General features: G+C 45.4%; 45 protein-coding genes and 1 tRNA gene (2 of these 46 only partly in view). 17 read left to right on the top strand and 29 right to left on the bottom strand.

Annotated elements, in window-relative coordinates; genetic code table 11:
- Nucleotides 1-2,585, bottom strand: partial view of an ATP-dependent DNA helicase gene (locus GWR56_RS04415; RefSeq protein WP_162429950.1) — the 5' portion only. Its footprint begins 586 nt before the window's first position; the window shows 2,585 of its 3,171 coding nt (coding positions 1-2,585); the start codon lies at nt 2,583-2,585; its stop codon lies off the left edge, out of view.
- 119 nt (nt 2,586-2,704) lie between these two features.
- On the opposite strand from GWR56_RS04415, the gene GWR56_RS04410 reads away from it, so the two are divergent.
- The 3 genes from GWR56_RS04410 (at nt 2,705) to GWR56_RS04400 (ending at nt 5,601) form a co-directional block, all read left to right on the top strand.
- On the top strand, nt 2,705-3,268 hold the full coding sequence (locus GWR56_RS04410) for a hypothetical protein (protein WP_162429949.1): 564 nt from the start codon (nt 2,705-2,707) through the stop codon (nt 3,266-3,268).
- Between the two features lie 49 nt (nt 3,269-3,317).
- The gene (gene xth, locus GWR56_RS04405) at nt 3,318-4,094 is read left to right on the top strand and encodes an exodeoxyribonuclease III (RefSeq protein WP_162429948.1); all 777 of its coding nucleotides are present in this window, start codon (nt 3,318-3,320) and stop codon (nt 4,092-4,094) included.
- A gap of 178 nt (nt 4,095-4,272) precedes the next feature.
- Complete coding sequence (locus tag GWR56_RS04400) at nt 4,273-5,601, top strand: BamA/TamA family outer membrane protein (protein ID WP_162429947.1); 1,329 nt, start codon at nt 4,273-4,275, stop codon at nt 5,599-5,601.
- 6 nt (nt 5,602-5,607) lie between these two features.
- On the opposite strand, the gene GWR56_RS04395 is transcribed toward GWR56_RS04400, so the two are convergent.
- The gene (locus tag GWR56_RS04395) at nt 5,608-6,198 is read right to left on the bottom strand and encodes a TlpA disulfide reductase family protein (RefSeq protein WP_162429946.1); all 591 of its coding nucleotides are present in this window, start codon (nt 6,196-6,198) and stop codon (nt 5,608-5,610) included.
- 118 nt (nt 6,199-6,316) lie between these two features.
- On the opposite strand from GWR56_RS04395, the gene GWR56_RS04390 reads away from it, so the two are divergent.
- Nucleotides 6,317-7,204: a dienelactone hydrolase family protein gene (locus GWR56_RS04390; protein ID WP_162429945.1), complete on the top strand. Its 888-nt coding sequence runs from the start codon at nt 6,317-6,319 to the stop codon at nt 7,202-7,204.
- Between the two features lie 74 nt (nt 7,205-7,278).
- Here the strand turns inward: GWR56_RS04390 and GWR56_RS04385 are convergent, their stop codons facing one another.
- Complete coding sequence (locus GWR56_RS04385) at nt 7,279-8,094, bottom strand: hypothetical protein (protein ID WP_162429944.1); 816 nt, start codon at nt 8,092-8,094, stop codon at nt 7,279-7,281.
- Nucleotides 8,095-8,352: 258 nt separating this feature from the next.
- On the opposite strand from GWR56_RS04385, the gene GWR56_RS04380 reads away from it, so the two are divergent.
- Nucleotides 8,353-8,772 carry a hypothetical protein gene (locus tag GWR56_RS04380; protein WP_162429943.1) on the top strand — a complete coding sequence of 140 codons (420 nt, stop codon included), beginning with the start codon at nt 8,353-8,355 and terminating at the stop codon, nt 8,770-8,772.
- Between the two features lie 13 nt (nt 8,773-8,785).
- Here the strand turns inward: GWR56_RS04380 and GWR56_RS04375 are convergent, their stop codons facing one another.
- The 3 genes from GWR56_RS04375 to GWR56_RS04365 all read right to left on the bottom strand — a co-directional run bounded on the left by GWR56_RS04375 (nt 8,786) and on the right by GWR56_RS04365 (nt 11,627).
- Nucleotides 8,786-9,976, bottom strand: coding sequence for a DUF1624 domain-containing protein (locus GWR56_RS04375; RefSeq protein ID WP_202925371.1), 1,191 nt, complete (start codon nt 9,974-9,976; stop codon nt 8,786-8,788).
- 87 nt (nt 9,977-10,063) lie between these two features.
- The gene (locus GWR56_RS04370; RefSeq protein ID WP_162429942.1) at nt 10,064-11,383 is read right to left on the bottom strand and encodes an alpha/beta fold hydrolase; all 1,320 of its coding nucleotides are present in this window, start codon (nt 11,381-11,383) and stop codon (nt 10,064-10,066) included.
- Between the two features lie 171 nt (nt 11,384-11,554).
- Nucleotides 11,555-11,627: transfer RNA gene (locus GWR56_RS04365), tRNA-Met, on the bottom strand.
- A gap of 146 nt (nt 11,628-11,773) precedes the next feature.
- On the opposite strand from GWR56_RS04365, the gene era reads away from it, so the two are divergent.
- Nucleotides 11,774-12,649, top strand: a complete 876-nt coding sequence (gene era, locus GWR56_RS04360) for a GTPase Era (protein ID WP_162429941.1) — start codon at nt 11,774-11,776, stop codon at nt 12,647-12,649.
- Nucleotides 12,650-12,790: 141 nt separating this feature from the next.
- Entirely contained in the window at nt 12,791-14,092 is a 1,302-nt protein-coding gene (gene der / locus GWR56_RS04355; protein ID WP_162429940.1) for a ribosome biogenesis GTPase Der, read from the top strand.
- Between the two features lie 44 nt (nt 14,093-14,136).
- Here der and GWR56_RS04350 read toward each other — a convergent pair whose 3' ends face one another.
- The 3 genes from GWR56_RS04350 to GWR56_RS04340 all read right to left on the bottom strand — a co-directional run bounded on the left by GWR56_RS04350 (nt 14,137) and on the right by GWR56_RS04340 (nt 17,931).
- Nucleotides 14,137-14,868 (bottom strand): GDSL-type esterase/lipase family protein, encoded by a 732-nt coding sequence (locus GWR56_RS04350; protein WP_162429939.1) that lies wholly within the window; start codon nt 14,866-14,868, stop codon nt 14,137-14,139.
- Nucleotides 14,869-14,968: 100 nt separating this feature from the next.
- Nucleotides 14,969-16,921, bottom strand: coding sequence for a hypothetical protein (locus GWR56_RS04345; protein WP_162429938.1), 1,953 nt, complete (start codon nt 16,919-16,921; stop codon nt 14,969-14,971).
- Nucleotides 16,922-17,016: 95 nt separating this feature from the next.
- Nucleotides 17,017-17,931 carry a putative nucleotide-diphospho-sugar transferase gene (locus GWR56_RS04340; protein ID WP_162429937.1) on the bottom strand — a complete coding sequence of 305 codons (915 nt, stop codon included), beginning with the start codon at nt 17,929-17,931 and terminating at the stop codon, nt 17,017-17,019.
- A gap of 119 nt (nt 17,932-18,050) precedes the next feature.
- Between GWR56_RS04340 and GWR56_RS04335 the strand changes: the two genes are divergently transcribed.
- Together GWR56_RS04335 and gltX are read left to right on the top strand one after the other, a co-directional pair.
- Complete coding sequence (locus GWR56_RS04335; RefSeq protein ID WP_162429936.1) at nt 18,051-19,244, top strand: glycosyltransferase family 87 protein; 1,194 nt, start codon at nt 18,051-18,053, stop codon at nt 19,242-19,244.
- A gap of 110 nt (nt 19,245-19,354) precedes the next feature.
- Nucleotides 19,355-20,875 (top strand): glutamate--tRNA ligase, encoded by a 1,521-nt coding sequence (gene gltX, locus GWR56_RS04330; RefSeq protein ID WP_162429935.1) that lies wholly within the window; start codon nt 19,355-19,357, stop codon nt 20,873-20,875.
- Nucleotides 20,876-20,971: 96 nt separating this feature from the next.
- Here the strand turns inward: gltX and pgl are convergent, their stop codons facing one another.
- From pgl to GWR56_RS04275, 11 genes are all read right to left on the bottom strand, one after another.
- Nucleotides 20,972-21,691 (bottom strand): 6-phosphogluconolactonase, encoded by a 720-nt coding sequence (gene pgl / locus GWR56_RS04325; protein WP_162429934.1) that lies wholly within the window; start codon nt 21,689-21,691, stop codon nt 20,972-20,974.
- A gap of 80 nt (nt 21,692-21,771) precedes the next feature.
- Nucleotides 21,772-23,289 carry a glucose-6-phosphate dehydrogenase gene (gene zwf, locus GWR56_RS04320; protein WP_162429933.1) on the bottom strand — a complete coding sequence of 506 codons (1,518 nt, stop codon included), beginning with the start codon at nt 23,287-23,289 and terminating at the stop codon, nt 21,772-21,774.
- A gap of 10 nt (nt 23,290-23,299) precedes the next feature.
- On the bottom strand, nt 23,300-24,739 hold the full coding sequence (gene gndA, locus GWR56_RS04315; RefSeq protein ID WP_162429932.1) for an NADP-dependent phosphogluconate dehydrogenase: 1,440 nt from the start codon (nt 24,737-24,739) through the stop codon (nt 23,300-23,302).
- Between the two features lies 1 nt (nt 24,740).
- Complete coding sequence (locus GWR56_RS04310; protein ID WP_162429931.1) at nt 24,741-25,364, bottom strand: HAD family hydrolase; 624 nt, start codon at nt 25,362-25,364, stop codon at nt 24,741-24,743.
- 9 nt (nt 25,365-25,373) lie between these two features.
- Entirely contained in the window at nt 25,374-26,468 is a 1,095-nt protein-coding gene (gene tal / locus GWR56_RS04305) for a transaldolase (RefSeq protein ID WP_162429930.1), read from the bottom strand.
- 122 nt (nt 26,469-26,590) lie between these two features.
- Entirely contained in the window at nt 26,591-27,286 is a 696-nt protein-coding gene (gene rpiA, locus GWR56_RS04300; protein WP_162429929.1) for a ribose 5-phosphate isomerase A, read from the bottom strand.
- An 83-nt stretch (nt 27,287-27,369) separates the two neighbouring features.
- Nucleotides 27,370-29,376 (bottom strand): transketolase, encoded by a 2,007-nt coding sequence (gene tkt, locus GWR56_RS04295; RefSeq protein WP_162429928.1) that lies wholly within the window; start codon nt 29,374-29,376, stop codon nt 27,370-27,372.
- Between the two features lie 26 nt (nt 29,377-29,402).
- Complete coding sequence (locus GWR56_RS04290) at nt 29,403-30,158, bottom strand: ROK family protein (protein WP_162429927.1); 756 nt, start codon at nt 30,156-30,158, stop codon at nt 29,403-29,405.
- 342 nt (nt 30,159-30,500) lie between these two features.
- On the bottom strand, nt 30,501-32,882 hold the full coding sequence (locus tag GWR56_RS04285; RefSeq protein WP_162429926.1) for an alpha-L-rhamnosidase C-terminal domain-containing protein: 2,382 nt from the start codon (nt 32,880-32,882) through the stop codon (nt 30,501-30,503).
- Nucleotides 32,883-32,992: 110 nt separating this feature from the next.
- Complete coding sequence (locus GWR56_RS04280; protein WP_162429925.1) at nt 32,993-34,531, bottom strand: carboxylesterase/lipase family protein; 1,539 nt, start codon at nt 34,529-34,531, stop codon at nt 32,993-32,995.
- A gap of 60 nt (nt 34,532-34,591) precedes the next feature.
- Nucleotides 34,592-36,925: a glycoside hydrolase family 3 N-terminal domain-containing protein gene (locus GWR56_RS04275; protein WP_162429924.1), complete on the bottom strand. Its 2,334-nt coding sequence runs from the start codon at nt 36,923-36,925 to the stop codon at nt 34,592-34,594.
- Between the two features lie 353 nt (nt 36,926-37,278).
- On the opposite strand from GWR56_RS04275, the gene GWR56_RS04270 reads away from it, so the two are divergent.
- Complete coding sequence (locus tag GWR56_RS04270; RefSeq protein WP_162429923.1) at nt 37,279-37,845, top strand: biliverdin-producing heme oxygenase; 567 nt, start codon at nt 37,279-37,281, stop codon at nt 37,843-37,845.
- Here GWR56_RS04270 and GWR56_RS04265 read toward each other — a convergent pair.
- Complete coding sequence (locus GWR56_RS04265; protein WP_238395301.1) at nt 37,823-40,135, bottom strand: ATP-binding protein; 2,313 nt, start codon at nt 40,133-40,135, stop codon at nt 37,823-37,825. The two genes, GWR56_RS04270 and GWR56_RS04265, sit on opposite strands and share 23 nt — an antisense overlap.
- Before the next feature lie 123 nt (nt 40,136-40,258).
- On the opposite strand from GWR56_RS04265, the gene GWR56_RS04260 reads away from it, so the two are divergent.
- Complete coding sequence (locus tag GWR56_RS04260) at nt 40,259-40,666, top strand: VOC family protein (protein ID WP_162429922.1); 408 nt, start codon at nt 40,259-40,261, stop codon at nt 40,664-40,666.
- Nucleotides 40,667-40,685: 19 nt separating this feature from the next.
- A complete protein-coding gene (locus tag GWR56_RS04255; protein WP_162429921.1) occupies nt 40,686-41,078 on the top strand; it encodes an iron chaperone in 393 nt (130 codons plus the stop codon).
- Here the strand turns inward: GWR56_RS04255 and GWR56_RS04250 are convergent.
- On the bottom strand, nt 41,067-42,341 hold the full coding sequence (locus tag GWR56_RS04250) for a DUF3472 domain-containing protein (protein ID WP_162429920.1): 1,275 nt from the start codon (nt 42,339-42,341) through the stop codon (nt 41,067-41,069). The two genes, GWR56_RS04255 and GWR56_RS04250, sit on opposite strands and share 12 nt — an antisense overlap.
- A 43-nt stretch (nt 42,342-42,384) precedes the next feature.
- Complete coding sequence (locus GWR56_RS04245; protein WP_162429919.1) at nt 42,385-44,343, bottom strand: beta-galactosidase trimerization domain-containing protein; 1,959 nt, start codon at nt 44,341-44,343, stop codon at nt 42,385-42,387.
- Nucleotides 44,344-44,631: 288 nt separating this feature from the next.
- Between GWR56_RS04245 and GWR56_RS04240 the strand changes: the two genes are divergently transcribed.
- From GWR56_RS04240 to GWR56_RS04230, 3 genes are all read left to right on the top strand, one after another.
- On the top strand, nt 44,632-46,170 hold the full coding sequence (locus GWR56_RS04240) for a YifB family Mg chelatase-like AAA ATPase (RefSeq protein WP_162429918.1): 1,539 nt from the start codon (nt 44,632-44,634) through the stop codon (nt 46,168-46,170).
- Nucleotides 46,171-46,188: 18 nt separating this feature from the next.
- Entirely contained in the window at nt 46,189-46,686 is a 498-nt protein-coding gene (locus GWR56_RS04235) for a hypothetical protein (protein ID WP_162429917.1), read from the top strand.
- Nucleotides 46,687-46,895: 209 nt separating this feature from the next.
- Complete coding sequence (locus tag GWR56_RS04230) at nt 46,896-47,270, top strand: response regulator (protein ID WP_162429916.1); 375 nt, start codon at nt 46,896-46,898, stop codon at nt 47,268-47,270.
- A 67-nt stretch (nt 47,271-47,337) separates the two neighbouring features.
- On the opposite strand, the gene GWR56_RS04225 is transcribed toward GWR56_RS04230, so the two are convergent.
- Together GWR56_RS04225 and GWR56_RS04220 are read right to left on the bottom strand one after the other, a co-directional pair.
- The gene (locus tag GWR56_RS04225) at nt 47,338-50,250 is read right to left on the bottom strand and encodes an outer membrane beta-barrel protein (RefSeq protein ID WP_162429915.1); all 2,913 of its coding nucleotides are present in this window, start codon (nt 50,248-50,250) and stop codon (nt 47,338-47,340) included.
- A 219-nt stretch (nt 50,251-50,469) separates the two neighbouring features.
- Nucleotides 50,470-51,213, bottom strand: coding sequence for a collagen-like protein (locus GWR56_RS04220; RefSeq protein WP_162429914.1), 744 nt, complete (start codon nt 51,211-51,213; stop codon nt 50,470-50,472).
- A 204-nt stretch (nt 51,214-51,417) separates the two neighbouring features.
- Here GWR56_RS04220 and GWR56_RS04215 point away from each other — a divergent pair, with 204 nt between their 5' ends.
- Nucleotides 51,418-51,690 carry a hypothetical protein gene (locus GWR56_RS04215; RefSeq protein WP_162429913.1) on the top strand — a complete coding sequence of 91 codons (273 nt, stop codon included), beginning with the start codon at nt 51,418-51,420 and terminating at the stop codon, nt 51,688-51,690.
- Nucleotides 51,691-51,769: 79 nt separating this feature from the next.
- On the opposite strand, the gene GWR56_RS04210 is transcribed toward GWR56_RS04215, so the two are convergent.
- The 3 genes from GWR56_RS04210 to GWR56_RS04200 all read right to left on the bottom strand — a co-directional run bounded on the left by GWR56_RS04210 (nt 51,770) and on the right by GWR56_RS04200 (nt 56,833).
- Nucleotides 51,770-54,382 carry a zinc-dependent metalloprotease gene (locus tag GWR56_RS04210; protein WP_162429912.1) on the bottom strand — a complete coding sequence of 871 codons (2,613 nt, stop codon included), beginning with the start codon at nt 54,380-54,382 and terminating at the stop codon, nt 51,770-51,772.
- 84 nt (nt 54,383-54,466) lie between these two features.
- Entirely contained in the window at nt 54,467-55,705 is a 1,239-nt protein-coding gene (locus GWR56_RS04205) for an aspartyl protease family protein (protein WP_162429911.1), read from the bottom strand.
- A gap of 96 nt (nt 55,706-55,801) precedes the next feature.
- A complete protein-coding gene (locus GWR56_RS04200; RefSeq protein WP_162429910.1) occupies nt 55,802-56,833 on the bottom strand; it encodes a YihY/virulence factor BrkB family protein in 1,032 nt (343 codons plus the stop codon).
- Nucleotides 56,834-56,892: 59 nt separating this feature from the next.
- Between GWR56_RS04200 and GWR56_RS04195 the strand changes: the two genes are divergently transcribed.
- Nucleotides 56,893-57,507, top strand: coding sequence for a histidine phosphatase family protein (locus tag GWR56_RS04195; RefSeq protein WP_162429909.1), 615 nt, complete (start codon nt 56,893-56,895; stop codon nt 57,505-57,507).
- Here GWR56_RS04195 and GWR56_RS04190 read toward each other — a convergent pair.
- Nucleotides 57,504-57,671 carry the 3' end of an alanine dehydrogenase gene (locus GWR56_RS04190; protein WP_162429908.1) on the bottom strand. It continues 1,059 nt past the right edge of the window, so 168 of the gene's 1,227 nt are visible here — the last part of the coding sequence; the start codon falls outside the window, past its right edge; it ends in the stop codon at nt 57,504-57,506. The two genes, GWR56_RS04195 and GWR56_RS04190, sit on opposite strands and share 4 nt — an antisense overlap.

The following is a 57,671-nucleotide window of genomic DNA, read 5'->3' as shown; positions in this document are numbered from 1 at the left end:
AACGAATCGCGGTTGCGGTACATATACCAGCGGAACTCCTTTAAAAATTCCTCGGTTGATATAAACTCGTCATCGTTCTCTTTTAACCGGCGGTATGCCCTGTTCAAAGCCCAGTGCACCGCCTGCCCGAATGTGGCCGACGGACTTTTGCCCGACGGCACCCGTATGAGGCACTGAAAGTAAAACCGCAGCGGGCAATCCAGGTAATTATTCAGGTGGGTTACCGATAGCGTATAGTTTTGCAGCAACTGGTTAATGTAATTATGGTCAAGCAGTTGTACCACCGGCTTATCGGCCTCGTTAAACTGCGTGGCAAAAAAGGCCAGCATATCGTCGCTGTTAACATGCGGGTAGGTTACCTGCAAATGCGTATCGGCCAGTATTTCGCCAATAAACTGCGATGGCTCCTGGTCTTTACCGTTTTTATCCCTGGCTGCATACGACACGTTAAGGCATTGTTTTGAACGGGTAAGCGCTACATAAAATAGCCTGCGGGCCTCTTCCCTTTGCGCTATATCATCAGAGGCAGCCTTTGTAAGGGTATCGGGATAAACAAAGCCGGTATTGCGACCTTTGCTATCCCAGGTTTTTTTATCGCAGCCAATGAAAAATACATGCTCAAACTCCAGCCCTTTTGAACCGTGGGCGGTTAAAAAGTTGATGCCGTTATCCGAAAAGATAACCTTGTTCAGTTCCATCCTGATGTTGTTTTTACGCATCAGGTCGATGGTGGCTATCAGGTCGGGCAGCTTTATTTCGGGGTTTCTGCGGCTTTCATCCTTTAAAAAATCAAAGAAGCTGGTCAGTATCTGCATATGCACCCCCTTATCAGGCTGCTGCATAATGTATTTAAGGATACCCATTTTTGCGATAACGTTCTGGAAGAACTGCTGCAACGTAACGCTTACAGCGTCTTTTAAAAGATCATCGATATAGGTTGCAATAAACTTCATTTCGGCGCCGTGCTGCTTGCTGAACAGATCAGTTTGCGCCGCCACTTTTATCTCGCTGATATACCGGCGCAGCGAAGTTTTGGGCTGGTTGTTACTTGCCGTGCTAAAGTTCTCTTTTGATACCGCGATGCTTGCCTTGGCAATTTCTATAGGCGGTATGGTAAAAAAATCATAGTGCAAAATCTCGAACAGCAGCTCATCGCCGCTGTACGGCGAGTCGAGCTCCATGGCCAGGTAGCGCAGTATATTCACTATTTTTTCGCCAAAGGGGATGCTCAGCACATCTATCTTGCGTTTGGTGTTCACCGCTATCTGCTGTGTTTCCAGGTAATGCAGCAGGTCTTCTACCTGGCTATGGTTGCGGTATATCACCGCTATATCGCCGGGCGGCGTGCCTTTATCTACCAGCCGTTTTATTTGCAGGGCTACATCAACCAGCTCCTGGCTGGGGTTTTCGTATTCTTTAATTACGGGCTCAACAACATCCGTATTAAACCGCGGGTGCGAGGACTGCAGGTTTTTATCAAGCTTTAACTGTGCGGTTAAACGCTCGCGGTTATTGTTAATAAGCGCCTTCGAAATGTCAAGGATATGCTGGTTCGACCGGTAATTGTGCTTCAATACAACAGTGCGCAGGGTATTAACGTAATCGCCGGCAAAATCAAGAATGTTCCGCATGTTTGCCCCCTGAAACTTAAATATCGACTGGTCATCATCGCCTACTACAAACACATTCGGCGTTTCCCAGTAATTCAGTAAAAACCTGAGCAGCTGGTTTTGCGATCCGCTGGTATCCTGAAACTCATCTACCAGGATGTACTGGTAACGTTCCTGGTAGCGACGCAGTATCTCCTCATCTTCGCGGAAAGCTTTCAGCACCCAAAGGATCATATCGTCGTAATCGTACCAGTTATTGGCGCGCATTTTGGCTACATAATTTTTATACTCGCCCACGGCGGCCAGCAGTTTGCTCATGGCCTCCTGCACCTTATCAATATCCTTTTGCTTAGGGTCGCCTATGTTGATACCTGCCTTAAGGTTCGCCCTTTTATAGATAAACTCATCGCGGTTTGGCAGGTCGTCAAGATATTCCTGTACCGCTTGTTTGATCAGGTCTTCGGTCCAGTTCTCGGTCTTCATTGTCGAGAACAGCTTTTTTAACCTGGGTGCATCATAGTATTTATCGCCGGTAAAGCGCTTTAATAAATGATCGTTGCTTAAATCATCTATCAGTTCCTGAAAAAGCATGGCCGAATCAAGGTCAGATAATGCCTCCAGGTTCAGCTTGCCAAAATATTCCAGGTTCTCCTGGATGATCTCGTTACAAAACGCGTGGAAGGTGTATATGTTGATGCCGTAAGCATCCGGGCCAATAAATTCGAACAAGCGCTTACGCATGGCTACGGCGCCGGCATCGGTGTAGGTGAGGCAAAGTATCTCGCTTGGCAACGCGTCGGTATCGGTCAATATCTTACCGATGCGGGCGGCCAGTATCTGCGTTTTGCCTGTACCCGGGCCGGCCACTACCAGCACAGGGCCATCCATTTGGTTAACGGCATCTAATTGCTCGGGGTTTAAGCCGGCCAGCGCTTCCTGAAATTTGGTGTTATATTTATTGAGTGGAGATTGCATAATTTGTAAAGTAAAATTACTAAAAATTGTAGTGTTATCTGCTCAAAAAATGTGATGTGAACATTTGCTTTTACAACGGCTAATCTTACTTTTATGTGAATTAACCTTATTATTTAACAATGGAAATTCCATACAGCGGTCGCGCGATCATTACAGAACACTTTGATAAAGTTGAGATTATCATCCCGTCGAAAAAAAGAATGTTTCTGGTATTGTTTTTTTGCGTGTGGCTTTGCGGTTGGGTATTTGGCGAAGCTACTGCCATTGCAGAAGTTTCTAAAAGCGGCACAGATAACTTATTTATGATGGTATGGCTTGCGGGGTGGACTGTTGGTGGCTTTTTTGCCATGTACTCGTTATGGGTTATGGTTGCCGGGAAGGAATTTATTGAAGTGGGCCAGGGTGTAATAGCCGTTAAAAACCAGGCTTTATTTTTTATGCCCGAGAAAGTTTACGACTTGAAAGAAGTTAAAAACATACGTATAGAAGAACCACAGGAGGAAAAGAATTATGGCTTTGGGCACAAAAACGTGTTTAATCCCAATCTTACAAATATGGGTACCATCCGGTTTGATTATGGAATGAAAACCATCAAATTTGGCAACGGCATTGATGAAGCTGAAGCCAAATATATTGTAGACAAGTTAAAAAGCAAGCGCATTTTAACCGACCAAAATTTTTAAAATAAACATCCCTGCACATACCGGGTTATATTACCACCTATATTTGAATATGAAGATTGCCACTTACAATGTTAACGGCGTAAACGGACGGTTACCTGTGCTGCTGCGCTGGCTGGAAGAAACAGCGCCTGATGTAGCGTGCCTGCAGGAATTAAAAGCGCCCGACGAAAAATTCCCGCTGGAAGCGATAAAGGATGCCGGGTATAATGCGATATGGCACGGCCAGAAAAGCTGGAACGGGGTAGCCATACTGGCGCGCAACTTAGAAATAAAAGAAACGCGCCGCGGCCTGCCCGGTGACCCCGACGATAGCCACAGCCGCTATATTGAAGCTGAAGTGAATGGCATAACCATTGGCTGCCTTTACTTGCCAAACGGCAACCCTGCGCCGGGGCCAAAGTTTGAGTATAAGCTGCGCTGGTTTGAAAGGTTTACCGCGCATGCGGCCGAACTTTATGCATCAGGCAACCCCGTGGTATTAACCGGCGATTATAATGTTATGCCTACCGAACTTGACGTTTATAAGCCCGAGCGCTGGGTTGAAGACGCTTTGTTCAGGCCCGAAACCAGGGCGGCCTTTAAAAACCTGGTAGAACAGGGCTGGACAGATGCGCTGCGAAAGCTTAACCCCGATAAGGTCATTTATACGTTTTGGGATTATTTTCGCAATGCCTATGGCCGCGATGCGGGTTTGCGTATAGATCATTTTTTGCTTAGTCCGCATTTGGATAAACGGCTGCTTGCGGCAGGGGTTGACCGCCATGTGCGCGGGTGGGAAAAAACAAGCGACCATGGCCCGGTTTGGATAGAGCTTGCCGACGCGTAGCAGATCGATCGTCGCGGGGTAAAATGAATTTTTTTGCGCCTTTGTGTAAGCATTTTAAAATAAATGGGCGTACTTCGCATTTATTACAGGATGATCACTTAAAGGTCAAAAAATACCGGTTCGCGTAACATTTATGCCATTCTGTAGTTTAGAGTTATTTTACAGAGCTATATCGCTGATGCAAAACATATCAAAGCCATCCGTTTTTAAATTATTACTGAAGATATTGATACTGCCGTTATTTACGGGCATTACCACCATTGCATACGGCCAGGATACACCGCGGCCTGCCGACACTGTAAAAAGGGATACCATAAAGGTGCAGAAACGCGCAGACAACCTGTCGTCGCAATATGATGTGGGCGATCTGTTCAAGGCCGTTTTCCATCCGGGTAAAAAAACCGACTCCCTAAAAAAACGATCGGGCATAACTATTATACCAAATGTTGCTTCAAACCCAACCATTGGCTCGCAAATAGGTATAAAAGCCGTTGCCGGCCGCGTATTGGGTAACGAGCCGGGTACTTACATGTCAGCAGCTGCAACATCGGCATCTATCACCACCAAAGGCATTTTATATTTTTATATCAACCATAATGTATACACGCCCGGCAATAAGTGGAACTTTCAGGGCAGCCTGGTAGCGGCTAAAAGCGTTACGCCCGATTTTGGTTTAGGGATAGGCCAGGGATCGGATGCCAGCCCTGCCGACCACGCTTTAACCGACCCCGAGCGTAAAGGGTATGTTTTTAATTCGCTGTATTATAATTTCAGGGAAAAGGTTTATAAAGAGGTAAAGAAGAACCTGTTTTTAGGCGCAGGTGTATCGTTTGATATCAGGAGGAAAATTGAGAACCGACGCACAAATGCCGAGCTAACGCCCTACAATATTTACAGCGACCGGTATGGGTTTGACAGGAATAAATACATGTCGAACGGCTTGCTGTTCAATGTTCAATATACCACGCGCGATAACCAGAACCGCGCGTACAAAGGCATTTACGTTGATGCCGGCATAAGGGCCAATCAAACCTGGATGGGGAGCGATAAAAACGCTTTGTTGTTTACTACCGATTTCCGGAAGTACTGGAGCCTTTCTTCCAGCCACCCCGAACACGTAATAGCCTTCTGGAACTGGGGCGCTTACGTGCTTAATGGCGCATTGCCCTACCTGGAACTGCCCGGTACCGGTAAAGATGGCTCCTTCCGCAGCGGACGGGGATATGTTGGCGGTTACTTTAAATCGCCTCAGTACGATTACTCGGAAATTGAATACCGTTTCCCGATAACCGCAAATAAGTTTTTAAGCGGTGTTGCATTCTTCAACATACAAACCGCCAGCGACAATGGCCTTGGCACCAAGCTATTTGAGCAATGGCAGCCCGGGGGCGGAGCGGGTTTACGTGTATTGTTTAACAAGCATACCCGCACCAATTTATGCCTTGATTATGCCTGGGGTAATTACGGGGCCCGCGGGTTCTTCCTTGGGCTTAACGAAGCGTTTTAGTCGGGGTTAATTGGCTATCTGCAGCAAGTAAGCCATTACTTTAGGATTGCTGAAATCAGCTGTGCCTTCGTGGCGGAATACCATTTTTCCGCTCTTATCAAAAATAACGGTGGTGGGCAGGGTATTGCCAAACATGCCGGGCGGTACATCTGTGCCGGCTTTATAAAGCGGCAGGCTGTAATGGTGCTTGTTCATGAACATTGCAGACCTGTCGAGATTGCCGTCCGCATCTACTGTCATAAAAACGATGTTCGGGTTATTTTTCAATTTTTCATGCAACGCGTTAATAGTGGGCATTTCGGCAATACACGGCGGGCACCAGGTGGCCCAAAAGTTGATGAAGATGACCTTGCCCTTATGATCGGCAAGACTAACGGTCTTGCCATCAGTACCCTCAAAAACAACTGCGGGTAAAGCGGTAGCGCCGGCGGGCGTTACACTTTCTGCAATATCAGGCTGAAATAACCCGATCTTCATCAGGCCTTGTATCATTACAGCTTTCGCCTTTGGGTTAAAAATAAGCAGGGCGATCACCACAATAAATAACGCGTTTATTAAACGGGACAAGGTTAACTTATTAAGGAATTGAAACTTCATAAGATGATATTCCCGGTTGCGCTTTATGGATGTATCCGGATAGATGCAAATATAAAGTAAATGCGCTCCCTGCCGATAGCTTACTGCGAATGATTATATTTGAGTAAACCAATTACCTATGAGCCAGATAAAGAAGGAAGACATCAAACAGGAAGTGTTTGACCTGTATGATGATTATGCACACAACCGGCTTGACCGCCGAGGGTTTTTAGAAAAACTATCGCTTTATGCTGTTGGCGGCTTAACCGTGCCCGCGCTGATGAGTTTTTTAATGCCCGATTACCAGGGGAATATCCAGGTTAAGGCGGATGATCCGCGCTTAAAATCGGAATATATCAACTACCCATCGCCAAAAGGCGGCGGAACCATTAAAGGGTTACTTTCACAACCTGCAGATGCTAAAAACAAACTCGGCGGCATCATCGTGGTTCACGAAAACCGGGGGCTGAACCCTTATATAGAAGATGTGGCGCGAAGAGCCGCCCTGGCAGGCTTTATTTCGCTTGCACCCGATGCTTTGACACCCCTGGGCGGCTACCCGGGCAATGATGATAAAGGCCGCGAAATGCAGGCTCAGCGCAATAAGGCAGAAATGGAAGAAGATTTTATAGCCGCATATGAATATCTTAAAAAACATAAGGATTGTAACGGCAAGGTAGGCGTTGTAGGCTTTTGTTTTGGAGGCGGCATAGCTAATATGATGGCTGTACGCATTCCCGACCTGGCGGCCGCTGTGCCATTTTACGGTAGCCAGCCCAATGCCGAAGATGTACCCAAAATTAAAGCCCCGCTGATGCTGCATTATGCATCGCTGGATACGCGCATTACCGCCGGCTGGGCGGCTTACGAAGCTGCCTTAAAGGCTAATGGCAAAAAATACCAGGCGTTTATTTACGAGGGGGTTAATCACGGTTTCCATAATGATACCACACCGCGTTATGATAAAGCCGCAGCCGAGCTTGCCTGGAAACGCACGATAGAATTTTTTAAGGAACAGTTGGGATAGTGCCCGCTGTTATATAAAAAGTAAACGCCCCCTAATTTCTTAAAGGGCGTTTGCTTGATGATGTTGTTAACCTGTTAAAGCGCTTTTACTTCGCCGGTTATCAGGTCCATTTCAAAAACTTTATAGCTCCCGTTTTTAAGATCAAAGTATGATCTCATGGTGTTATTTGGATAAAACTCCATATAACCGTTGTATGCATTGGTGTTAACTTTGGCATTCGGGCCTGCATCCTTATCAGCAGTTTTGGTGTTAAAATACACCCTGCCGCTTTTGTACAGGGGGTTTGCCGAATTGTTGAACGCGGAAATTTTTAGCAAGCTATAAACCGTTTCCATTTGATGATATTCTGTTGTAACGCCTCCGCTAACTTTTGATTTGAACGACGATGTTGTAGTAACTCCGTTAATGCTGATCTCGCTGTAATTCGTATTCAGCGCCCTTACATCGTAGTTAAGGGTTACGTCATAGATGTTATTAAACCCGGTGCCTTTTTCGGTGGTTTTTAATGTGTCGGCTAAAAGATAGGCATCTACGTTCCAGTTATTGCTGAAAGCCCCGTTACACATATTTGTAAATATCCTTTTGCCAACATACTTGCGGGTGGTGTCGCCCTTAACGCCGGTTGAATCTGTAAAAGTGGTAAAAACCATTCCGCATTCTTGCGTGGTGGTTATTGTTTTAGTGCCGCTTTGTTCGGCATCTGCTTTTAAGGTTTTGCCGTTATTTACGCTACCCCTAAGCGAACGATAAAGTTCAATTGCAATTTGTTTGCTGTTATCAGTAGTGCCGTTTTTAATTGGCGCAACGGCAGTATCCGTTTTTTTACAAGATACGTTCAAAGCAATCACCGCACATAACGCAAACATTATAATTTTAAAAGAAAATTTCATGAAGTATAAATAAATTTTTGTTAGTTAATTCACGTCCCCAATATCAAATACAATACCATGTGCCCGGTTAAGGTAAAAGGTGCGCGCCGGTAAAATTTGTGTAGAATTTGATACCCAATTTATGGCTGCATTTACTATTCCCTTATTAGTCTGGCCGCTTTGTTTGTGTTAATAGGGAAAATATTTATCGGGATAATAAAAAGCATGATGGGTTTGCTTATATTTAAAGTTGTAAACCAATCCTTTACATCATCAATCATGCGTATAGTAAAAATCCTGTTAGCTGTATTTGTTATACAATTTATGGCATCGTGCGGTTCAAAAACACAGCCCGAGCCATCGTTAGCCGGCAAATGGAATATTACCAGCGCTGTTGGTAACGATGACCGCCACTGGACAGGCTCGTTTACCCTCAAACTGGAAGGCAACGGATATACCGGGCTTTTTTTATGGGATGCTACCGACGGGCAATCAACCGGTACTGATGATGTAACAGGCAGTTACAATACCGAAACAAAAGTGCTTACCATGCATTCGAAAGTGATAACCGGCAATATTGAGCCCGTTGTGTACACCATGAACGTAACCGACAACGGCACAAAAATGCATGGCACCTGGACCGGATCAAGCGACGGCTCGGTTGAAGACCCGGGAATCTGGTCGGCAGAGAAAGAATGACCCGGCGGAGAAACTACAAATAACTTAGCCACCATTGCCGGTGCGTTTGTTTGTACTTGCTAAACCAGCGGCAAGGCAAATACAGCGTCAGGATAACCAACAGCCATACCACATAAACACCAAACAGGTTCACGCCGTAGTTGACCGGGCGAAAAAGCATCAGGGAGTTGGGGGTAAAAATATCTTTTGTAGTATAGCCCTGCGCAAAAAACAAAATGATATTAAAAACCCTGAGCAGGTAAAAGTGCAGCACATAGTAAAAGAAAGGTACCTGGCCGTAAACATTTAAAAAGCGTGTAAAGGCATTGTTCGTTCGTTCTATCATGCCAAGCATGATCAACCCCGGCCCTATGGTCATGCACAGGTACATTAACGATGGCGGGTACTTGCTTACGTTAAAGTACGAGATAACAGATAACGCAAATGTTTTTTGAACCGCCCAGGGCACCGGCTCGCCATAAATGTTGAACGTTCTTAAAACCACAAACAAAGCCAAAAGCCCTATGCCGCAGGTTAACAATGTCTTCCGCCGTTTTAGCGCATCAAAACCGGGTTTGTAAACCTGCCCCAGTACATAGCCCATAAACATTACCCCCATCCAGGGCATTATGGTGTAAAGCACCAGCAGCGAGTGGGTTTTATCTACGGGTTGAAACAGCGCCGCAGCGGTAAACAAAAATTTCCACAAAAAGCCGCTTGTGCCTTCGGCAGGTAAGGCTATATAATTAAGCATATCGTGCCCGAAAAACAGCAGCGCGCCTATAGTGCCTATAACGGTTAAAGGCAGCCATATCAGCAGGCCCAAAACGATCATGCTTACTGCCATAACCCAAATAACCTGGAAGATAAGGATGTGATAAAAAGGGTCAAGTGTAATAGCGAAAGTGAGCAACACAAATTCTACCCCAATTAACCACAGCCCCCTTTTTATCAGGAACATACTTAGTTGTTTCTTCGTTCGGCGGGTGCCGGCAAGATTAACGGAAACACCGCTTAAAAAAACAAACAGGGCCGCGCAAAAATGGGTTATCCACCTGGTAAAAAACAACATAGGCGTTGTTGTAGCCAAATTGGTGGGGCTTGGGCTGCCCGCATGAAAAAAATCGCGGGTATGATCAATAGCCATGATCAGCATGATCAGTCCGCGTACAATATCTATTGATTGAATGCGGTACCGGGTTCCGGGAAGGGTTATTGTTGTCAAGGTGTTAGTGTCGTAATAGTACTAACATACAAAAATTTACAAATAAAAACACCTCAAGTTATTTGTTGCATAACCACTACCGGGCGTTTACGGGCGGGCGCCTTCTAATGCTTGCATGAGATCTTCGGATCGCCACCCCTTTTCCAAAAAAGCCTTCCTGATCTTGCTGTACAGCGCTTTATTATTCTGCATGCGGTGGCCATCCTTAAAAAACAATAGCCTTGCATTAGGATATGATCGCTGCAGCCGTTTACTGATATCATCAGAAAAAACAACATCTTCAGTACCCTTTAATATCAGCACTTCACCCTTAAAATCGCTTCTATTTATATTAAAATCCTTGGCGGGAAGGCGTTTGCTTTTATAATAATCCAGAAAATCACTAACGGCTTCTGACGATAGCTCATAAAGCAAATTTGTCTCTGTGCTGCTATTGTATTTAAGCAGGTCGTAGCCTGCCAGCTCAAACCATCTTTGCCTTGCAGCAACCTCTTCGGGAGATTTAATGATATAGTTTAAGATACTCAGGTTCATGCTCGGCACAATTTTATATTTCCATAAACCGCCGCCGTTGTTTAGCTTGTTTAACACGGTTACCTGTGCGGCCCTGGGCGAATGTTCGCTGCGGCCTTTTTGATATAGCACGTTGCAAATAAATTTTTTATCTGCTTCGCGGGTCAGCAGTACCGAGTCGAGGATAGCTGCCGCTGCGGGATTAAAGTCTTTAAAATCCGGAGAATAATTAAGGCCTGAATTTCGCGATATATCGGGCGCACCGGTGGATTCCAGGATAACACGGTTTACGTGGATGCCATATTTTGATATATATTGTTGTGCCAAAACCCCCGCCCCCGAGGCGCCAAAAACGTTGATCCTGGCGCTATCGGGCAATAAACCTTTTTTAACCATGTCCAACCTAACCCTTTCGATATCTTCAATTTGCTGGTCGGAGTTGTAAAGATTTATAGCCGCAGGATAATCGACTTTGCCGTTTTTATACGCTTGAGGAAACAACAATGGAGATTGCCCCCTTACACCAATTAGTACGTAAGCACAGTCTTTTAATACACCCTCAAAAAAATCAAAATCGCAGTTGGGGCTTACCAGTTCCATCTGGCCGTCTGTAAGCAAAAAAGTAACGTTCCTGCTTTTGTAAAATCCCGGGCTTAACAAGTAGTAGCCGTTAAATTGTCCGGTTTCAGGATGTTTATAGTCGATATCCATGGACACATACTTGTGAAAACTGTCCTGTTTCATGTCAGGATATGCTTCGCCGGCAATAGGATAACGAGAGGGTATTGCGTAAATACTGCGATGGGTAAAATATACTCCGCCAAACAAAACCACCAAAACAATAAGGATGACTATAAGCCTTCGTTTTTTCTTTCTTTTCTGCTTTCCATTCATATTGAAAAAGTTACCGGTCAAAAAATTGATCCCAAAGCCTATCGGTTAGATGCGGTATTCGGGTGAGTGTTACTGTGTCAGCAGGAATTAGTAAGGCGATAGAACCAACATAAAAAAGTTTGAAATCAAAAAAGCCTCAAATCTTCCGACTTGAGGCTTTCGCTTTTGAGGTAGCGGGAGCAGGACTCGAACCTACGACCTTCGGGTTATGAGCCCGACGAGCTACCAACTGCTCCATCCCGCACTATCTATTTGGTATGTTACATAACGGGCATAACTCCGAAATGTTTGTTTCAATTGTCAAAAAAGCAATTTGCGCTTTCTTTTAATTGGACTGCAAAGATATAATTCGTTTCTTTGCAGTCCAAATAATATTTTAATTATTTTTTTATGGCGCATAAGGCAGGTTTTGTAAGTATAATTGGTAAGCCCAACGCGGGTAAGTCAACCCTTATGAACGCATTGGTGGGCGAAAAAATGTCTATCATTACCCCCAAGGCGCAAACTACCCGCCACCGCATACTGGGGATTGTTAATACCGACGATTACCAGATCGTGTTTTCGGACACCCCGGGCATTATCAAACCGCACTATGCGCTGCACGAAAGCATGATGCACCAGGTGGATGGCTCTATTGTTGACGCCGACCTGATACTGTTGGTTACCGATATACATGAAGAGTTTAACGAGCAGGATGTTATTAAAAAGCTGGAAGGCTCAACAGCTCCGCTGGTTGTGCTTATCAACAAGATAGACCTTTCGAGCGAGGAGGAAGTAAAGGAAAAGGTAGAATACTGGCAGGATAAGCTTGCGCCAAAGGGTATTTACGCCATATCGGCCCTGCATGATCATAACATTAAAGCCGTAATGGATTTTGTGTTGGATAGCCTGCCCGAACATCCTGCTTATTATGAGAAGGACGCGCTGACCGACAGGAATGATCGCTTCTTTGCGTCTGAAATGATACGCGCACAGATTTTTAAGCAATATAAAAAAGAGATACCCTACAGTACCGAGGTAATAGTAACCGCCTTTGTTGAGGGCGATAAGTTATACCGCATCAGTGCGGAAATTATTGTTGAGCGAGATTCGCAAAAAAATATCATTATAGGCAGCAAAGGGGAAATGCTGAAAATTGTGGGCACGTATGCCCGCAGGGATATGGAGGATTTTTTTCAGCGGAAGATATTTCTGGAAATGTTTGTAAAGGTTATCCCCGACTGGCGCAGCAAGAAAAACTACCTGAAAAAATTTGGGTACGAATAAAAGTAGATTTGAGATATTAGACGTGAGATTTGAGATAATTGAACGTTCAATATTCAAAATGAATTAATTTAGGTGTAAGTTTAGATAAAGCAGGGATCACGCTGTCTCATATCTCATATCTCACATCTCATATCTAAAAACATGAGTAACATAGTAGCTATAGTAGGCAGGCCAAACGTTGGCAAAAGTACCTTATACAACCGTTTAACCGAAAGCCGTAAAGCTATTGTTGACGATTTTAGCGGCGTAACCCGCGATAGGCATTACGGCACATCCGAGTGGATAGATAAAAAGTTTACGGTTATTGATACGGGCGGTTATGTAGCCAATTCCGAAGAGCTTTTTGAGGTTGCCATTCGCGAACAGGTGCTAATTGCCATTGAAGAGGCCACCGTAATTTTATTTATGGTGGATGTAACCACCGGCATAACCGACCTTGACGACGAAATTGCCAACCTGCTGCGTAAAAGCAAAAAACCGGTATTTGTGGTTGTTAACAAACTGGATAACAACGCCAACCTGGCCGACGCTACCGAGTTTTACAGCCTGGGCTTAGGCGAGATCTACACCATATCGTCAATGACCGGTTCTGGTACGGGCGAATTGCTCGACGAGGTTGTTACCCATTTTGAGGATGTGCCGTTTGAGGAGAACGAGCGTCCTAAATATGCCATTATCGGTCGCCCAAACGTAGGTAAATCATCCATCATCAATGCGCTGATTGGCCAGGAGCGCAATATTGTAACCCCAATTGCGGGCACCACGCGCGATTCCATCCACATCCATTATAACCAGTACGGTCATGATTTTATGCTGATTGATACTGCCGGGATGCGAAAAAAAACCAAGGTAAAAGAGAATATTGAATTTTACTCGGTGATGCGCACCATTAAGGCTTTGGAAGAAGCAGATGTGGTGATCATCATGATCGATGCAGTAGAAGGCCTTGAAGCGCAGGACGTGAACCTCTTTCACCTGGCCGAAAAGAATAAAAAAGGCATTGTGATCGTAGTGAACAAATGGGACCTGATAGAGAAAAATAACAAAACCATAAGGGTGTTTGAAGACCAGATACGCCAAAAAATAGCGCCTTTTACCGACGTGCCTATTGTGTTCACCTCCGTTTTGGAAAAGCAGCGTGTACTAAAGGTAATAGATGTGGCTAACCAGGTTTATGCTAACCGCGCCCGTAAAATACCAACAAGCAAACTTAACGAGGTAATGCTGCCCGTGATAGAAAAATACCCTCCGCCATCAATTAAAGGCAAGTATGTAAAGATCAAATATGTTACGCAGATTACGGGCTCGTCGCCCATGTTCGCTTTCTTTTGCAACCTGCCGCAGTATGTAAAAGAGCCATACTACCGCTTTATAGAGAACCAGTTGCGCGAGCATTTCGAGTTTTCGGGTGCGCCTATACAGGTATGGTTCAGGCAGAAGTAAGTAAAATTAAGGATCACATATCGTAGCGATGGCCGAAACCATCGCTATTTTTGTTTAAGCGCTTTGGCGATAGCCTCGTCGGTAACTTTGGCCATTATCCTATATCCCGCGGCGTTGGGGTGTACGCCATCAAGGGTAAGATCGGGCCGGGTGCCTTTTTTATCATCCACCAGCGGGGTGTAGTAGTCAAGCAGTATCAGCTTATTTTGCGCGGCATAGGCGGTTATCGCCTTATTCAGGCTGATGATCTTTTCGGCCGGCTCTAAGCCTTTACGCCAGGGATACTCGTTAATAGGTACATAAGCGCATAATATCGGCGTAATTTTATGAACCTGGCATAACTCAACCATTGATTTGATATCATTCAGGATACGCTCGTTGGTTACATGCCCGGTAGTTCCTGCAATATCATTGCTCCCTGCCAATATAATTACAGCTTTCGGCTTAAGGGCAATAACATCCTGCTGAAAACGCAATAATAGCTGCGGCGCTATCTGCCCGCTAATGCCCCTGTCTATATAGTTTTTGTGCGCGGCAAAATATTCCGGCAATCGTGTTTTCCAGAATTCGAAAACCGAACTACCCAAAAAAACAACGCGCTTTTCGCCCGGCGCGGGCTTGCCCAGGGTTTTATTTTCCATTTCGTAATGGCGCAGGTTGGCCCAGTCGTCTCTGAAATCTTCTTTTACAGATGTCTGAGAAGTATCGGCTTTTTGCTGGGCAAATACGGGTGCTGATAATAATAACAGGATGGGAAACAGGCGGGCAATTCTCATAGGGTTAATGGTAGATGAGTCCCAAATGTACAATCTATATCTAAAACATAAAAAGACTTACCCGAAATTTGAGCTTATCGATGTAAACACCATGGGTCATTTAATTCACCATCAGCGTGGTAAAACAGCGGGCATCCAGTTTAAAGCTGACTTCGTGGCGGGCAACCTTAATTTGCTTACTTTTCTTCATCCCGTGGTTTTTATCGGTTAAATAAACCGTAAGCTGCTTAACGGCATTTGGCAAGCCTTTTATTGTTATCCCCCGGGCAGCACCATTATTTACAATGTGCAGGGTGTATCGATCATTGGCGGCATTAGCCAGCGCCGCACAAGAAATATCCTGTCTATCGGCTGTAAATGGCCGGTATATCATCCCTTCGGGTGTTGATGCAAGTTGCTTCAGTTGCCAGAACCGCCGCGTAGGCTTCAATTCGCCTTCATTGCCAAAAATGCCCCCGCCGGTTAAAGGTGAGTAATCGGCAGTGAGCTGCCATTGCAATATGGATAAAGGCCGGCAAATGGCCAATAAGCGCGTGTACAGGTTTATTTCTTCCAGCGCGTAAGACTCTTCTTCAAAATAGGCCGGATATGCCCAGGCAGCGGCGTCAATGCTACCCTCGCCTACCAGGAGCGGCACATTAAGCGTTTTTGCAGCCTCGGCCCATCTTTGCAAGGTTGGCGTGTCCCATCCACGCCACGAGTGGAATGATATCGCGCCGATATACTTCCGCGCTTCTGCATCATTCATGGCCGGGTAAATAAATTTGTAGGTGGTGGCGTCAGAATTATCGCCCAGCAACAATTTTGTACCCAGGCCTTTTGATGCCAGGTAAGCGCCTAATCCTTTTATAAGATCGGCATGTTCTTCTCCGGTTTGCCGTACGTTTATTCCAAGGTCCGATTCGTTGAACGAAAAGTATTTTACCTCTACACCGTAATGTGTTTTTAAATATAAGATGTAATCGGTAATTGATTTATAGATCTGCGGCATATTCGCCTTATTAAGCGGGTTGCCCCAAACGCCTGCAGCGTTGGGCCGGTATTGTAACGGCCCAACTACGGCCCATTGTGGCGGCGCCCACGCCGACAGGATAACCGGAATATTCATCTTCCCCAGCCTTTGCGCCATCTCCATTGACTTTTTAACATGTTCATTCAGTTTACCACTATCGGCACTGGCTGTAGGGTCTGTATCCCTATCGGGTTGCCAATTTCTCCAGGGCAATTCAACCCGGCCCCAGGCAACGCGCAGGTTGGCCAGGCAATAATCAATTACCTGCGGATCGGTTTGCATGTTTTGCAGCCGGAAGTTGCCACCCAGGCCCGCGAAGGTACTGCCGGTCGCAGCGCTGTCTAATTGCAGTACAGCGGGCAAGTCGTCAATTTTACCATCGGCTCTTATAGTATAGGTTTTTTCAAACACTTCTCCCTTATGTAGTATCCCGGAGCATATGGGTATATAAAGCTGTATGTATTTTTTATTCTCGCTGCTATCCTGTCTCAAAATAACCGAAGCTTCTTTCAGTTTAATATTAAATTTTTGAGCGGGGGCTGTAAAAGTTATCTCATTGCTATAATCAACATTGTACCCGGGCTCGGTTTTTAATATTACCGGGCCGCTGGTTACTGTTTTTAATTTAACTGTGCTGTTATCATAAATATCTTTGGGCAGCCTTATTCCGAGATAAACCCCTTTTATAACAGTATCTTTCTTTACATCACATTTAATGTTTAAGCGAATTTCCCCACGGCCGATATCCTCAACGGTTTCCGTAAAATACAGGCTATCTATATTGGTGTTTACAATCCCGGTATTACCGTCCCTTTTAAATTTCGGCTGCTGCACTTCTTTCGCGGTAAACTTTATTTTGGCCCAGCTTTCGCCCACCACCGTTAGGTTGGTATTAAACGGCATTAACTGCCCCTTAACGCGGATGCCGTTTAAATTACCGTAAGGCATCAGCTCGGCCTGTGCAAATAGTTTTACCGGGATAAGCAAAAGAAAGGCGAGGGTAATGAAGGCTGCCTGCTTACAGATAGTAGATGCTCTCATAATTGAATAGGGTATTGTACTAATATACACCTAAACAATAACGGCGGCAATAAATGTAATTTATGTATCAATATTAGATAAAAAACCATTGGCGTTTAACACTCTCGATCCGCACGTTGCTTATTTTTCAAAAAGCCAATTTTCCTGGCAAAAGCGTCTCTCCAGAATAAATGGCGAACCGGGCCAACATAGTGCCGTGCAATAACATCTGGCAAAAAGGTTGGAATAATCTCGAACTGGTCGGTGTAAGTTAACAGATATTTATGAGGCATTAAACCGGAAGTACCGGTTACCTTTTGAAGATATGCAAATATGGTTTGCTCGCTGAAATGGGTGCTATTGGCTATAACGGATGGTAGCAAACGGTTAATCATCTCCTTATGTTGAGCGGTTATTTGTTTTATAAACATGATGCCCGCGCAATAGTATGGTTCTTCCGTCAAGACAGCTAAGTTTTGGTTTTTGATCAACAGCCTGTCATACGCCGGGCTTTTATCATAAGACATATGCAGGTCAATATCCCCATCTGTTAAATATCGAATGTCCGCTAAAGGGTCGTTATGCCATAGTACATCGGTATCAGTATATAACACCGGTCTGCCTAAATCAACTATTTGCATAATACCGGCAAGCTTTAGCCCCATAGGGCTTTTTGTAGCATAAGCAGCAAGTAATTTGTTTCCCTGCTTTAAATGATATTGCACACATTGCTCAGCTGTAATAACAGTTAATCTATCGCCGGGGTAAGTCTTTCTGATATTTTTTATGGTTTGATTAGTTGTACCAAAATCAGTTATTAAATAAATAGATGGAAGTTCAGAAAAAACCTTTTGAATGGAAGACAGCACTTGTTTCAAAAAAGGATAACTATCGCGGCCGCACAATATTACGTAGTTAAAGTTTGCCGCAGGTTTCGATGTGGTTTTTACTGTTGTAAAAACGCTGAGCAAGGGCTTTAAGATCCACACCGGGAACCTGAACGCGATGCTATTTTTTATCCTGTGAAACATTGCTAAAGTTACGTGAACTTACAATTATTCTGATGGTCAGCGTTAAGTTATCTTAAATGATGGTTATGATGGCAATTTAGCTGGCTAATAAATATTTTTTCCTTTAATTTATACGCGATATGAGCCGGCAATTATCCTCAAAAAAATTCCTTAACCTTACAGGTTATCAGTGGACCTGCATATTATACATTGCCGTGGCCGTTTTCTGCTGGCAGCTGAAGTATTTCAGGCACATCGATAATAATTACATTATCTTCCGTACAGCGTTCTATCATTTTAAAGATCATGTAAACCTGTACCTGTATTACCCCAAAGAGTATTATGATGTGTACATATACGGCCCAGCGTTTACTGTGTTTATAGCCCCGCTGGCCCTTATGCCCGAAGGGTGGGGTTTCTTTTTTTGGGAAGTTGGTAATGCCGCAATGTTTTTATGGGCCGTTAACACACTTCCTTTCAGTAACCGTATTAAAATCCTTATCCTGCTTTTTTGCGCTATAGAGTTTGCAAACTCCAGCCACTACATGCAATTTAACCCCTGTATAGCCGCTATTATTATTTTAAGCTTTACTATGGTGAGGCGCGGAAAGGAACAATATGCTACCCTGTTCACCGTATTTGGCACACTGATGAAAATATACCCGATTGTGGGGCTCGCTTTCTTTATGTTTTCAAAAAACAAGGTAAAATACATTGTATGGTCAGTTATATGGCTGGTTATATTGCTTTGTTTGCCGGCTATAATATCCGGCCCGGGATTTTTAGTGCAAACGTACCGGGACTGGTTCACAGCGTTATCATCAAAAAACCTAACCAATCAAAGCCTCACCACCGGGTTCGACTGGTGCCTGATGGGCGCCGTGCGGCGGCTGTTCCAGGATAGCAGCATTCCCAACTGGCCGTTTTTGCTGGGCGGGGCCGCGGTTTTTGGCACGGCATTATTGAGGTTGAAACAATACGCGTCCCTAAAGTTTCAACTGCAAATTATGTGTTCGTTGCTGTTAATGGTAGTCATATTCAGCACGGCATCAGAGCACCCTACATTTATTATCGCAACTGCCGGGGCTGTTATATACATCATGATGCAGCAAAAACCGTTTACGCCTTTCAATATCGTAATGCTGGTATTGCTGTTAGTGGTAACGGGGCTTGGCCCGTCGGACGCTTTCCCTAAACCCGCCCGTATCTGGATGCAGAATTATGCCACAAAGGCTTATCCATGTATCATCATCTGGTTTAAAATAGCGTGGGAACTGCTGTTTAAGGATTTTACCGGCGATAAATTGCCTGACAGAATACTGCAAGAACGGTAACAGCAGCAGGTGTGCCGGGCTTTATAGCCGCCGAATCCTTTTGTAGCTTCCCTGCCACATTTTACATCAACTTTTTGGCTTACGGTTAATAGGGTTATCTTTGCTGCGCGATGTCAGATAAAAAAGTAAGAGTCCGTTTTGCGCCAAGCCCTACAGGTGGCCTGCACCTGGGAGGTGTGCGTACCGTTTTGTTTAATTACCTGTTTGCCAAAAAGCATAAAGGTGATTTTGTTTTACGAATAGAAGATACCGACCAAACCCGCTATGTAGAGGGCGCAGAGCAATACATTTTAGATTGCCTTGAATGGTGTGGTATTACACCAGACGAAAGCCCTGTGGTTGGTGGCCCTTACGCCCCGTACCGCCAAAGCGAACGCAAGCCTATTTACCGCGAATATGCCGAAAGGCTTGTGGCCCAGGGCCATGCTTACTATGCTTTTGACACGCCTGAGGAGTTGAACGAAAAGCGGAGGGAAATACCCAACTTTCAATACGGCCACGCACACCGCTATGAATTGCGCAACTCACTGAATTTACCCCTGCAGGAAACCGAGAAGCTATTGCATGAGGGTACGCCCCATGTTATCCGCATAAAAATGCCGGAGAACGAGACCGTTAGCTTTAATGATATGATACGTGGCCATGTTAGTTTCGATACCAACCAGGTTGACGATAAGGTTTTGCTAAAGGCCGACGGGATGCCAACTTATCACCTGGCTGTAGTGGTTGATGATTACCTGATGAAAATATCGCATGCTTTTAGGGGCGAGGAGTGGTTGCCATCCGCGCCGGTGCACCTGCTGCTTTGGGAATACCTTGGCTGGCGAGCCGATATGCCGCAATGGGCGCATTTGCCGCTGATATTAAAACCCGACGGGCATGGCAAACTAAGTAAACGCGATGGCGCACGCCTGGGTTTCCCGGTTTATGCCATGAACTGGCTGGATACCAAAACGGGCGAGTTAACCCCCGGATTCAGGGAGTTAGGATTTTTACCAGGGGCGTTCCTGAACCTGCTTGCTATGCTGGGCTGGAACGATGGCACCGACCAGGAAATATTTACGCTTGATGAACTGATAGAAAAATTCTCCATCGGTCGCGTTAGCAAAGCAGGCGCAAAGTTTGATTTTGAAAAAGCTAAGTGGTATAATGCAGAGTGGATAAAGAGGGCGGATGCCGAAAGCCTGAAGCTGAAAGTGTGGGAGGTGTTACAAGCGAATGGTGTTGTTGTAAAGGATGAGGCCTACCTGCTAAAGGTAATTGATACCGTAAAAGACCGCTGCGTTTTACTCCCTGATTTTTATCAGCAGGCAGCTTACTTTTTTCAGCAGCCTGCCGGGTACGATCTTAATGCTGTAAAACCAAAATGGACAGACGCTAAAACCAGTTTCTTTAATGCTTTTGTTGCTATATTGAGCAGCGCCGAAACGTTTGATGCCGTTGAACTGGAAACCCGGTTTAAAGCCCTTGCCGAAGCAAATGGCCTAAAGCCAGGTGATGTGATGCTGCCTTTACGTGTGATGCTGGTTGGCGGCAAGTTTGGCCCGCATGTGTTTGATATAGCCAAGCTACTTGGCGAAAGCGAAACCATCATCAGGATAGAAAAGGCGTTGGAGGCTTTTAACGGGTGATAAGGTGTGTAACCTCACACTAACACGGCCTGTTTGCCTTTAATGCGCAAGGTGCATAACTGTTTCAAAGCGTATAGCCCCTCGGCGTTTTTCTATTTATTTCTTTTCAAGCTTAGCGGCTGCAGGCTGGTCTAAAAACCATTGCAGGTCTTTGCCCTTAATAAGCTGTGCGGGGTATTCCTGTATATCTTTCGGGTCTTCTAAAATATGTTTTACAGCTGCTGCCTTGCCCGCACCATAAACCAAAAATGCGATATGGTGCGCATTGTTGATGAGCGGGGCGGTAAATGTAATGCGGTTCATTTTTACTTCGTCGATATAAAGCGCTTGCACCGATGCGCTATCGTCTGTTAAAACGGGCGTATGGGGGAAAAGTGAGGCCGTATGAGAGTTATCCCCCAGGCCAAGTATCACCAGGTCGAAACAGGCATTATGCCCATCGAAAAAATGGATAAGGTTACGGGTATAATCGATAGCGGCCTCTTCCGCACCCAAATGGGTTTGCACGGCAAAAACGTGCGAAGGGTCGATCTCGAGCGGGTCGAACAAGGTTTGTTTGGCCATCAGGTAATTACTCTGCGGGTCGGTTAACGGCACATCGCGCTCGTCGCCAAAAAAGAAGTAAACCTTATCCCAGTCAATGGTGTCGCGATACTCGCTTGCCAGCAATTGATGTAGTTTTTTGGGCGAACTGCCGCCGCTCAGTGCTACAGTAAAGCGATCGCGGGCCTCAATGGCCTCTTTTGCGCAATCAGCAAAGTACTGCGCTAATGAGGCCAATACTTCAGTATCCGTTTTAAATATATTCAGCTTCATTTATTTTAATTTGATGATTTGAAGATTTGAATATATGTGCGGTTCCATAATCAAATCTTCAAATTCGCACAATTTTCAAATCATTTTTTGCCGTTAACCGGCAGCGTGAACCAGTTAAACCCGTCGCGGGCTATCAATGCCTCAGCGGATTCCGGTCCCCATGAGTCGGCAGAATAATTAGGGAAGTTAAGGCTCTTTTTATTTTGCCACGTGCTTAGTATCGGCATTACCAGCTCCCATGCCGCCTCTACCTGGTCGCCGCGCATAAACAGGGTTTGGTCGCCCAACATGGTATCCAGTATCAGCGTTTCATAAGCTTCGGGGGCCTGGTTGGTATAGGTGCCTTTATAATCGAACACCATATCAACGGCATTTAACACCATATCAATGCCCGGGCGCTTTGCCTGTACCTGCAGCCTTATGCTCATTTCGGGCTGTATGCTAATGATTAACCTGTTTTGCTGCCAGCTCTCGGCCGCTTCGGTAGGGAATATCAAATGCGGCACATCCTTAAACTGTATGGTAATTACCGACGACGATTGGTGCATGCGTTTCCCTGTACGCAGGTAAAACGGCACACCCTGCCAGCGCCAGTTGTCAATAAAAAATTTAATGGCCGCAAAGGTTTCCGTGTTTGATTCCGGTTTAACCTTTTGTTCTTCGCGGTAGCCGGGCACTTCTTCTCCCTTCATCCAGCCACTGCCATATTGGCCCCTAACCGCCGAATTACGCACATCTTCGGGACTAAACCTGCGCATGGCCCTTAACACATCAACCTTACGGTCGCGAACTTCATCGGCATTAAAGCTAACCGGCGGCTCCATGGCTACGTGGCAAAGCAGCTGCAGTAAATGGTTTTGGATCATATCGCGCATAGCGCCCGATCCATCGTAGTAATCGCCGCGGTCTTCAACACCCAACTGCTCGGTAACTGATATCTGCACGTGCTCGATATAATTACGGTTCCACAGCGGCTCCATAATGGAGTTTGCAAAGCGGAAGGCCATAATATTCTGTACGGTTTCTTTCCCCAGATAGTGATCTATACGATAGATCTGGCACTCGTCGAAAATACCTTTCAGCAATTCGTTCAGCTCTTTTGCTGTTTCCAGATCGTGGCCGAAAGGTTTTTCAATAATTATCCGTACGCGCTGCTTATCCTCGGCCAGCTTAGCCTTAGATATGTTTGCGGCTATTATCGGGAAGAAATTGGGCGCTACCGCCAGGTAAAATATTACGTTAGCCGTGGTTTTCCACTCGGCGTTATGTGCATCTATGCGCTTACCAAACTCTTTATACGTTTCAAAGTCGTTAGCATCTGATACCTGGTAATGAATGTTTTTTGAAAATTCTTCCCATTTTTTCGCCTCAACCTTGCCGCTGCGCGAAAACTGGTTGATATCGTTATGCAGGTTTTCCCTGAACTGTTCATCGTCGAGCTTGGTGCGGCCGGTGCCAATGATAGAGAACTGGTTAGGCATCCAACCATCTAAAAAAAGATTGTAAAGTGCCGGTGCAATTTTACGGGAGTTTAGATCGCCCGTACCACCGAATATGATGAATATGGTTGGTTCTGATTTTGTGCTATTACTACTCATGATAATAATTTTAATTCTCTTCGGCCATTTTGTTAATTACCCACTGCGTATGGAACACGCCCTCTTTACCAATTAATTCATAGGTATGCGCGCCAAAAAAGTCGCGCTGGGCCTGGGTAAGGTTTGATGGCATGCGTTTGCTTCTGAAAGCATCAAAGTAGCTTAATGCCGCGGCATAGGCCGGGGCTGCTATACCCGCGGCAGTTACTGCCGATACAATTTTGCGGGCGCCCGGTAAGGCTTCGGTTACTAATTTTTGCACGCTGCTGTCAAGCAGGAGGTGGGCAAGCCCCTTATCGTTCTGATAAGCATTATAAATATCATTTAAAAACAACGACCTGATGATACAGCCACCCCGCCATATCTTGGCTATCTCGTCTAATTTCAGATCATATTTGTATTCGATCGAAGCATTGGTAAGCAGGAACATACCCTGCGCGTAGGTTACTATCATGTTAAAATAAAACGCCTGCTCTAACGCTTTAAGCAATTCGGCCTGGTCGCCTTCAAGCGCGGGGGCATCTTTGCTGTATAGTTCAGATGCTTTTACGCGCATCTCTTTATATTTTGAAAGGTCGCGCATGGCAACAGCCGTATCGATAACCGGCGATGGCGCCTGTAGGTCCATAGCCACCTGTGATGTCCATTTACCGGTGCCTTTTGCGCGGGCCTCGTCCTTAATATCATCCAACAGCAAGTGGTCGCTGCCTTTTTCTTTAAAGGTGAATATCTCGGCGGTTATCTCCATCAGGAAGGACTGTAAACGACCCGCGTTCCAATCGGCAAATACCTTTTGTATGGCCTGGTTATCCATTTTCAACCCGTTCTTCATGATCTCGTAGGTTTCGGCAAGTAGTTGCATAATACCATACTCTATACCGTTGTGCACCATTTTTACAAAATGGCCGGATGCGCCAGGGCCAATATAGGTTACGCAAGGTACGCCGTCTACTTTTGCCGCGATGGCTTCAAATATCGGTTTCATTACGTTATAGGCATCCTTATCGCCGCCCGGCATCATGCTTGGGCCGCGGCGTGCGCCTTCTTCGCCACCCGATACGCCCATCCCAAAAAAGTGCAGGCCTTTGGCCTCCAGTTCTTCAACACGGCGGTTGGTATCGGTAAAGTGCGAATTGCCACCGTCAATTAAAATATCGCCCTTATCTAAAAGCGGGGAAAGCTCTACAATTACACTATCTACAGGTTTGCCGGCAGGTACCAGCATCATAATGGCGCGCGGTGTGGTAAGGCTTTGTATAAATTCCTTTACGTCTAAAAAGCCTTTAACTTCAAGGTCGCCACCTTCGGTGTTCAGCGAATCTACCTTGCCTGCGTCTTTATCATGGCCCGCTACGGCAAAGCCATGGTCGGCCATGTTTAGCAAAAGGCTGCGGCCCATTACGCCTAAACCTATCATGCCAAAAGCATATTTATTTGTTGTATTGCTCATGTTAATTGAGTTTTTCTTTCTTAAGGTCGTTTAATATTTTTTTGGTGGTTTCAAAGTCGGTATGCTGGAACGAGCGAATGCCCAGCTTTTCGGCTGTGCGCACAAACATTATGCGGTCGTCGAAATAAACACATTGCTTTGGCGATGCCTGGGCAATACCCATGGCCAGCTGCCAAATGCCCGGATCGGGTTTGCGCATTTTTACTTCGCACGATGATATAAAGGCATCAAAGCATTCGTGCAGCTTAAACTTCTGCACCCGGTAATCATTCAGCTCCTTGCCTTCGTTATTAATGGATATGATACGAAAGCCGCAATTTTTTTTCCATTCCTTTAGCCATTTAAGCATATCAGGCAGCTCAACCGATTGCGCGTAAATAAACTCCTTGAAGTCTTCCCGTACAAAATCTCGCGGGTGGTTAAAAATTACGGTATCAAGATATTCATCCAGCGTGATACTGCCGATCTCATATACATTAAATATGAAATTGTGCAGCGCGTTCACCTCGTCGTAATCCAGCCCAAATCTTTTGGCTGCCTCCCGGCGCGACTCGTGCCCCCATCCGTTGGAAAGCAAAATACCGCCAACGTCAAAAAAAAGGATCTTCAGATCTGAGTTTTTCATCAGCGCAGCTTATGACTTATTTTTCTGTTCCTCGATAGCTTTCAGCAGTTTTTCAAACGGCTTATTAAATTTTTCGATGCCTTCGTCTTCCAGGTCCTGGGTAATTTTATCTAAATCGATGCCCAGGGCTTTTAACCTGCCCAAAGTTTCGGTAGCCTGGTCTAAACCTAACATCAACGTATCTGCTGCAATGCCGTGATCGCGGAAAGCGTCGATGGTTTCCAGCGGAACGGTATCAACAGTTTCGGGCCCAATAAGCGCCTCAACGTATTTGGTATCTTTAAACGCAGGGTTTTTGCTGCCGGTACTTGCCCAAAGCAAACGCTGTGGTTTACCACCTTTAGCTTCCAGCGCTTTCCAACGCTCGCTGCTGAATACGCGTTTGTAAATTTCGTACGCTTTTTTCGCAGACGCGATAGCCACTTCGCCAACCAGGCCGTTCTCGCCCTTTTCCTGTAATAACGGGTCAACAACAACATCAATACGGCTCAAGAAGAAGCTTGCTACTGATGAGATGTGTTCTATATTGTGGCCGGCAGCTAAATGGTCTTCTAAACCCGCTATGTAAGCTTCGGTAACTTCTTCGTAACGTTCTAAACCAAAAAGTAAAGTAACGTTGATGTTGATGCCTTTGGCGATAGACTCGCGGATGGCTTTTAACCCCGGTTTTGTTCCCGGAATTTTGATCATTACGTTCTTTCTGTCAACCTTTTTCCAAAGCTCTTCGGCTTGCTTTGCTGTGCCTTCGGCGTCTAACGCTAAAAACGGAGAAACCTCCAAACTAACATATCCATCGGCTCCAACAACTCCTTCGTTATATAAGGGGTTAAAAAGATCGGCCGCCGCCTGGATGTCTTTTATTGCTAAACCAAAGAAAAGCTCCTCGGTGGTTTTGGCGGTTGCACCCAGTGTTTTTATATCTTCGTCATAGTCGGAACTGCCGCTTATGGCTTTTTCAAATATCGCGGGGTTTGACGTTACACCTCTTATCCCGTCCTCGTCGATCAGTTTTTGTAGTTTACCCGATTTGATGATATCGCGGTCAATAAAATCAAGCCAGATGCTTTGGCCGAAATCATGTATTTGTTTTACGTTGTTTGCCATGATAATGTATGTTGTTTGTAATCCTTATTTATTTAATATTTTTTGATGCACAAATGTCAGCTTTTGAGCTGCTGATAGTATAATCCAAATCTCCTTATTATGTTAGGTTTAAGTCACAATAATCAGTTGTTTTCGGCCGTCAGGATGTGCAGGTCGTAACCAATAAAAAGGCCGCTTTCTATTACACCGGTTATGGCTTTTATCCCCCGTTCCAAGGTGTCCGTGATTTCATCAAATCGGCAGTCGAAGATCAGGTTGTTATTTTCTGTAACTATTGGGCCGTCCTTACCTTTTGCAGGCCTTAGTACAACGCTGTTGGCTCCAAGTTTCTTAAGCTCACTTTCTACATGCAGCAATGCCTGCGGAAACACCTCAACGGGCACCGGGAAATTAGTCCCCAACTTTGGTACCAGTTTGCTATCGTCAACAATAATATAATTAAGCGGACTGCTCCTTATCAATAGTTTCTCTTTGAACATCGCCCCGCCCCGGCCTTTTATCAGCCAACGATTGGGATCAACCTCATCGGCACCGTCAAAAAGCCAATCGGGGGTGTGCTCAAACAAAGTGGTTAAGGGTACGCCCAGCTGGCTGCAAAACATCGATATTTCTAAAGATGTTGGGATAGCCAATATATTTAACCCTTCGGCCTTTATCCTTTCGGCAATGGCCAGTAAAGCCATATAAACCGTAGAGCCCGACCCTACGCCAAGCACATCGCCGTCCTTCACCATCGCGGCAATTTGCTGCGCCACCTTTTGCTTACCGCCCGGGTTAATGATCTCTGACGACCATTTAAGGGTACTGATTAAACTCATTCCTTTAGATTTGAGATATGAGATGTGAGATATTAGACTCAAACCGGCTTTTTATCTCAAATCTCATATCTGATATCTCATATCTATAAAATCGCTTTCGCCCTTTTAACTACATTATCTACAGTGAAGCCGAAGTGTTTGTACAGATCGTCTGCTGGGGCGCTTTCGCCAAAGGTGGTCATGCCCAGCATATCGCCTTCGTCGGTAGTGTATTTATGCCAGCCCATTGGCGATGCCATTTCAACAGCCAAACGCTTGCGGCTTGCCTTGGGCAGTACGCTTTCTTTGTAATCAGCGCTTTGAGCTTCGAACAGCTCCCACGACGGCATACTTACCACACGGGTTGAAATACCCTCAGCCTCCAGTTTTTCCTGTGCCTGTAACACCAGTGCTACTTCAGATCCGGTTGCCATTAATATCAGGTCGGGGTTTTTGCTCTCTTTAGATACAACGTAAGCGCCTTTTTCCAGGTCGGCAGCTTTGCCGTATTTGTCCTGATCGAGTATAGGTAACCCCTGGCGAGTAAATACCAATACAGTTGGGCCGCCTTTTTTCTCGATAGCTACCTTCCATGCAAAAGCGCTTTCGTTTGCATCAGCCGGGCGTATAACGGTAACATTAGGAATAGCACGTAACGACGATAAATGCTCTACCGGCTGGTGGGTTGTTCCGTCTTCGCCTAAGCCGATACTATCGTGCGTATAAACAAATATCGGGCTTATCTTCATAATGGCCGCCAAGCGGATAGGCGGGCGCATATAATCGGCAAATTGCAGGAAGGTTGCGCCAAACGGCAGCAGGCCTTTTGTTAAAGCCATACCATTTAAAATTGCGCCCATGGCATGCTCGCGAATGCCAAAGTGGAAATTGCGGCCGCCCCTGTTTTCGGAAGTGAAAGAGTCAAACTCTTTCAGGTTAGTTTCGGTCGATGGGGCTAAGTCGGCGGCGCCGCCTAATAAGTTTGGAAGGCTTGCGGCAATCGCATTCAATACCTTGCCCGATGCCTGGCGGGTTGCCATTTTAGGGTCGGATCCTTTAAACACCGGCAGTTTATCGGCCCAGCCTTTTGGCAGGTCGCCTGCAAATGCGGTTTCGTATTCGGCAGCCAGCTCAGGGAATTTCTCCTTGTATTTTGCAAAAAGCTCGTTCCATTTTGCTTCGGTTTTTTCGCCACGTGCGCCCTTTTCGTTGTAATATTTTAATACTTCGGCAGGGACATCGAATGATTTCTCAGGATCGAAGCCAAAGAATTCTTTCACCAGTTTTATCTCATCGGCACCAAGCGGCGAGCCATGCGAACCGGCAGTGCCCGATTTGTTAGGGCTACCATAAGCTATCAGCGAACGAACGCGGATCAATGATGGTTTTTGCGATTCAGATTTCGCGTTGATCAGCGCCAGCTCTAATGCGTGGGTATCGTTAACATCGGGCAGGTCCTGCACATGCCATCCGTATGCACGGAAACGCGCGCTTACATCTTCGTTAAAGGCTATATCGGTACTGCCTTCGATAGAAATGTGGTTATCATCATACAGATAGATCAGGTTACCTAATTCCAGGTGGCCTGCAAGCGAAGCCGCTTCAGAGGTTATACCTTCCATCATATCACCATCACTCACTATCGAGTAAATATTGTAGTTGAACAGATCGAATCCCGGCTTGTTATAACGCGCGGCTAAATGCTTTTGAGCTATAGCAAAACCAACACCGTTGGCAAAGCCCTGGCCAAGCGGGCCGGTAGTTACATCAACACCCGGCGCCAAACCATACTCTGGATGGCCTGCTGTTTTGCTGTTTAACTGGCGAAAATTTTTAATATCATCCAAAGAAAGATCGTATCCCGTTAGATACAAAAAATTATATTGTAAGATACATGCGTGCCCTGCCGAAAGGATGAACCTGTCGCGGTTAGCAAAATCAGGGTTTTTTGGGTTATAATTTAAAAACTTGGTCCAAAGTACATGGCCCATTGGCGCCAAAGCCATTGCCGTGCCGGGATGGCCCGAATTTGCCTTTTGTACTGCATCTGCCGAAAGTATCCTTACGGTATCTATTGCTAATTGTTCCAGTTCTTTGTTTTGTTTTTCCATTGTTGTGCGTAAAAAAAGAAAGATGATTATTTTGTTGGGGTTGCCATAGCTGTATGTGTAACCGGGTGTTTATCCTCCTGCCACAATTTCGCCCCGCCTTTAATGCCATCGGCATTGGTTACTATTTTCATGTTTTTATCCAGCTTAAAATCAAGCAGGTCAGAGTTACCGCCTCCTATATATAAATAGTCGTAATTAAATACAGTTTTTAATATTTTAAAAACCTTCTTCATGCGGCGGTTCCATTTTTTTTCGCCGATCTCATCAAGCGCTTTATCGCCAATGTACTGGTCGTAATCGCGGCCCTTCGATACCGGGTGGTGCGATACTTCTAAATGAGGCAGCAAATGCCCATCCATTAACAGGGCGGTGCCAAAGCCTGTGCCAAGGGTAATTACCATCTCCAGCCCTTTGCCGCTCACTACGCCAAGGCCCTGCATGTCGGCATCGTTAACCACCTGCGTGTCTTTGCCCAGATCATCCTGCAGCAGCTTTCTAAGATCAACGCCTTTCCAAAAATCGTTGCCCAGGTTTGGCGCGGTTTTTACAACGCTGTTGCGTACGTAGCCAGGGAAACCCACGGATATTTTATCGTAAGCCGGGAAATCTTTCACCAAAGTATTGATAGCCTTAACAACGTTAGCGGGATTGGCAGGATTGGGGGTGGCTATCTTTTTATAATCCATAGTAAGGTCGCCCTTACTGTTCAATATTGTAGCCTTAATACTTGAGCCACCGATATCAATGGAAAGAATTTTTAGATTGGATGGTGTAGTTTTCATGTAACCGGTGATAATGTGTTGAAACGAGTATACAGGTATTGCGCCTGTAAATATCACATTTTAAATAATAAATAGGTATTATTTAGCTATAATATTAACGCCAAATAAACGGTAAACGAATTACATAAATGTAATTCAGGCGTTATTTTATCTGCGAATACGTTATAGTACTAACCCGGTTAGGTCAGCAGGGTTTTATTAATTCGGTTTTGTGACATTGAAGCGATGGAATAGGTGCGTCATTGCGAGGTACGAAGCAATCTCCCGATAGGCAATAGCGAATGCCGGGCGTTTATGCATATTTTTGAGATTGCTTCGTACCTCGCAATGACGGGTTGGGAATTAAATCGCAAATTTATTTACCCCGCCTTTTAACGGATAACTTTTCCCCTTCCAAACCAACACACCATCCGTTTTTATGGGCAGATTGATGCTGATATTCCATTTAGCGCCGGTTTTAACATAGCTTAACGCGACCTTGCCGTTGGGGTGCGGGATCTCGCCTGATGCGTTTTCCATTTTACCTAAATGTGGTTCTACTCGTATTTTACTAAAGCCCGGCGCATAGCTATCGATCCCCAACACCGTGCGGAAAAACTCGATGTTAGGACTGGCGCCCCAGGCATGGCAATCCGATCGGTTGTGTTCCAGGTCGGATATTTCGGCCCAGGTAGTTAGGCCCATTTTAATATTATTGCGCCAAACATCCAGCCAATTGATATAATCGTTACCCAAACCGCCTTTAACCATGGCCTGGTGCACATAGTACTTAAAATAAATGGTTGATTGCACCAGGCTGGTATCGCGCTCTAATTTTTTTGCCAGCGCCGTTGTGGCCGGGCCGCTTACTGCCCCGCTTAAAATGGCCAGCGCATTGGCGTGCTGCGAAAAGGTGCTTTTATCCTTGGTATCGGCATACAGGCCTTTAGCGGCATCCCAGTATTTTTTGTTGATGGATAGCTTTAATTGTGCTGCTTTTGCGCTGTATTGCTGCGCGTAAACCGGCATGCCCAGTTTGGCTTCCATTTCGGCGGCCTGCCGGTAGGTAAGCAATAGCTGCATATCCAGTATGGCCGAGTTGCCGTCCTTATCCTTCGGCGGCTGGCCGAAATCCCAGCCTTTGGTATCTATCCAGTCGACGAAAGTCCAGTAAGGCGGGTTTTTTAACAAGCCGTCGGCCTGCTGGTATTTGCCGAAAAAGGCGAGTACCTGGCGCGCGCCTTCCAGTTTTTCTTTTACAAATGCGGCATCGTTACGGTACATCCAGTAATCGTGCAGCATGCTGATGTACCAGAGCGAGAATGTAGAAATTATCTGCGGACTATAAGATGGATGCCTGCTCAGCGTAATACCCTCGGCAATGCGCGAGTGATCTATCAGGTTCAGCGCATTACGTGCAAGGCGGTCGTCGCCTGCGTTGTAGTACGATATCATGGCCTGGATGCGGCCATCGCCAATGTATTGCAACTGCTCGTAGTACGGGCAATCAAAGTAAGTTTCCACGGCGCACAAGCGGGCAGTACGCCAGCCAATATCCAGTATCTGCTGGTTTTCGGCATTGCCTGTTTGCAGTTTGGCATTCATTTTAAACGGATACCCGGTAAATGTTCCGTAAATATCGTTGATAATTAGTGGTTCATCTTTAGTGGTGATATTCACCAGGATATACCTGAACGTTCGGAAAGCCAGTGTAGTGAAGTTTTGATCTGCCGAACCATCGGCAGTAATACTATCCTTGCGGCCAACAAATTTGTAGCCATCAATTTCGTTTCGGTTTGGTTTTACCATTTGATAAGTATTACCCACATTCACCATCGGCGATTCGCAATAGGTGAAAGATATGCCCGCTTTATCACCGCCGCTCATGTTCAGGGTTAAGTAAGCATTGGTCAGGAAAGATTGATCAAGCAGCATGGCGGCTTTGGTATTTGCAGGGATAGTTACCGTGGTTTTTACCTGCGGAAAGCCTGCCGGGGCGGTAAAGCCTGTAGCCCTGCGCAAAGATGCCAGCCGCTGCGTTTTCAGTTCCATTTGCGGTATAGCCGATGGTACCAGCATCCAGCCGAAACCGTTGGTAGTGCCTTTGGGGTTACCGTTATCTATGCGTTGCGCTTGCAGCCATTGGTTATCGTTAAAGTTTTGGGCCGTCCAGTTTTTTAGGGTTTGATGCATATCCACCATTTCGCCGGGGCCGGCAACGTAGTACGTTGAATACCCCACACCTGTTAAAGGCTTGTAAGCATTATTGCGGATACATTTCCAGGTGTTGTTGGTGTTTAGCACTTCCTCAATATGGGTATCACCCTGTAAAATAAACGCGGTACGCTCACTGATCTGCGCTTCGGCACGTTCATCGCCTTCGTTCCAAATCAATGCAGCAACTGTGTTTTTGCCGGCGTCTAAATAAGGCGCTATATCAATGGTTTCGTAGTTCCAGTAATAGGTATCGCCGCGGGCGGGCCCCATAGATACCAGCTTTTGGTTCACATACAGTTTGTAGCGGTTATCTGCCGATACATGTATCACAAATTTTGCGGGCCGGGTAGGCAGGCCGATATTTTTGCGGAAGTGATAAACGCCGTATTCCTTATTGGGCTCATTAGGTACCGAGATCCACTGCGCCGCCCATTTCTTATTTAGGATATCAGGATTTATACTTTGTGATACAGCCGTTTTACATAAAAAGCATACCAATAAAGCCGGAGCGGTGAATAGTGATCTCATGGGGAATGTTACAGGTTTATCTTTAAAGATACGATTTGTAATGATACGACATCAATCTCCAAACCGTCATTGCGAGCGATAGCGTGGCAATCTTCGATAGAAAAGTTGAATCATCTTTTCATCGCATCCCTTACCATAAATTCCAATGCAGCTTTATCAGGTAAGGTGGTAGCTGCCGGCTTTTCGCCTAATATCATTACCTGGTTTGTGGTGGGGTTGAACGCCGGCCACGCTGGAAGTCCGCTGCCATTTGGGTTACCGGTTTTAACAAAGTTTACCCAGTACGACGATATCACATCAGCCAGTTGATGATCCACCGGCTCGAACGGGCGGTTCAAAAATTTTAAGTTATTAAATACATAAGCTACCTCACCGGTGTGGAACGCGCCGTACTTTTTAAAGTCTGTGGTTGCGGGCAGGCGGCGGGTAAAGCGGTACAGGTAAACTTTTGCCTTGCCTTTGGCGCTTTGAACTTTTGCCCAGGTGTAGTTTTGTATTCCGAAGGTTTGATCGCGGGAGATGGCGATCTGTGATGCTTCTGCTTCGGCATCAGTCGCCGCCGGGAAAAGCTTAAAGAACTCTTCGGCTTTTGCGCCATATCGTTTTCTAGCTTCCACCTTATAATCCGTGGCGTTTTGCAGCCTGCCGATAAAGGCATCGTCAGCGTTCCAACCGGTTAATACCGGCACCTGGTTCTCTTTATTCGCCGCGAAAATAGCGCCGATACTTTGCGGCAGTACGTACCCGTCAATAATAGGGCCACCGCCGAACTGCTTTAATAGAGCTTCGGCCGGCAGTTTCCTTAACTCCGCCAATGAGGATGCACCAACTCTTTTGGCTGTTTCTACACCGCTACGTTCTGCCCTGGGTAAATCAGCGCCGCCAAATGGCCCGGCCAGGAAGTTGGCACCACTTTCGGCAACGGCCTTTTGAAACAGCCCTTTGCCTAACGGCGATGCCACCAAACTATTTACCGCCATTGATCCTGCCGACTGCCCCGCGATAGTTACATTGTTTGGGTCGCCGCCAAACGCTGCTATATTTGTTTTTATCCATTTTAAAGCCGCCAGCAAGTCCCTCAATCCATAATTGCCCGAGGTATGGTTGGGCGATTCTTTGGTCAGTTCAGGATGTGCAAAAAAACCCAATATCCCCACGCGGTATGGGATGCTCACCAGTATAATGCCTTTTTTGGCCAGCGCTTCGCCATCGTAAATAGGTACGTTAGTGCCCCCGCTTACAAAACCACCGCCGTAGATCCACACCATTACAGGACGCCTTTCTGCAGCTGTTTTTGCGCCGGTCCACACGTTCAGATACAGGCAGTCTTCGCTAAGCGGTTCGTCTTTTATCAAAAACTCGCGGGTGTAAACGCCAAACTCGTTGGGCTTGCCCTGCATGGGGCTTTTGGCAAATTGGGTGCAATCTTTTACTCCCGCCCAGGGTGTTACCGGCTGTGGCGCCTTCCAGCGCAGCTCGCCAACAGGCGGGGCGGCAAACGGAATGCCCTTAAATATATGAACGCTTTTATCCCCGCTAAGGGTGCCTGATATTTTACCTGCATCGGTTTGCACTACGTTAAAAGCAGTTTGCGCGTTGGCAAAGCAGGCGCTTAACAATAAGGCTGATAAAGTAAGGAAGCGTTTCATATAATTGTGTAATTAAGATTTGATAACTTTAAAAGTCCTTAAACTATGTAATTATCGAATTTACGGTTTTGCAGCGGGTTTGCTATACTTTGACGTGCGGCTGTCTTTAATGATCCCTTTCCAATTTAAGCCGTAGCCAAAATCGTACGTATGGCCCTCCGAATCAGTATAACATTTCATATCGTGCGGTACATCCTCGTATTGTGCTTCTACTACCTTCATATCCAATGGCATTTGCAGCGGCAGTAACGCAGATGGTTCTGCCTTGCCGGTAATAATATCCAGACTGGCTTGGCCCTGCACATCAAAATCGGCAATTATCGCGTTAGCTTGTTTTTCGATCTCGGCAAATACCATTGGGTTTTTCAGGTTCACTGAAACTATAACCGGCTTGCCCTTCATTTTGGCGTAGGTATCATTAACCATAGCCATATCGGTTACGTTGGTTGACGTTTCGGATTTGCCTTTATAACTGCGGTTGGTGAATTTTTCGAGCGGATCTCCACCCGCAATACTGGTGTCGCGCGCGGTTTCGGCAGTGTACTTTTCATATTGTAAAGAAATCGGCAAATAACCATTGCCCCCGCTTTTTGCGTCATCTTCGCTGTAGCCACCGTGGCCGATAGGGCTGCTTATAAATACCAGCGCGTAATCTGCCTCGTCCGGGTTATCGGTTACTTTAAAGTATTTTTTAACCGTTTCTATATTCACCGGGTATTCCAGCTTTTCAGGTGTCGGCATCCCCAAAAAGTTTTTTCCTGCAGGGGTGAATTTTTTAGGCACATAAACGGTTTTGCCGGTTGGCAACGGCAATACATTGCCCTTGTTTTTGAGCATCACAATCGACTTTAGCTGCGCCTCGTAACCCGCCCTCATAAATTCCGGATTACCTACCGTTTTCTTTGTTGTTTCCACGTCGAGGTATGGGTTCTCAAATAATCCTGTACGGAAACTTCCACGTAATAAACGCACAGCCGATTGCTCGAAACGGGCGCGCATAAATGCCTCGCCGTGTTCTTTTACGCCCATTTTGTACGCATCTAATACAGGTACCATATCGTTGTTGCCACCAAACTGGTCAACCCCGGCCATCAGTATCTTGTAGTGACGCCCGGCAACGGTAGCCTTTTCCATCCCCCATGATTTACCCGACAAAAAGCTATTGATAACCGTTTCGTCGCCGGTTACCAGCCAGTCGGTACAAACCACGCCGTCGTAATGATATTTATTGCGCAGCAGGTCGGTAATTATGTATTTGTTGTAATTGTTGGCCACGTTTTCGTGGTTTTTGGTATCCTGGTTAAAGCTGATGGTATAATAAGGCATCACCGCCGCTGCCATCCCGGTTTTGCCCGAAAGCTTAAAGGCGCCTTGTGTAAAGGGTATCATCGCTTCATTGAAATTGTTACCTGGGTAAACGGCATATTTGCCAAACCCGTAATGGGCGTCGCGGCCGCCTTCGCCTGCGCCGCCGCCAGGCCAGTGTTTTACCATAGCATTAACGCTGTTATATCCCCATCCGTTGGCAATTTCTTTAGCACCTGTTGAGGTTTGGAAGCCATCTATATATGCGCGTGCCATATCCGCGGCCAACTGCGGGTCTTCGCCAAAGGTTCCGCTTACGCGGTTCCAGCGCGGGTCGGTAGCTATATCAACCTGCGGCGATAACGCGGTTGCAATGCCCAGCGCCCTGTACTCCTGCGCGGCAATGTGCCCAAAGTTTTGCGTCACTGATGGGTCAAAGGTAGCGGCCATGCCCAGCGAACCGGGCCACATAGAGATATTGCCCCCTGCCCCTGCATTAAATTCGGCATTGGCTACGGTGCCGTGCCTCGGGTCCGAGCTGTTATTAGCCGGGATACCCATACCAATACCCTCTACAAAGGCCTGCACGTTGTTGCTCCACCTTGCGGCAACTTCAGGGCTTTGCACCGAGGTAACAAGCACGTGGCGTACGTTGTCATTCGCTAAAAACTGTTTCTGCTGATCAGAGAGGTCATATGGGTTTGCGCCGCTTTCCTCCAGCTTTTTTCCGTTATAAGTACCCGCAAACGGCCCAACAGGGATGCTGGGGATCATTTGATGGCGGCTGTAAAGCATCAGCCCCGCAATTTGTTCAACGCTCATTTTCGAAGCAAGGTCTTTGGCACGCACATCAACCGGCAAGCGCCAGTCTTCATACTTATCCAGTTTGCCGTTTTTGTTCAGGTCTTTAAATGCCAACCCATCAACGGTAAGTATTTTAACACCCGACACGGTAGAGTAACCCAGGCTTTGGCCGCCTTTGTTGGTTACCAGGGCAATGGTGCCTGTTTTTGTTTCAGTCCATCTTTTTGTTTGTGCCGATGCACAGTATGGCAATAATGCCAAAAGCAACAGGTAATTTCTTCTCATAAAAACACTTTTCAGGGTTAAAGCGGTTCCAGCAAGGCGTATGCGCCTATATGGCTTAATTGGTTTACTATAACACAGTTACATCTTATTGTGTCAATAATACACAATAATATATATTATAAATGTATTTATCAAGTATTTAAACATTTTGAGCAGCGGTACAGTTAACCATATTATAAAAACAAAATATGCTATTATTAATGTTTATACCTACTTAAGGCTGCCTAGGTTAAAGCCTCACAAAATAATTATACCTTTAATGGAGTCGCCAACACCACCAAAGGTTCGGAAGAAGGGTCATAGCTCAGCAATTTGCCAGGTTAAATGCGTGAGCGTTAAATTAACAAAAGCCTATGCTGTCAGATAAATTGAAAGAAGAAACAAAACACAATCACCAGGCATTGGAAAAAGCGCTTATTGGGCAGTTAAGAGCTATTCGGTCGGTTTCGGAGTACATTACGCTTTTGCAGCTTTTCTACGGTTATTTTGGCGGTTTGGAAATGTTGATGGATAATGCTATTGATGACAAGAGCTTAGCCGATGGTACAGAACGGCGCAAAACACAGGCTATTGCCAATGATATTTTGATATTAGGAGGCACAGTGCCTGCAATAGCAACGGGGTATAATTTGCCGGCCATACATAGCCAGTTACAAGCGCTTGGCGCTTTATATGTTATTGAAGGCTCATCCCTTGGCGGAAAGATAATTAGTAAAATGATACAACAGCAGTTAGGGACGGATATGGGGCTGTCGTTTTTCTCCGGCTATGGTGATAAAACGGATGAGATGTGGGCCTCCTTTAAGAAAGTGCTTGACACCCAGTGCCACACCCCCGAGCAGGAAGCTGTGGTAACAGCCGCCGCTAACGAAACTTTTTCAAAATTTTATTATTGGTTTAATAAAGCACCTGTTTTTTAAACGCGATGGTAAAGGTAGAGCCCTTACCCGGCTCGCTGTCAACCCATATTTTACCGCGGTGCTTCTCTACAATACGTTTTACAATAGCAAGCCCAACGCCAGTGCCTTCTATATCGCCCACATTATCTGTACGGTGAAACAGCTCAAATATGCGGGGCAGCTGCTTTATATCTATACCCAGCCCATTATCGCTTATGGTGTAGATCACTTCTTCGTCGTTTTCTATACCCGCGATACTTACCCGCTGGGGCCGGGCCATTGTTGAGTATTTTACCGCGTTGCTGATGATATTAGAAAAAACTTGCGAAAGCATCACCGGGTCGCCCTGTATTTTAGGGGTATTGCCAATATTTATACTGCCTTCGTCAAGATTGTATATCAAAAGCAGATCTCGCACCGTATCGTTTATCATTTGCGCAGGGTCTACCTCTGACAGAACTAACTCCGACCGGCCGATGCGCGAATAATCAAGCACCTCGTTGATCATATTGTTCATTTTATCTGTGCCCTTATTTATGCGTTCCAATATTTTTACAGTCTGCGGCTTCATATCAGCATCCCTAAGCAAAATTTGTGTAAAGCTTTTAATGATCGATATTGGGTTTTTAAGATCGTGCGATATGGTGAAACTGAAGGTATCCAGTTCTTCGTATGCTTGCTTTAACTTCTCATTTAGCAGGCGGATAGCACCGGCTTTTTGATTGATAGCATAAGTGATCTCGCTTCGTAAGCGAACCGCGGACTTAATCTCTTCATTAGTCCATTTTTTTGAGGTGCCTGATACCGTTTGCGACCAGGCTTCGAAAGAATGGCGCGGCGATATATGCGATATGCCATCAGCATTTACTTCCACAGGTTTTTCGGGGTTTCCGGCCCAGGTGATGGTTTGCCGAAGCTCGGGTTTGAACCAAATTACATATTCGCCCAACTCGCGCGACAGCATACTAACCATAATGCCCGATGCCACATCGCGGTAAAGGGCGGCTTCGGCAAACTCCGAAGGAAGCTTGCTGGTGTAATAAAAAGTTTCAGCAACGTTGTTTTTTAGCCAGTGTACAAGCCCGCTTATTTGAGTATCCGTTGGGGTTATGCCCAGCTTCGTAACACTATTCTCAAAGATCAGCACGGCGCCTGTTGCATCTACAGTGTTTAAAAGGGTAACATTGTGCCCGGTTAAGGCATACTCAATATTATTATCCTTCAGCATTAGCCGGCTTAGTTGGTCAACCGCGCTCTTATAGCGTTCCTGCAGCTGCTGGTTTTCTTCGTCCTGCCTGAATTCCAGCGCGGATGATAGTATCTGACCAATGAGCTTTGCCGATTCGCGGGAGCGGTAATCAATAAAGCGCGGCGAATAATTATGACATGCTATTAATCCCCACAGCTCTTTTTTATAGAGCAGCGAGATGCTAAAACTCGAATCGACCCCCATGTTTTTAAGGTACTGGATATGGATGGGCGATACCGCGCGCAATTGCGCGTTTGTCATATCCAGCGGCACATCATTATCTGCCGATGTTAAAATACCGGTTGCCTCTGTGTTTACATTCGCAATTAAGCGGGTTAAGTTATGCTTGTAAAGTTCGCGTGCCTGCTTAGGGATATCAGATGCGGGATAGTGCAGGCCCAGCCACGATTGCAGGTCCGGGTTCCTGGCCTCTGCAATTACTTCGCCATGCCCATCTTCGGCAAAGCGATATATCATCACCCTATCGTAACCAATAATGCTTTTAACCTGTGCCGCGCTGTTATTTAAAAGGTTTTGCAGACTTTTATCGGCAAGCATTTCTGATATGGAACGCCCTATCATTTTATGCACATCAGTCCTGCTGTCAGAACGTGCAGGCTCAAACTCCAGCAGGTATTTATCGGCCGAAACTGAGATGATAAGGTGAAATAATTTGCCTTGAATATCGGTATTGAAAGGATTTGTTTGTTCAAAGCCATTTGTGCGGCCAAACACTATCAGTTGATTGATGAAATCGGGCGGTTCGTTTTTGCCTATCAGGGGCTCAATGCTGTTAACGTGTCGGCCTAACAATTCGGCAGGCATATCATCAAGGTAATCTGATATGTTCTCGCTGTGATACTGAATAATGCACCCCCCGTCAATCACGATCAAAAAACCATGCGATTGTATTTTGCCGGGTATGTGTATTGGTTCCCTATCACAATTTGTAAGATCGATATTCACAGGCAGCGATGTTAAAGGTAATGTTTTGCCAAATATGAAAAAATATTTGATACGGCTCATCATTGTCCATGTAATAACATCAATATACAGGCACATTAATATACCTTTAACTGGTAAGCGGTTTGTCCGCATTTACCCTTTAACTGGTCGCAATTACACCCCATGGGGATATGAAAACACCCCTATATTTGAATATATTAACCATTTAAACGAAACACCATGACAAAAGACCTATGGATGAACCTGCCGGTAAAAGATATTAACCGCTCGAGAGAATTTTTTAATGCTATTGGTTTTGGCTTTAAAGACGGCCCCGGTAACAGCGATACCATGGCGCCGCTTGTAGTTGGAACAAAAGAAACTATTGTGATGCTTATTGTGGAAAATGTATTTAAGGGAGCAACTCAAAACCCTATATCAGATACCGCCAAGGGCACCGAAGTGATCTTTTCTTTCAGCGCCGAAAGCCGCGAAGAAGTAGAAGAGGTTGCCCGTAAAGTAACAGCCGCCGGCGGCAATGTTTTTGCCCCGCCTGCCGAAATTCAGGGCTGGATGTATGGCTGTGCGTTTACAGACCCTGACGGCCACCGTTGGAACGCGCTGTTTATGGATATGAGCAAAAGATAATTGTTATTATTCAATCACAATGAAAAAACCAGAAGATGTTGACGAGTACATCGGCAGCTTTCCTGCCGGTGTACAAAAAAGGCTGCGCCAAATGCGGGAGATCATCACAAAAGCTGCCCCGCAGGCCAAAGAAATTATCAGCTATAGTATGCCTGCTTACAAACAGTATGGCAACCTGGTATATTTTGGGGGATGGGAAAGCCATGTTGGTTTTTACCCGGGAGCCAGCGGCATAGCAAAGTTTAAGCACGAGCTGGCAGCATACAAGGGGGCAAAAGGGTCGGTGCAGTTTCCGCACAGCGAGCCACTGCCAACTGAGCTGATCGCAAAGATCGTGGCCTTCAGAATACAGGAAGATGCTGAACATGCAGCGGCAAAAAAATTCAAAAGATCAAAGGCATTACCGGGGTAGGCTTTTAAAATCGATGATCGGTTGAGGTGTGGTAGTGGCCGGCATAAAATGTTGATTCAGCGGAACCAGGTCATCGAAAAAACCACCGTTCCTGAGGTAAAGCTTGCCATCTTTTAAGCCGCCCGCATAGTCCTTCCGATAGTTTTTTCGGGCAGTTTCGTCGCCGGTATAGGTAGCCCCGGGCGATTGGTGCCATTTGCCGTTGCTATCGGCCAGCCAGTGGCCGGTAAAAAGGGCCATACGCACTTTGTCGCCGTTATCAGGTTCGAAATTTTCTACAAACGAGTAGAGTCCGCTTAAATAACTGTTGGTTTTTGGCCTGGCAAAACTGGCAATCAATTGCCAGTTGCCCGTGCTAACTTCTTTAAACCAGGCCGTATAAGTAGTGGTGTTGTGCAAACTGTCAGGCTCGGCGCCCAGTAAAAAACCGTAGGTTTGGCCTGCTACCCATGGGTAGTTCATGTAACTTTGGCCGCCAGAACCTTCATCGCCAAACTCGCCACCGTGTACGGCCTTTCCTTTTTTTAACAGCTTTATCTTCAAGCTATCGGGGATGCTTTTGGGGTCGTCGGTATTGAAGGGGCTCCATACTGAAAACAATATCCTTCGCTCGGTAGCCGAGTTAACCTGCATCCCAAAATATCCCCCGTTGAAACCATCCGCCATAAAATAAGAGCCTATCACATCCATTTTTCGCGGAACGGTTATTTCGTTGTAAAACCACTTAACATCTTTTTTTAATTCAGGCGGGATATTGTAACGCAAATGCACAGAAGGCCCCCTGCGCCCAAAATGAAACGATGTCCCTGTTTTTACGTAAGTAAGCTCATTCTCCGGGTTTATATTGTTAACCAAAAGGTCTGCCACATCGGCATAAACATCACCTGTTTTGCTAACCCCTTTCAGGTCTATCTTTAGATAACCCGGCTTTACCATTACGTCGCCAATGTTTAATGTATCGAAGACAGTATTGTTTATTTGCTTTATAACCGTGTTTTTACCAATACTTATACTGATCTTGCTTTTACCCGCGGGTACACGCAGCATTAATGCCAGCGACAGCTTTTGCGCGGCACTAACCCTAAGGTATATGCTTGTTACATCGTGAGGGCTTTTCCAGTTTGTTAAACCGGCATCCGTTATCACCGCGCTCCCGGTGGCCCATGCATTACCGCCCAACGGGATTATAGCTTTGGTTGATTGAGCATTTGCGCTTATTGCAACAGCAACAGCAATATACAAGAACAGGGAAATCTTTTTCATGTTAAGGGGAGCAGATAGCGGGCTAAATTAAAAAAATAACCCGTTACACCCATTTTATTACCAGCGTTTCTTCGGCCTGTATGCTAATGTGGTGCCCGCCCGCTTTACCACCATTATTTGCGAAGATCACAATAGGCTGTAAAGAGGCATCTTTTACCAACAGCTTAAACTCGCGCCTTACAGTTGCCTTATTGATGATGATGGTTACCACCTCTTTACCTGCGCTGAGCACTTTCATTAATACGCCCTGTTGCGGCTCTTCAAAAACAAAAGGCAGGGTTAACATCTCATTATCGAGCGCTTTGGCTATAAAACGGTTCAGGTGATCATATTCGCCGAGTATCCTGCTGCCAAGACCAATAAGGGTAGGCAGCCAGTAAACGGCGCCATCTCCAAAATTATTCCGGGTGGCAGTTACCTCTCCGTTCTTATTTGCGATGGGTGTGGCGGTAGTAGTTTTTAACGACGCTTTCCATTGATACGCCGGCAGAGCGATGCCATCTGTCACCATTTCTTCCATATTGTCAATGGCTTTATATTCCATAACATCCGCACCCAGCAGATCCCTCAAAGGGAAACCTAAGCGCATTGTTGCAACCGCGTTCTCGTCATAATATCCTGTCAGGCCATCGGCAATTAGCCTTCCGCCCTTCTGTACAAATGATGTTAGTAAAGGCCAGTACTTTGAGGGGATAGAAACCTGGTGGGCTAAGATGATAGCCATGCCACGGTAGTCATCTTTAGAAAAATCAAACTCGCTGATCTCTTTAAAGTTTGCCTGCACACCAGCCTCGCTCAAGGCTTCAAAATAAGCCAGGGCCGATTTCATTACCCCGCCTTCATCCCGGCCCTCGTAGCTTTTGCCACCCATCTGCAGGGTTTTTTCTATCCACAACGATTCGCGGGTGTAAAGTACATTAACGCCGGATTCAACCTCTGTGGCCTTTTCGAAAAAGGCAATATGCTCATCTACGGTGTTTATAACCTCGGCCGCGGCCAATAATCTGTCCGACGGTTCATTATGGTAATTAAGCATGGCCCATTCCCCGGCTTCTATGCCAGACGAACGTGGGTTAAGGCACCAGAAAATGGCGCCCCGGCTTTCGCTGCCGATGGCTATCCATAACCACTGGCATATCTCTTCTTTGGTGGGGCAAAGCGATAAAAAGCCGCTATAGGTATTGTTGCCGCCCTGCAGTTCGGTCATGAACCAGGGGATATTGCCCGCGCCCGAGCGGATGATCTGGCAGTTTGCCGAAATGGCTAAGGCATACTGCCCGCGGTTGAAATAGCTGAAATGCCAGCTGGCATGCGCCGAGCCGCCAAGGCTGGTCAAAAAATCGCGCCAGCTTGTAAAATCGTACTCGGCGGCATTCTTAAAAATAGCATGGTTGTTTACATGAATAATGCTGCCCGGGTGGTGTTTGTGTATCTCGTGGGTTATCCATTGCAGGAACCAGGTGTTGTAATACAGGTGAAAACGCTCGTCGGCGAAATCAAAATGATCGTAGCCCCCGCTGTTATATTCAACCGCAGCCTGCCCGGCTTTCCACTCGCGGTATTTATCGGTAGCAAATTGTTCTTGCGGAAAATGACCAACGCCGGGTTCGTTTACCGGCACCCAGCCATAACAGGCTTTAAATTGTTTAAAATGGTTAACCACGTTCTCTATATACCGCTCAATGGCGCCCAGGTGGTCCTCATCCTTAGGGAACTTTAGTCCCCCCAGGTCGTTGAAGGCCGTAGCTGGGAAAAGGTTGCCATAAACCCTGATGCCATATTTTTCGGCGGCTTTGTAAGCTTCATCAAATAAAGCAAAATCCCATTTACCGTCGGGCCGGCGCATATAGGTTTCAAATAAACGGATACGGGTAACCGTCATGCCGGCCTCTTTCAGGCGGCTAAACCAAAGGTGTATTTCTTCGGCGGTCTGCCCGGGTTCAATAAAAACCTCGGCCCCGATCATTATGGGTGTAGCTTGTTGTTTGAGCTGATCTTGCATTTTACTGTCTGCAGAAATTCATCCTGTAAATAAGTAACTTTTTAAAAAACGAATGGTTTTAAAAAGGGAGGCCCGCAATCATTTCGTACCAAACCCGGCAAACGCGCCGGGCGATTTGATAACACTGATAAGCGGTATAAATAATTCGGATTTACCCGGAAAAAAGTAAGGAATTTTCAGGTTTTTTCAAGAAATTCCGGTCATTAGCCGGTTGATGAAGAATAATCAATATTTCAATTAGGGCCTCAAATAAATTCTATATCTTTCGGTTTATAAAAATCCTATCACGTGTTAGTTAAGACCTTTGGAAGTGCGGTTTATGGTATACAGGCTATTACCATTACAGTTGAAGTGAATATTGCGGCAGGAACCAAGTATTTTATAGTGGGCTTGCCTGATATAGCTGTAAAAGAAAGTTACTTCCGTATCGAGTCGGCGCTAAAAAACTGCGGCTACCGAATGCCGCGCCAACAGGTGGTGGTTAACATGGCGCCTGCTGACATTAAAAAAGAGGGTTCGGCTTATGATCTCACTATTGCTACAGGTGTTTTAGCCGCATCAGGCCAGATTGAGGCTGAAGAATTGGACAAGTACCTTATCATGGGCGAGCTATCGCTTGATGGTGGTTTACAACCCATTAAAGGTGCTTTACCCATTGCGATACAGGCACGTAAAGAAGGATTTAAGGGTTTTATCCTGCCAAAACAAAACGCGCGCGAGGCTGCTATTGTTAACGACCTGGAAGTTTACGGCGTAGAAAACATTAAACAGGTAGCCGATTTTTTTAATGGTGATACCACCCTGCAGCCCGAAGTGGTAAATACCCGCGACGAGTTTTTTAACAGCCTTACCGCCTACGACAGCGACTTTAGTGAAGTACGCGGACAGGAAAATATAAAACGCGCTTTAGAAATTGCCGCCGCAGGCGGCCATAACGTAATACTAATAGGCCCCCCGGGCGCCGGTAAAACCATGCTTGCGCGCAGGCTGCCATCTATATTGCCGCCACTGAGCCTGCACGAGTCGTTAGAGACCACCAAGATCCACTCGGTTGCAGGCAAGCTTTCAGCCGCCGATGCGCTGGTTACCACCAGGCCGTTCCGTTCGCCGCACCATACTATAAGCGATGTGGCATTGGTTGGCGGCGGAAGCAACCCTCAGCCCGGCGAAATATCGCTGGCGCACAACGGTGTTTTATTTTTAGACGAATTGCCCGAGTTTAAGCGTACCGCCCTTGAGGTAATGCGCCAGCCGCTGGAAGAGCGCCGGGTTACCATATCGCGTGCTAAATTCACCGTGGATTACCCAAGCAGCTTTATGTTAGTGGCAAGTATGAACCCGTGCCCATGCGGTTATTACAACCATCCCGAGAAGGAATGCATCTGCCCGCCGGGCACTGTTCAAAAGTATCTGAGCAAGATATCCGGCCCGCTTCTGGACCGTATTGACCTGCATGTAGAGGTTACGCCGGTAAACTTTAATGAGCTATCATCCGATAGGCTGGCCGAGAAAAGCGAACTGATACGCGACAGGGTGATGAAAGCCCGCGAGGTGCAACTACAGCGGTTCGGTAACCGGCCAGATCTGCATGCCAACGCGCAGATGAGCCCACAAATGGTGAGGGATATTTGTAAAATAACAACCGCCGGCCAAACCCTGCTGAAAAAGGCGATGGAAAAGCTGGGCCTGTCTGCCAGGGCTTATGACCGCATCCTGAAAGTTGCACGCACCATCGCCGACCTGGCCGGCAGCGAAGAAATATTGTTAGAGCACCTTGCCGAAGCCATACATTTCAGAAGTTTGGATAGAGAAGGCTGGGCGGGGTAGCGATGAGGCCATTAAACAATGAAAAGAAAAATAATTCAGCTACCAGTACTTTTATGCGTCATGCTTTGTCAAAGTGCGTGCACGGATAAGCAGCCGGATGTCGATGAATTTTATACGCAGAAAGGAGGATTTGATTTTGCGAGAATACCACTGATTAAGCCTTATGAGGCAGTAGTTCCCGCCACTGGGAATGAATATTGGTTAATACATTCTGTCACAGACACTCTACTGTTTTCGATACCGGGCGTTAAACAATTAAGCGTTTCTGATAATAAAATGATATTCGTTCATGGTGTTAACACCGCTATAAATTATCAAAATGTCAAGGAAGGTTGGTTTGTATTGATGCCTGCTAAAAACCTTGTAAAGGCTTTTTTAAAACATGAGAATTATTTAAATTGGTTGCACGATCATGGGATAGAAAAAGAGCCCCATTTGATCGATCCAGATAATATATATCGATACTTTAAAAATCATGACACTATAGACTGGCAAGAAATCAATAAACGCAGATAAAATCAATTTCTACTATAACATAATCCACGGTTTGTTATAGAATTTTAAACGCACGGTCAAAAGTGTTATTAGATTACAGAATTTTGGTAAGGGGTGTTAAATCCCGATTGTGGAGGGTAACAACTCACACTGATCAAGCAACTTTATACTACTAATTAAATATTTGCTTTTTTTAAAACTTATTGATAGCTTCACCCATCTATTTACCCATGAGCGATAAAACCAAAAAGATCGTCATTTTTGACGATGATGAAGACATTCTATCAATTTGTAGTTACATTTTAGAAGAGCAAGGCTGGGAAGTTCACACCTTTACCGACTGTAATGATATTGCTGAAAAGGTTGCAGGCGTTTCGCCGGATGTGATACTGATGGATAACTGGATACCTGATGCGGGTGGTATTATTGCTACACAAACCCTTAAAAAAGAAGACGCGTTAAAAAATATTCCTGTGGTATATTTCTCGGCCAATAGCGATATACAGTTACTTGCAGACCACGCCGGCGCTGAAACTTACCTGGCCAAGCCGTTTGATCTGGAAGAACTTGAACGGGTGATCAATTCTGTATTAATACAAAGCTAATTAGCTTTATAAACTAAAAAGAGCCATCCCGATTCCCGGAATGGCTCTTTCGTTTATAAAGCATTGTCTAAAAGGCTTCGTCGCGGGGCCTGCCGCCGCCATCGCCGCCCCTCATACCGCGGCCCTGATCGGCGGAAGGTGCCTTGCCCGAGAATTTCTGCAGGCGGAAGGTAAACGACAATAAAAAATAACGACCAAGCTTATTTACATTCGATTCGGTTTTTATGCTTCCGTTTTGTACCACAGAAAAACCGGTGTTCTCGTTAAATAAGTCGTATGCCGCCAAACGTAGCGTGCCGCGGTGATCTTTTAAGAACCTGCGTTCAACGTAAGCATTAAAAATATTAGGGTTTTTAACTTTCAAATCGCTTGAGTAGCCGTAATTTAATGTTTTGGTATAATCATAGCTTAGCGTCCAATCTTTCCACACATAGTTTTTGCCATTAACACCCAAATCAAAGGTGCGGATGTTGGTGTTTTCGTTAAAGCCGTTAGTTGTTAATGAATTATTCACTTTATTTATCGACATCCTTGAAAAAAGTTCAGCGTCGATAATATCGTTAACATTTACCCTAAAACGCACTTGAGGCGAAATGGTAAGTGTTTTGGCAATATTCTTCTCTATCGGGGTCATTACATTCAATGCCGTTACACTTTGCGCAAACCCAATGTTATTGGTATAGCTAACCTGGCCGCCCAATATTAAAGTGTATTTGCGCTCGCTCCACGGTTTAGAATACAAAACGTTGGCGCGGGCCTGGTAATAGCCGTCGGTATTTAAGTATTGTATAAGATTCGTATTCTGTAAGTTTATAAGCGATGGATTTGCAGCTAAAACTGCAGGGTCGAACCGCGACGGGTAAGTAATTACATTTTGCGCGATATGATGATCGGTTTGCGTGTAGTTTGCGCCGATCAGGAATATGTTGCCGGTTTGAAAGCTAAACATATTATATCGCAAAGATACGTTATTAGAAAACTCAGGCCTCAAGTTAGGGTTCCCTTGCACAGGGTACAGCGCGTTCGAGAAATCTATAACCGGCTGCAGCTGGTTAAATGAGGGCTGGCTGCTGCTGCCATTATAATTAAAGCGCAACGATTGGCTGCGGCTAAAGTTATAATTGAAACTTGCCGCAGGGATAATGTTGAACGTTGATACGCTTGTAGAAACGTTGTTGAGTAAGTTTACACCATCTAGCTTTGCCGGCTGCCCGCCGATACCTAAGGTTAAATTATACTTTTTTTCGACGATGCGATAATTCAGGCCGAAGCGGTTGGTAGTAAAAGTATAGTTGTAATTGTTGCTCAGCAAATCGTACTTATGGTACATATCAGGTGCTGTGTTGTAGAGCGTATCGGTTTCTTTATCGCTGCTTGTATAAGAGTGATTGAATGCATAGTTAAGTTCAAGGAACGAAACTTTGCCCAGGGGCTCCTGGTACGAAAAATTGACCCCATAGGTATTTGTACGGCTATTGGTATAAATTACCTGGTTTATCGGCGCGGTCGGCTCGCCCGATGTATAATCATATATAGGGTTATCAAATGCCGAAGTTTTGCTGGTGTTAGCGTTAAAACCTATGTTAAGGTTACGCCTGCTGCCTTTAAATCGGTGATTATAAAAGCCGTTTAAGCCAAAATTTGGTGAGGTTGAATTACTTATGGAGTTTGAAGTATAAGCAAGATTTGTAGTATCGTTTCTGGTTGATACCACATTGTCAAAACTGGTAACATCCGATCCGCTATAACTAAAACTTGGGGTAACCTTTAAATAATTTAAGGTATCGGGTTTATACTCAAAATTAAAGTTGAACCTGTGGTTTGTCGGCGTACTTGTTTCCTGGCTGGTTTGGTTACTTACGCTTGGGTTGCTGGAGCTATTGGTTTGCTTATTTGTTGAATTAGTATAGGTAGAGTTGTTGCTGAAGCTGTAACTGCCATAAACGGATAAAGCCTTGCCCCATTGGTCCCTGAAATTAACACCGATTGAGCGGGCATTAGTAATACCGCTTGCATTTGTAGTGGAGCTGCCGGATCCGCGCAAGGCATTTCCACGGCCGCCGCGGCCACCGCCAAATCCGCTTCCGCCGCCGCTTGTGGGCGTGCCGTAACTAAAAGTGTTAACGTTGGTATTGTTAAGGTTGCCCAAAACGGATATCTGTTGGTCGCCTTTAAACTTGAAAAAGTTTACCAATCCTATATAACGGTTCTCGTTTTTTACCCCCGGGTTCTTTGGTAACAGGTCAGAGCCGTCACCGGCTGTTGCCTGCCCAAAATACCCGTAGTTTTTATCCTTGCGGATAGTAAAGTTCAATATCTTATCCGGTTCGCCGGTTTTAACGCCGGTAAGATTTGCCTGGTCGCCGTAATCGTCAATAATTTGTACGCTTTCAATAACATCGGCGGGCAGGTTCTTGGTAGCGCTTTGTACGTCGCCGCCAAAAAAGTCTTTACCGTTAACCCTTACTTTGGTGATTTGCTTGCCTTGCGATGATACTGTCCCGTCGGTGGCTACATCAACACCGGGTATTTTTTTTAATACATCTTCTATAGGGGCATTTTCGCGCACTTTGTAGGCCGATACGCTGTATTGCACGGTATCTTCTTTAAATACTACGGGGTTAACCCCAACAATAGTAACCGCGCCCAACTGCCTGGTTGCCGACTTTAATATAATAGGATTGAACACCACGGGCTTGTTATCGGCAGGCAGGTTATAGTGCCTTATAAGCCCCTCGTAACCAATAGAGCTGATGGTAAGGGTAATTTTAGACCCTTTTACCGATGGAAAGGTAAACTTGCCATTTACATCTGCAATGGTAACAGAGCTGTCGCCAAGTTCATTACGTAACTTAATGTTGCTGCCCGGAAGCGATAGCTTGGTAGAATCAATTATAGTTCCGCTAACCGACCTTTCCTGGGCTGCAGCTTTAAAAGCGTTCAGGCAAACTAACGCTAATATTAAATATAAGTATTTCATAATTTTTAATAACATAAAGGGCTGTTACAGTTCCCTATAGACACATTTATTGTGCAAATGTTCACTTAATTAATTTCATATATTTAATAATCATAGCATTGTTACATATTTTAATATCTAAACCATAGGATTGTTACACTATAACAAAAAAAGCCCCGCAATTGCAGGGCTTTATACAAATTTTTACGTGTACACTGTACGTATTAATGTACAATAGCCTTAGTTTAACCTTAAAGCGGACGCCACCTGATTAAAGTTGCGGACGTTTAAGCCCGGATGGGTGACTGATAATGTGCTAAGCGAGGTGCCTGGAATTACAACCACCCTGAAATCTAAACCGGTAGCTGTAAAGTTTGCTTTAATATCCACGTAGCCCACGCCATAATTTGATACGCTGATGGTGCGATCGGCTTCGCTGTACGGCAATGCATAATATCCGGTGGTAGCGCCGGTTACCCTAAAGTAAACCAATACCAGGCCCTGGTCAACAACTTCCTGGGTTATCGCCGGTATGTTAAGCCGTGTTAAGCCGGTTAACGTAACGCCCTTATTTACCAGTAAAAAGCTTTGCACATTGGCGTTTCCATCCGCACCGTCCTGGCCGGGCGCACCATTTGCACCTGCCGGGCCAGCCGGCCCCTGCGGACCGCGCGGCCCAGCCGGCCCTGTTGCACCGGTAGCTCCGGCAGGCCCTGTTGCTCCGGTAGCGCCTGCCGGGCCCTGAGGCCCTTGTGGCCCGGCAGGTCCGGTAGCCCCTGTTGCGCCAGTTGCACCGGTAGCGCCAGTAGCGCCGGTTGCACCAGTTGGGCCCTGCGGGCCTTGCGCGCCTTTAGGCCCTGTAGCACCCTTTGCCCCGGTTTCGCCTTTGGGGCCTTGCGGCCCGGGTGTGGTGGATTTTTTACATGCGCCTAATGTTAAAAAGCAAAGCGCTATTGTGGCTAATAAAAGTCTGTTTTTTTCCATATCTATTTGTGAGTGTTAGGCTCTTGTACGGGGTTATTAACATTTGGTTTCATATTTTAATTTCTGTGGAAAAAAATTTCTATGGGGAATAAAATAATCTGTTACAGATATTAACAAAAGCTATCCACCATTGTTAAAAATTATTTATCCAAGGGTATAACTTGCGGCACGATTTTTTCGTTAAACGTTAAAAACATTTAACCTATGGATAACTTAAGAGGGTCTCTGCATGCCAAGGTGCATAAATGGGCGGATGCTATTGGCTTTAGGCTTAATGCATCGCAAACGAGTGGTAAGAGCAAAGTAACCACCAACCATTATTTTTTTGAAACTTTTAATTTTTTTGAGAAATGGAAGGACAACGATACCGCCAGAGCGAAGTTCCTTTGTTTTGATACCTATGGTGAAAAGGTAAGTGTTAAAACATTGCTTGACCTGCAAACAGCTTTTTTTGATAATATCAGCCAGCTAAAATAGAACCGCGACCACTGCAAGATTTATAAATAAAAATGCCCCTGCAAATTACAGGGGCATTTTTTATGGTATCTATACCTGATTATTTTGTTTGCGGGAAGCAGTCGTTATCTGCTTGCTGGGCATCGTCAGTTAAACGGCCCGGTGCTCCTGCTCCTGCAATATTCACCACGGGGCGGGTTGGGTATAGCGCTTCTTTAATGCGCAGGCGCAGATCGGTAAAGTGGGCTGCCGTTAAAGCGTCGCCGCCTTTTGGCAGGCTTGTGCTTATTTTGGCTAACTCGGCACGCACCATAGGCCTTATATCAGATAAGGCAATGTTGATAGGTGTTAAGCCCATACCAGCCAGTTGTGCTGCGGTAGCGCCCGGGAAACTCCTGCTGGCATCTTCATTCAATAAATTTTTCAGGTTATCTATGTACCCTCTTTGCAAATTGCGTTTAAACTCGTCGGGGTTTCCTTTTGTAAATATGCCTGAGCGCAGGTCATTTAACATATCGGCAACCGTATAAGCAGCAGCGCCATTTTTTGATTGGTTATCGAACATGCGGGCCAGGCGCGATGCGTTCAATACATTGGCAACTGCGTTTACCTGCAGGGTTTTAATGCGGCTAATCACAACACCGTTATCAAACTTGCTTAACTCGGCGTTATTGATCAACCAGCGTGGTGTGGTAAATACCTGCTGATTTAAAAACGCTATGGCATCACGCTGAAGGGTCTTGTTTACAAAACCATAAACAGGGCCCTTTTCATCATATGTTTTGAAATTTTCGTTCATGCCGCCAATGTTCATGGTAACATGGCCTATGTAACGGTTAAACTGACCGATAACTTCGTTATATAATGTTTGCACATCATCGTAGTCCTCGCCTTTCTGATAGGTCCATTTTTCGATATTAGGCAGTATACGTTTAAGGTTAGCAATACCATAAGTGCTGGCCTTCATGGCGTTGTCGCCCAAATCCTCGTTCTGTAATCGTGGATCAATAGAAGTACCTTGCCTTCCGTAGTAGTAAAGGGGGTTGCCGGCCTTTTCTTTTGTCCAAATATCCAAAGTCTCTTTTTCCTGTTTTGATGTTTTGTTGCCCGGGAAATAAGTATATCCCCATTTAACCGCCCACAGATCGTATTCGCCAATTTGAGGATAAAGGTGTGTTACACCATCGCCCGGCTGTGCAATGTAATTAAAGCGGGCGTAGTCCATTATCGAAGGGGCGGTGCCATGTTTATCGGTAAAGGATTTTGATCGCAACGAATCAACCGGGTAAGCATAGCTTGAGCCAAAGTTGTGCGGCAGCCCCAGTGTGTGGCCAATTTCGTGCGATGATACAAAACGGATAAGCTCGCCCATTTGCGCATCGGTAAATTTAGCCATACGTACGTTGGGGTTAACCGCTGCTGTTTGAATAAAAAACCAATTACGCAGCAAGCTCATTACATTATGGTACCAGCCAACATGGCTTTCCAGTATCTCGCCGCTGCGCGGATCAGATATATGGGGGCCGTAGGCGTTCTGTACATCCGATGCAAAGTATCTTAACACGCTATAGCGGGCATCTTCAGTGCTAAACTCCGGATCTTGCTTCGCGGTTGGGGCCTCTTTGCCCGCAATTGCGTTCTTAAAGCCGGCAGCTTCAAAAGCTTTGTTCCAGTCGTTAATGCCGGCAATAAGATAAGGAACCCATTTTTTGGGTGTAGCAGGGTCTATATAATAAACAATTTGTTTTTTGGGTTCAACCAGCTCTCCACGGGCATAAGCAGCTTCATCTTTAGGCTCCAATTTCCACCGGTGGATATACGCGGTAGCCTCGGCTTTTTGTGCATCTGTGCCATAATCTGTTTGGCGCTGGCCAAAAAATCCTACGCGGTCGTCGTTCAAACGTGCTTTCATTGGCGTTTTTGGCAATAGCAGCATAGATGTATTTAGCTCAAAAGTTACCGCACCATTACTGTTATCAGTTGGCGACTCAGCCGCACGATAAGTTTTTAGTGTGCGTGCCTCGATGTTTATCGGGAAACTTTTAACCGTATCTATATAAGAACGGCTATTGTCGAGCGCGCTTATCTTATACATCTTCTTGATATTGTCGGGCAAGCCAATAGCTGCAACATCGCCGTTGTACAAGTCGGTAACGTCAATCAAAACGCCGGTGGTATCCTTATTAAAAGCTTTAATATCGAAAGAAGCCAATACCGCATCAAGGTTTGAGTTCCTGACTGACTGGTACATGTCGCTTGTGCTATCGGCCCTCACCGAGTAGCTTGGCACCCTAATAAATACCTGCTTATCATGGCGGTCCCATTTCCATACCTGGTTGTTAATTTCTTCGCCGCCATACTGCTGCCCAAATGATTTCAGGCCTGCCGGTGTTTTTACAAAACGGGTAACCACCAGCATTTCGCGGTTTATCAGGCTATCGGGTATTTCAAAGTAGTACTTGCCATCAACCTTATAGGTATTAAAAAGGCCGGTATCAGCTTTGGTTTTCCCAACCAGGTCGCTAAATTTTTTTATGCCTTCTTTTTTACCGGCGCCAATTGTGGCTGTAGCGGTTGACCCACCGGGCGTAGTACTTGTTTTTAAAGTAACGGTGCGGTCTGCTTGTTTTTTAGTGGCGCACGAGCTTGCAAAGGCTGCAATAGTTAATGCGGCCACGCTTAGGTAAGTATTTACCCGTAAATTTCTATTCATTTGCTGTTTAAAATAATTAGTCGGCTAAAAATATGGAATATATATCTGAGAATACAAACGCAACAAGTTAGTTACGAAAAAGAGTTAAATGCGGTGTTTTAAGGTAATAATTACTTTATCATACTTTTTGTCATGATATACTTCGAGCAGCAGGCTGCGCTCGGTTTTTTTAAAAAAGGCATCGATCTCTTCAGAAGTCATTTTTGAAATGGGCTTGAAATTGATCGAGGTTATTTCATCGTCTTTTATTAAACCTATCTCGTCGGCGGGTGAGCCGGGCGCTACCCTGCTGATGATCAGATGCGAAAAGTTATCGCCGGCCATATAATATTCAATTCCGCTCATATCGTGCTCAAAAGGATCGTTATACTTCTCATTTTTCTTAACATACAGCAGGTTGTTAGTATAATCGAACGTGAGGTTGAATTTTTTGAGTATACCGATACCTATATTGCCATCGCGCGGAACACTGAATTTTCTTTGTATATAGTCTTTATCAGGGAAAGAGGTAATAACGTCTTTGATCTTATAGTTAGCGATCATCACTTCCTTTACCCGGCTTAAATACCCTGTTATAGGACCGTTTAGTGCAACACCCAAATTGGCCGGGATAGATTTTTTAGGCAGCCCGTGTTTTTGCAGCATATTTTCGAGCGATAAGGGATGGCCGGCCCCCAGGTCGATGATAAATTTATTCGTCGCTTTACTGCCGTCCGGAAAAGTTAACATAGTTTCCATGTACGGCTTTTTATCCTCAACCGTTATTGGTATCTTCTGGCTTTTTTTAAATGGTTTAAGGTCTTTAGGCCGGCAAACGGTCATTGTGCTGTCGGTGAAATTTATCTTAACCCCCAGCGAGTTAAAAAACTCGTAACCCAATAAGCCGTGTACCGGCAGCCCGATATAGCTCGACAAATTAAAATAGTCGGTTTTTAGGATAGCCGCCGAAACGTTGTTACTGGTTAGCCCCGGTATCACTACGTTCAGGGGCGCTGTAACATAGGCTTCAAAGGCATCACCCTCGCCCAGCCCCGAAAGCTTGATGGTGCGTTTAGAGGTTATGTTTATCGAATCAACCAGCTTAGGCTCGGTAATTACCATCAACCCCACGCCGGTATCTAATATGAAGTTGAAGGGCCCCTTATTATTTATGCTAAGCTTTATCACCATCATATTGCGGATAAGCTTAAAGGGAATATTTACGTTTTTACGGTTACTATCAACGGTAAAAGATTGCGCATTTGCCGAAACGAACAGGCAACTTAATATGACAGTAAGCCATACATGTTTAAACTTGGGATATTTATATAGACCGGCTAACACCTGGTTTGAATTGGAAGCTAAATCTACATTATTTTTTGGTAAATACAGAAAGCTTCAACCAAGGTACCATTAGTGCATCAATAACTTAGAACGGGGTTAACAACCGTCGGGTTTTTTGCCATCATCGTCATCATCACATTTAAGGGTATCCTTTAAATGCGGGTTTTGCAGCGGCATTTTTTTAGTCGTTCTTTCTACCTCGGTTTGTTGTATCACTACCGCATATTCGGCAGGCTCAATATGGCTGCCCCTCGCTTCGGCATAAACCTGCGTAAATTCGGCGCCTATGTATAAAATTGCTGCCGTATAATATATCCACACCAAAATTACGATAATAGAACCCGCTGTGCCATACACCGAGCCTTGCGCGGTAAACTGAATATAAAGGCTTATAATATACTGGCCGATTATAAATAATATAGCGGTAAAAATAGCGCCCGAGCGTACGTCCTTCCACTTTATTTTAACATCGGGCAGCACTTTAAATATAATGCCGAATAATACCGAAATAACTATAAGGGTTATGCCAAAATTAACCGCAAATAAGAATGTTTCGCCAACTATACCGGCAAGGCTTTTCCCCAATAAATGAGGCAATAATGCTACTATTTTATCGCTTATAGCACTTATTATAATATTTACCAGCAAAGAGGCGAGCAATAAAAAACCAAGGCTTACTATTAAGGAAAAAGAAAGGAACCTGTTTTTAAGCATTTTTACCCAGCCACGTTTAGGCTTAGCTTTAACGCGCCAGATAATGTTAAGCGAATCTTGTATTTCTATGAAAATACTGCTGGCACCAAGCAGCAAAGTAGCAATGCTTATTCCCAAACCTATCCCGCTTTTACCCGTGATATCCTGCGAGTTCATGGTGCTTTGTAATTGCAGGGTTCCCTGCTTGCCTATGTAATGCTGTATCTGATCGTAAAAATCTTTTCTGTAGCTATCGTCCTTTAAAAAAATACCGGCGAGCGATAGTATCAACAAAAGTAAAGGTGCCAAAGAAAATACGGTATAGTATGCCAGCGATGCACTGAACTTTAAACCATTATCGGCCGAAAAACCGCTAAAGGTAGCCAGCAATACTTTCCATAACTGTTTAAAATATTCTTTGCTAAAAAATTTCATATCAAAATCGGGTATATTTGTTTACAGGGATACTCGTTAAAAACAAATAACAACATATTATGAAAATTGTAGTAAGGCAGGCTAACTTTTTTAAGTTATTGTTTATTTGTTTACTGCTGACGAGCTTTAACGCTGCAGCCCAAAAAACCAATATATGGGTAGTTCGCCATGCCGAAAAAGCTGCCAATACGGTTAACGACCCCGACCCAGGTTTGAGCCCCGCGGGGCAAAAGCGGGCCGTTGCGCTTGCCAAAGAATTAAAGCGGGAAAACATTAAAGCGATATATGTTACCAGGTATAAACGTACAGCCCTTACTGCAAAACCGCTGGCTTACAAGGCCAAAATTTTACCGAGAGTATACAACACAGATACGGCCGGTATTAAACAATTTGCCAAAACAATTTTAAAGAACTTTAAAGGAAATAATGTTTTGGTAGTGGGCCATTCTAATACAGTAATGCAGTTACTAAGCGCGTTTGGGGCCGAAATGCCCTTCGCCGGGCTTGACGAAGAGGATTACGATATGTTATTTAAGGTAACAGTGAAAGATAACGGTAAGGTTGAGCTGGCTATTGATTATTACGGAGATAAGCACCACACCAATGAGATACCTGAAAAGTATCAGCCAGAAATAAACCACCCGGAAACGATAAGGCCTTTTACTAATTATTAATGGTTTGATACCACCAGCAACTCCAGGTCTTTACTTGGGATAGCGAAGCGTTCGCCCATATGCTTGTTTGTGAGGTGACCCTGGTATATGTATACCGCGTTACGGATACCCGTTTTTTGCCATATTACGTTTTTAAGGCTACCCTGTTCGCCAATATCCAGTAA

The organism is Mucilaginibacter sp. 14171R-50, assembly GCF_010093045.1.
GTDB lineage: Bacteria > Bacteroidota > Bacteroidia > Sphingobacteriales > Sphingobacteriaceae > Mucilaginibacter.
The sequence above is the reverse complement of the archived record's forward strand: the minus strand, read 5'-3'. Positions and strand labels throughout refer to the sequence as shown.

Coding starts and splice junctions, on each gene's coding strand:
- pgl (WP_162429934.1), bottom strand. CDS start 21,691: ATGAAGCTGAATATATTTAAAACGGATACTGAAGTATTGGCCTCATTA.
- GWR56_RS04410 (WP_162429949.1), top strand. CDS start 2,705: ATGGAAATTCCATACAGCGGTCGCGCGATCATTACAGAACACTTTGAT.
- GWR56_RS04285 (WP_162429926.1), bottom strand. CDS start 32,882: ATGAGATCACTATTCACCGCTCCGGCTTTATTGGTATGCTTTTTATGT.
- GWR56_RS04385 (WP_162429944.1), bottom strand. CDS start 8,094: ATGAAATTTTCTTTTAAAATTATAATGTTTGCGTTATGTGCGGTGATT.
- zwf (WP_162429933.1), bottom strand. CDS start 23,289: ATGAGTAGTAATAGCACAAAATCAGAACCAACCATATTCATCATATTC.
- GWR56_RS04270 (WP_162429923.1), top strand. CDS start 37,279: ATGCTGTCAGATAAATTGAAAGAAGAAACAAAACACAATCACCAGGCA.
- GWR56_RS04400 (WP_162429947.1), top strand. CDS start 4,273: ATGCAAAACATATCAAAGCCATCCGTTTTTAAATTATTACTGAAGATA.
- GWR56_RS04225 (WP_162429915.1), bottom strand. CDS start 50,250: ATGAAATACTTATATTTAATATTAGCGTTAGTTTGCCTGAACGCTTTT.
- GWR56_RS04345 (WP_162429938.1), bottom strand. CDS start 16,921: ATGAGAGCATCTACTATCTGTAAGCAGGCAGCCTTCATTACCCTCGCC.
- xth (WP_162429948.1), top strand. CDS start 3,318: ATGAAGATTGCCACTTACAATGTTAACGGCGTAAACGGACGGTTACCT.
- tal (WP_162429930.1), bottom strand. CDS start 26,468: ATGGCAAACAACGTAAAACAAATACATGATTTCGGCCAAAGCATCTGG.
- GWR56_RS04390 (WP_162429945.1), top strand. CDS start 6,317: ATGAGCCAGATAAAGAAGGAAGACATCAAACAGGAAGTGTTTGACCTG.
- GWR56_RS04220 (WP_162429914.1), bottom strand. CDS start 51,213: ATGGAAAAAAACAGACTTTTATTAGCCACAATAGCGCTTTGCTTTTTA.
- GWR56_RS04290 (WP_162429927.1), bottom strand. CDS start 30,158: ATGAAAACTACACCATCCAATCTAAAAATTCTTTCCATTGATATCGGT.
- GWR56_RS04255 (WP_162429921.1), top strand. CDS start 40,686: ATGAAAAAACCAGAAGATGTTGACGAGTACATCGGCAGCTTTCCTGCC.
- GWR56_RS04235 (WP_162429917.1), top strand. CDS start 46,189: ATGAAAAGAAAAATAATTCAGCTACCAGTACTTTTATGCGTCATGCTT.
- GWR56_RS04210 (WP_162429912.1), bottom strand. CDS start 54,382: ATGAATAGAAATTTACGGGTAAATACTTACCTAAGCGTGGCCGCATTA.
- GWR56_RS04230 (WP_162429916.1), top strand. CDS start 46,896: ATGAGCGATAAAACCAAAAAGATCGTCATTTTTGACGATGATGAAGAC.
- der (WP_162429940.1), top strand. CDS start 12,791: ATGAGTAACATAGTAGCTATAGTAGGCAGGCCAAACGTTGGCAAAAGT.
- GWR56_RS04245 (WP_162429919.1), bottom strand. CDS start 44,343: ATGCAAGATCAGCTCAAACAACAAGCTACACCCATAATGATCGGGGCC.
- GWR56_RS04200 (WP_162429910.1), bottom strand. CDS start 56,833: ATGAAATTTTTTAGCAAAGAATATTTTAAACAGTTATGGAAAGTATTG.
- GWR56_RS04395 (WP_162429946.1), bottom strand. CDS start 6,198: ATGAAGTTTCAATTCCTTAATAAGTTAACCTTGTCCCGTTTAATAAAC.
- GWR56_RS04275 (WP_162429924.1), bottom strand. CDS start 36,925: ATGAGAAGAAATTACCTGTTGCTTTTGGCATTATTGCCATACTGTGCA.
- GWR56_RS04250 (WP_162429920.1), bottom strand. CDS start 42,341: ATGAAAAAGATTTCCCTGTTCTTGTATATTGCTGTTGCTGTTGCAATA.
- GWR56_RS04280 (WP_162429925.1), bottom strand. CDS start 34,531: ATGAAACGCTTCCTTACTTTATCAGCCTTATTGTTAAGCGCCTGCTTT.
- rpiA (WP_162429929.1), bottom strand. CDS start 27,286: ATGAGTTTAATCAGTACCCTTAAATGGTCGTCAGAGATCATTAACCCG.
- GWR56_RS04260 (WP_162429922.1), top strand. CDS start 40,259: ATGACAAAAGACCTATGGATGAACCTGCCGGTAAAAGATATTAACCGC.
- gndA (WP_162429932.1), bottom strand. CDS start 24,739: ATGAGCAATACAACAAATAAATATGCTTTTGGCATGATAGGTTTAGGC.
- GWR56_RS04350 (WP_162429939.1), bottom strand. CDS start 14,868: ATGAGAATTGCCCGCCTGTTTCCCATCCTGTTATTATTATCAGCACCC.
- GWR56_RS04310 (WP_162429931.1), bottom strand. CDS start 25,364: ATGAAAAACTCAGATCTGAAGATCCTTTTTTTTGACGTTGGCGGTATT.
- tkt (WP_162429928.1), bottom strand. CDS start 29,376: ATGGAAAAACAAAACAAAGAACTGGAACAATTAGCAATAGATACCGTA.
- GWR56_RS04195 (WP_162429909.1), top strand. CDS start 56,893: ATGAAAATTGTAGTAAGGCAGGCTAACTTTTTTAAGTTATTGTTTATT.
- GWR56_RS04380 (WP_162429943.1), top strand. CDS start 8,353: ATGCGTATAGTAAAAATCCTGTTAGCTGTATTTGTTATACAATTTATG.
- GWR56_RS04335 (WP_162429936.1), top strand. CDS start 18,051: ATGAGCCGGCAATTATCCTCAAAAAAATTCCTTAACCTTACAGGTTAT.
- gltX (WP_162429935.1), top strand. CDS start 19,355: ATGTCAGATAAAAAAGTAAGAGTCCGTTTTGCGCCAAGCCCTACAGGT.
- GWR56_RS04265 (WP_238395301.1), bottom strand. CDS start 40,135: ATGTGCCTGTATATTGATGTTATTACATGGACAATGATGAGCCGTATC.
- GWR56_RS04340 (WP_162429937.1), bottom strand. CDS start 17,931: ATGTTTCACAGGATAAAAAATAGCATCGCGTTCAGGTTCCCGGTGTGG.
- GWR56_RS04215 (WP_162429913.1), top strand. CDS start 51,418: ATGGATAACTTAAGAGGGTCTCTGCATGCCAAGGTGCATAAATGGGCG.
- era (WP_162429941.1), top strand. CDS start 11,774: ATGGCGCATAAGGCAGGTTTTGTAAGTATAATTGGTAAGCCCAACGCG.
- GWR56_RS04370 (WP_162429942.1), bottom strand. CDS start 11,383: ATGAATGGAAAGCAGAAAAGAAAGAAAAAACGAAGGCTTATAGTCATC.